Here is a 49,632-nt window from a genome sequence, read left to right on the forward strand (position 1 = left end):
CCTTGCGCGCCGGTCCGGACGAGCCGCCCGTCGACGGCCGTCCCGCGGCGTTCCCCGTCGCGTTGATCTTCTCCGTCTTGTTGACGCGGACCGTCGACTGCTCGGCGGTGTGACGCGGCTTCATGTGGAGGTAGTAGGTGGTCTTGACGCCACGCTCCCATGCCGAGGCGTAGAGATCCATCATCTTCTCCACGTCGCGGTCCTCGAGGTAGATGTTCCGGCTGATGGCCTGGTCGATCCACTTCTGGGCGCGGGCCGCCACCTCGATGAAGGCGTACGGCGAGAGCTGGAACGAGGTCTTGTAGACGTCCTTGAGGTGCTGGGGGACCTCGTCGATCTGGGACAGGTCGCCCTGCACCTCGAGCAGGCGGTCGCGGACCTGCTCCCACAACCCGGCGGCCTGGAGGTCCTTGACCAGGTTGCGGTTGACCTCGAGGAACTTCCCCGACGACGTGGCGCGGGAGAAGATCTGCGAGAACTGCGGGTCGAAGCCCGGGGTCACGCCCGCGACCAGCCCGATCGACGCGGTGGGCGCGACCGCCATGAGCGTGGCGTTGCGGATGCCGCCCGCGACCTTCTCGCGCAGCGTCCCCCAGTCCTGGCGCGTGGTGCGGTCGACCGTGATGGGCACGCCGCGATCCGCCTCGGTCTCGGCGATGGTGTCGAAGGGCACCTTGCCCTGCGACCAGCCCGATCCCTCGAAGTTCGCGTAGGCGCCCCGCTCGCGGGCGAGGTCCGCCGAGGCGTCGATCGCGTGGAAGGAGACGAACTCGACGATCTGATCGATGAGCGCGTAGGACTCCTCGGACTCGTACGCGAGCCCCAGCTGCTCGGTGATGTCGGTGAAGCCCATCACCCCGAGGCCGATGGCGCGGTTCTCGCTGTTCGCATGCTCCGACTCCGGCACGGAGGAGAGCGTGATGTCCACGAGGTTGTCGAGCTGGCGCACCGCGAGGCGGACCGAGTCGCGCATGCGGTCCCAGTCGATCGCGCCGTCGACCAGGTGCGCCGGCAGGTTGACCGAGGCCAGGTTGCAGACCGCGATGTTCTCGCGGTCCTGCGGGAGGCAGATCTCCGTGCAGAGGTTCGACAGGTGGATGGTGCCCGTGTTGGTGTTGAGCGCGCGGTTGTTGATGGTGTCCTTCCACGTGAGCCACGGGTGCGACGTGGTCTGGAGCATCACGAGGATGGACTTGTACTGCTCGCGCGCCCGCATCTTGCGGAAGCTGCGCATGCGCCCGGCCTCGGCCTGCGCGACGTACTCGGCGTAGCGCGCGGAGAAGGCCGAGCCGGTGAGCTCGACGAGGTCCGGCGTCTCGGCGGGGTCGAAGAGGTACCAGTCGTCGTCCGCGGCGACGCGCTTCATGAACTCGTCCGAGATCCACACCGCGGTGTTGGCGGTGCGCGTGCGCCGGTACGGGTCACCGGAGTTCTGGCGCAGGTCGAGGAACTGGTGGAAGTCGAGGTGCCAGTTCTCCATGTAGAAGCACAGCGCGCCGAACTTCTTGCCGCCGCGCGAAACCGCGCGCAGCGTCGAGTCGATGGTGTGCATGAACGGGATCGGTCCGGTCGAAGTGGTGTTGTTCGAGCGGATCGGCGAGCCCTCGGAGCGCAGCTTGGTCACCGACAGGCCGATGCCGCCGGTGCCCTTGGTGAGCCACATGACGTCGCGCACCGACTTCGCGATGTGCTCGATGTCGTCCTCCATCTGCATGACGAAGCAGTTGGAGAGCTGCGGGTAGGACGTGCCGGCGTTCACCAGCGTCGAGCCCGCGGGAAGGTAGTCGAGCGTCGAGATCTTGTCGTAGAACTGCAGCGCCATCGCGGTCGGGTCCGCCTCGTTGAGCGCGAGGCCCATCGCGACGCGCATCCAGAAGTACTGGGGGACCTCGAGCGCCTTCCCGTGGCGGTCGGTGATCATGTAGCGGTTCCGCATGGTGACGGTGCCGATGTAGCGGAGGTGGTCGTCGCGCGTGTGGTCGAGCGCGGCCGCGAGCGCGTCGAGGTCGAACAGCTCGGTGAGGCGCGTGTCGAGCAGCCCGTCCTCGACGGCCTCGCGCACGTAGCCGGGGAAGCGCGCCTGGTGAAGCAGCGCGAGCTCGAGCTCGGTGTCGTAGCCGCCGAGCACGCGCTTGTAGATGACCTTGCGCAGCAGCCGCGCGGCCACGATGTCGAACTGCGGGTCGTCCTTGACGTTCTGCACCGCGACGCCGATCGCGGCCTCGTCCAGCTGCTCGGTGGTGATGCCGTCGAACAGCGTGATCGCGAGCTCGGACGCGATCTGGGTGGTCATCGAGATCTGATCCGGCAGGCCCGCGGCGGCGCGCTCGACCGCCTTGTTGATGCGATCCGCGTTGTACGGCTCGCGGGTGCCGTCGCGCTTGGTGACGTGGATGCCGGGGCGCGCGACCGGCTCGCTCGCTGTCGTCACGCCTGAGGTGTTCTCGGTGATGGTCACGGTGCTCCCCTCGAGATGCCCTGCGCAGCCCTCCCCAGGCAGCGCAGCATGGTGGTGACACGACGCTCGAGCGGCGGCGGGATCCCGGGGTGATCCACCGGCGTCGTCAGCACGAGGCGCTCTTCGAACCTAACCCGAAGCCCGACCCGACGCAACAAGATATGGGGGCGAATTTCGAGTGAAGCCCTAGATGTTGTGTTTCTGTGGACAGCGCTGTGCATAGGCTGTGGACGCGGCGGCGTGTCGCGTGGACTGCGGGGGCCGGTCTGTTGAAGACTGCGCCGCCGCTCCTTGCGGGACTGTCTCCAGTGTCGCGCGGGGGTCTGACAACGCCCGCTCCGCCCCCACCCCGACAGTCCCGACGGATCTCACCGCGACACGCCGGGCCAGGACCACCCTGAATCCGAGACACGCCGACGACCCGGGACCAACTCCGTTGGAATTGTCAGCAGGGGCGGGGCGGCGCCCGCTCCGCACGCGAAAGCGCCGCATCGTCCGGCGGGACGATGCGGCGCTTGCGGAAGGCTGGAGGCTAGACGTCGACGATGCCGTAGAGGCGGTCGCCCGCGTCGCCGAGGCCCGGCACGATGTAGCCGACCTCGTTGAGCTTCTCGTCGACCTGCGCGACCACCACGGAGACGTCGGCGCGGTCGCCGACCTTCTCCTGGACGTGCGCGATGCCCTCGGGCGCGGCGAGCAGGCACACGCACGTGACGTCGGTCGCGCCGCGCTCGAGCACGTACTCGATCGCCATGACGAGCGAGCCGCCCGTCGCGAGCATCGGGTCGATGAGGAACACCTGGCGGCCCGTGAGGTCGTCGGGCAGGCGGTTCGCGTAGGTGATCGCCTCGAGCGTCTCCTCGTCGCGCTTGAGCCCGAGGAAGCCCACCTCGGCGCTCGGCAGCAGGCGGGTCATGCCGTCGAGCATGCCCAGGCCGGCGCGCAGGATGGGGACGATGATCGGCGGCGGGTCCGCGATCGCGGTGCCGGTCGTGGTGGTGAGCGGGGTCTCGACCTCGCGCTCCACCACGCGCACGTCACGCGTGGCCTCGTAGGCCAGGAGCGTGACGAGCTCGTCGACCAGGAGCCGGAACGTCGGCGACTTGGTGTTCTTGTCGCGCAGGACGGTGACCTTGTGTCGGATGAGCGGGTGATCCGCAACGTGCAGGCGCATGCCCCGAGCCTATCGCGACCATCGGCCGTGGACGCGGGACGATGCGCCGGTAGCCTGGCGACGTGAACGGGCGGTGGGACGAGGCGATGGGTGTCGCGCTCGACGAGGCGCGCCGCGCGGGCGCCGCGGGCGACGTCCCGGTCGGTGCCGTGGTGCTCTCCCCTGCGGGAGAGGTCCTCGGCACGGGCCACAACCTCCGCGAGGTCGACGGCGACCCCTCCGCCCACGCCGAGGTGGTCGCGATCCGCGCCGCCGCATCGTCCCTGGGGACCTGGCGGCTCGACGACTGCACGCTCGTCGTCACCCTGGAGCCGTGCCTCATGTGCGCGGGCGCGATCCTCCAGTCGCGGATCCCGCGCCTGGTGCTCGGCGCGTGGGATGAGAAGGCCGGCGCGACCGGCTCGCAGTGGGACGTGGTCCGCGACGCGCGTATCGGCGCCAAGGTCGAGGTCGTGTCCGGCGTGCGCGCCGACGAGTGCGCTGCAGTGCTGAGCGAGTTCTTCGAGGCCAGGCGGTAGATGTCCGAGGACCCGCGGCTGCGCGACACCTGGAGGGGCGGCATGCGCCGCGCCGTGGTGAGCCTCGGCACGATCGTGCCTGCGAAGGAGCCGCGCTGGCCCATCGCGCTGCAGGCCTCCGTGGTCCTCACCGTGCCGATCCTGGTCGGGATCGCCTTCGACCGCGTGGACCTCGGGCTGATCGCCGCGACCGGCGCGTTCACCGTGCCGTACTTCGCCGCGCTGCCGCGCCTCGAACGCCTGCGCCTGCGACCGATCGCCGGGCTGGTGCTGGTGCTCACCTCCGCGGTGGGTGCGCTGCTCGCGCCGTACGGCATGCTCAGCGCGCTCGGACTGGTCGTCGTCACCATCCTCGTCGGCATCGCGGTGCACGGCTACCGGCTCGGGCCGCCCGGCCCGCTGTTCCCGGTGCTCGTCTACGGGATGTCCGGCCATGCGGTCGACGGCGGCCTTCCGGCGCTCACGCTCGTCGCCACTGTGGCGGCAGGCTGCACCTGGGCCGTGATCGCGAGCATCGCCCCGCTGATCCGCCGGGTCCATTGGCAGGTGAAGCCTCGCCCGCTGTCGGTCCTGCTCGCCCGGCCCGCGTGGGACCGTGGCGCGAAGGAGCTCGTGTGGCGCACCGTCATCGTGACCGTCCTGGGCACCGCGCTGTCGCTCCTCTGGGTGGACCCCGACCGGGCTTATTGGACCGTCGCCGCAGGCGTGGTGGTCGTGGGCGTGGTCCCCGGCCGCGGGCCGGCGGTCACCCGCGGCCTGCATCGCGCGATCGGCACCGTGGTGGGCGTCGGGATCTACCTCGCGATCTCCCAGTCCGGGATGCCGGCGCTCGCGCTGGCGTTCACGCTCGGCGCGCTCCAGTACGTCACCGAGCTGGCGATCACCCGGCACTACGCGATCGCCGTCGCCGCCGTCACGCCGATGGCGCTCGTCATCGTGACCGCGAGCGCCGGCCAGCTGGGCGATCTGGCGGTCACGGGCGAGCGGATCCTCGACACGGTGGTCGGCTCGGCGCTCGCCGTCGCGACCGCGCTGCTGCACCCGCCCGCGCCCCCCGACCCTGCGGGCAGGCACGCTCCGCCGCACCGCGACGTGCCCTCGCCGGGGACCTGAGCCCCGATTCGGCACGCGGTGCAGACAAGGCGCCTACAACCCCCCTGCTACCCATGCGATCTTCGCCGGAACCGCCCCTGAGGGGCCGTCCCGATTAGGTTTTTTCGTTCACACTCCGGTAATCTCTTCCGCGGTGACGTGTCCGAGCGGCCGAAGGTGCAGCACTCGAAATGCTGTGTACGGTAACCCCGTACCGTGGGTTCAAATCCCACCGTCACCGCCACGGAAGAGGGCCTGTTCCTCCTGGTAGATCCAGGGGAACAGGCCCTTTCTGCTTCTTGCTGGAGGATCGCGCAGCAACAAGACAGCAACAGATGCGCGAGGAGCAGACACGCAGCTGCCTTTGCCACGCCCCTTCGGCCGGGCGGAGCGAGCACACCGGTCGTGTCGCCGTCACACGAAGATCGACCGCTCCGGCGCCGGCAGGCGTAGCCACGAGCCCGAACAGCCGCGGGCGCGCCCTCTGCCCCAGACCGTTCATCGCCCCGCATCCACGCTCGCGCCGCCCTCGATGCGAGGCCCGACCTCGACGGCATCACTCACCCGCGAGTTCGGAGGACAGGGGCAGGGTCAAGTTGTCCACGGAAGCGGGTCAGGCTCCCGTGTGCATCGGCCCCAGCCGGGCGGACAGATCCGGAACACGACACCACGGCACCGGAGATGCCAGTCGATCCACCGACTACGCAGCCTTGGCAGCGCCGTCCACCCGCGCCACCGAGATGCCTCGCTCCCCACAGGCCCGCGCAAGTTGGACGACAACCTCGTCCACCGCCTCGTCGGGAAGGCGCAGATAGAGCCGCCGATGAGGGCTCTGCGCCTCCCGAAGCTTCAGCCAACGAAACTCAGCTCCCAAGCCATGCTGCCTGACCACATACTCGAGGCGATGTCCTGGCGATACCGTGATCGACAGCCGCCCACCCGGCAAGGTGCAGACGCGAAGTCTGAGGTCGTCGCCCTTCCTGTCGAGGACGAGCATCGGCAAGAGCCGCGACGCCTGAGCGAGCGTCGCGACAGCGTGAGCAACCATGACCAGACCACTGATCGCGCCCGCTGCTCCCAGAACCCTGAAATAGACCGGGCCCCCAACAAGTCGCTCGGCCGGCGCTTCCGGATTCGCGACGTAAAAGATCCCCGCGAGCAGCCCGCAGATGCCGAACGCCAAGAGCATCCAGCCCTGGGTCAGCAACTCCCTGGCAACCCATGGCACACGTGATCTGATCGCGACCCTCGCGCCGCGTTTGCTCATCCGCTCCACCGCCCGTCCGACACGGCCGTACTGCCTGGTAACGCGTTCACCATAGGCCCCCGCCGCCGAACCGTCGTCGAGCCATCTGTTCCGAAGGTGATGGAACAGCCACGGAGCCTGGCCCAGCAGCGCGAGTCGTGCCACCGACGCACCCACTCCGTCGGCCACGCGGCCGCCCGCGGCTCGTCTCAGCAGGGACTGCCCCTACTCGCGGAGGGGCGGCGGCACGAGGAATTGGGGCTTTCCCAGAAACCACAGGCTCGCAAACACGACGATTCCCACCGGTGCAAGAGCGATAGAAACGAGGCCCGCCACCCCATTGATGTCGGCGATATCAGGCGAGGCCTCACCGCGTGCATATCCAAGGATCAACGGGAAGGCTGCACCAGCAGCGCACAGCACCACCGGCGCGAGAGTGAACACTACTTGCGGATAGGCGCGAGACGCGCGCCGACCCCAACCCTCACCGAAGCCATCCACCAGGCGCTCCCGGTAACTGGTCCAGTAGCGCGAGTCGTGCCACCGGCGTGCCCAAAGAACGACGACCCAGCACCACCCAGCGAACATCAGCACCGACGCACCGAGCACGACGATTGCCTCTACTTGCCCCACAGTTTCTGACCTTCCGTTCAGGACTCGGGCGTGGCGTTCGGAGCGCACCGCCGATGCACCGATGGGACTGCTCCCGCGGAGGCGCGTCCCGCGAACTCCACTTCACAGCCACCTGACGATGCCCCTGTTGCCGACCGCCTGAGAGGCTAGCCCTGCCGTCGCGCCGCCCGCCACCCCCACAAGCGTTCCAATGGCGAGGACGAGGATGCCGGCGCCGATCGAAGCGCTCGCCATCGTCTCCGGCCGGCGCTCATGGCAGTCGCATCTGACGGAAGCAGGCCAGACGCCGCGCGCCCCACCGCACCCCAACCGTGACGCGACCGAAACACTTCCGAAACGGTCCGTTCCGTATGGTCGGGCCATGGCACCCGCACCGCACGCGGCGACCCCCGCCGGCCGCCCCACCGACGAGGAGCTCAGCCGCCGCATCCTCGACGTCGGCCTCGACCTGCTGCACGAGCACGGCTACGCCGCGCTGCGCGTCGAGCACGTGGCCAAGGCCGCGGGATGCGGCAAGGCCGCGATCTACCGCCGCCACGCCGACAAGGCCGCCCTGGTCGCGGCCATCGTGCTCGCCCACGTCGAGGTCGGCGAATGCCCCGACACCGGCTCGGTGCGCGACGACCTCCTCGAGCATGCGCTCCAGAACCAGCGCAACCAGGAGGGCAAGGGGGTCGCCGCCGGCCGCGCGATGTCCGCGATCCTCGAGCCCGAGGTCTTCGCCCTGATCTGGGACTCCCTCTTCCTGGTCCGCCGCCGCCATGGCGAGCGGATCCTCGACCGCGCCATCACCCGCGGCGAGCTCCCCTCCGACGTCGACCCCGACGTCATCCTCGATGCGGTCTCCGGGCTCACCCTGCTCCGGCACGCGATCGAGGGCGTCCGCGTCGAGCCGCGCCAGTACCTGGCGCTGATCGACGCGCTCCTCGCCTCCCCGCCCCGACTGCTCCACGCCTCCGAAGGAACGGACTGACATGACCACCGCCCCCGCGACCGGCTCGATGCGACGGCTCTCGCCGCGCGTCGTCGTCGGCTTCCTCCTGCTCTGCGAGCTCGCCTCGGGCTTCGCCCAGGGCTTCTACCCGCCGCTGCTCGGCGAGATCGCCGACCACATGCGCGTGAGCGACGCCGACATCACCTGGTTCCTCACGGTCCAGACGCTCGGCGCCGCCGTGTGCGTGCCGCTGCTGTCGCGCCTCGGCGACGTGTTCGGCCACCGCCGGATCCTCCGCATCGCCGTCGTCGCGGTCATCGTCGGCGGCCTCCTCACCGCCTTCGCCCCCAACTACGAGACGATGCTGGTCGGCCGCCTCCTCACGGCCCCCGAGGCGGCGTGGCTCCCCCTCGAGATCGCGCTGATCCACAACCGCATCAAGGGCGACACCGCGCGCAGCTCGATCGGGCTGCTGGTGTCCTTCCTCACGGGAGGCCTCATCCTCGGCACCGTCGCGAGCGGCCTCATCGCCGGCGCCATGCCGTCGCTCACCGCCACGCTGCTCGTCCCCGTCGTGTTCGGCCTGGTCGCCGTCTACGCCGCGTTCTTCAAGGTCCCCGAGTCCACCGAGCGCACCCGCGTCCGCATCGACGGCATCGGCTTCGCGGGCATCGGCATCGCGATGATCGCCCTGCTTTTCGGCCTCCACCTGGCCTCCGACGCCGGATTCGGCGCACCCTCGACGCTCATCACCCTGGCGGTCGCCGTCGCGATCTTCGTCGCGTGGGTCGCCTGGGAGCGCCGCTCCGAGTCCCCCGCGATCGACGTGCGCATGGTCGTCTCGCCCAAGCTCGGACCCGCCTACCTCGCCTCCTTCCTGTTCGGCATGGTGCTGTTCGGCACGCAGACCCCGATCACGACCTTCCTCGCGGCCGACCCGGCCGAGGTCGGCTACGGCTTCGCTGCGGCGCCCGGCACGGTCTCGGCCATCATGGGCCTGCTCATGATCATGGCCACCGTCGGCGCGGGCGCGTTCGCCCCCATCGCGCGGCGGATCGGCATGCGCGCCGTCCTGATCGCCGGTGCCGCGCTCGCCGCGGGCGCCTGGGCCTTCCAGATCGCGATGCACTCGGCCATGTGGCACATGTACCTCTTCGCGCTCGTCGGCGGCATCGGCATGGGCCTCCTCATGGGCGCGCTCCCCGCGCTCATCGCCGAGGCGGCGCCGAGCGACCAGACGGGCATCGCGGCCGGCATCTACAACTCGCTGCGCACGCTCGGCGGCGCCGCCGCAGGAGCCGTGTTCGCGGTCCTCCTGACGGCCTTCACCCCCGTCGGGGAGCTCGCGTCGTCGGTGGGCGGCTACGTGGCCATCTGGACCTTCTCCGCGGTCGCCTTCGTGGTCGTGGCGATCGCGCTGGGAACGATGCGCATCGCCGACGGCGAGGCGGTCGCCGGAGAGGCCGATACCGACACCCACGAGCTGGAGGGCGCGACCCGATGACCGTCACCGATCAGCCGCTCCCGGCACCCGACTTCGCCGCCGACGCCGCCGCGGTCCTTCCCGACCTGGTCGCCCTGCGCCGCGCGCTCCACGCCGACCCCGAGCTGGGTCTCGACCTGCCGCGCACCCAGGCGAAGGTGCTCGCCGCCCTCGAGGGCCTGCCGCTCGAGATCACCACGGGCACGGCCACCACCTCGGTGGTCGCTGTGCTCCGCGGCGCCCTGCCCGGCCCCACCGTGCTCCTCCGCGGCGACATGGACGCCCTGCCGCTCGACGAGGCGACGGGCCTCGACTACGCCTCGACCAACGGCGCGATGCATGCGTGCGGTCACGACCTCCACACCGCGGGGCTCGTGGGCGCGGCGCGGCTCCTCGCGGCGCATCGTGACACGCTCGCCGGCTCGGTCATCTTCATGTTCCAGCCCGGCGAGGAGGGCGACGGCGGCGCGAAGGTCATGATCGACGAGGGGCTCCTCGACGCCGCCGGGGACAGGCCCGTCGGCGCCTACGCGATCCACATGGCACCGGGTCCGCGGGGCGTGTTCGGAACCCGCCCGGGTCCGGTTATGGCGGGAGCGGCCACGCTGCATGTCACGGTGAACGGCCGCGGCGGCCACGGCTCGCAGCCTCAGCACGCGCTCGATCCCGTCCCGGCGGCGGCCGAGACCGTGCTCGCGCTCCAGAGCTTCGTCACGCGAAGCTTCGACGCGTTCGACCCGGTGGTGCTCACCGTGACCCGCATGAGCACCGGCGAGGGCGCCATCAACGTGATCCCCGAGCAGGTCGAGCTCGGCGCGACGGTCCGCTTCATGTCCGCCGCGTCGCTCGCGACGCTCAAGGAGGGGCTTCCCCGCGTGGCCGAGGGCGTCGCGACCACGCACGGCCTCACCGCGGACGTCCGCTTCGAGGAGTACTACCCGGCCACGGTGAACGATGCCGCCGAGACGGCGTTCACGGTCGAGACGCTGGCCGGTGTCTTCGGCGAGCAGAGGATCATGACGATGCCGGCGCCGGTCATGGGCTCGGAGGACTTCTCCTTCGTGCTCGACGAGGTGCCGGGCACGTTCCTCATGCTCATGGCCTCCCCGCCGGACATCGACCCGGCCACCGCCGAGTTCAACCACTCGCCGCGCGTGCTCTTCGACGATGCGGTGCTGGGCGACCAGGCCGCGGCGCTGGCGACGCTCGCGTTCGCGCGCACCGCGCGAGGCTAGACGCGCTCAAGGTGACGGGGGCCCGGCGATCCATCGCCGGGCCCTCGTCGCCTCTCAGCACTCGCGAGCGGGGCGCTCGATGCGGAGCCGAGGCGCCTCCGCATCGTCCGGCGGGACGAGCACGTCGAAACGCCCCTCTCCCTCGAGCCGGACGACCGCGAGACCCGCGCGCGACGGCGGGCCCTCGTCAAGCCTCATCACCGCCTGCTCGGCGCCGCCGTCCCTGCTCATGAGATTGACCGCATGGCAGGGACTCGGCAGCTCCAGCAGCTCGGCCTCGGCGCCGCCGTCGAAGGTCAGGACCTGGTGCGAGACGACGGTCACCGTCGCGCCGTCGATGCGCAGCACCACGTCCGCACCGACGGGACAGAACATGCGAGTGACGCCCGGGATCGCCGAGAAGGACCCCGGCCTGCTCAGCTCCGCGATGCTCAAGCGCCACGGGGAGAGATCGGGCGCATGACGCGCGCTGTCCTCGAACGAGACGAGCTCGGTGGTGAAGCCGGCGCCGTTGAACCACGGGACGCGCGTCCGCGCGGCGAAGGTGCGGGCGAGGGCGGGAGGCGTCTCGGTCATGGCGACGATCCTCGCAGCCCCGTCGAGACGCCGGACGATGCGCATCGTCCCCGCCCTCCGGCGCGTCGGCGCCGGTACGCTCCGAAGCAACGACGATGCGGAACGGAGCGCGCATGACGGACGGCACCTCGCGGATCCCGTTGCGTGAACGCGCGCAGACCTCGATCGAGCTCACCGCGACGGGGCTCGGCGCCGTGGCCTTCACCGTGGTCGCCGCGGCCGCGCTGCCGGTGTTCGGGCTGGATCCCGCGCCGATCGCAGGGCCGGGCTCTCTCGGGCAGTACGCGGCCCTCGCCTCGGCCGTCGCGGCGATGCTGGCCTTCGCCGCCGGGCGCTACATGCTCCACACGCAGGGCCGCCCGCGCATCGCCGGCGCGCTCGATGTGATCGACGTGGTGGCGCTCGCCTTCGCGCACGGCATCATCGCGCTGCTGAGCTGGACGCTCACGGCGGTGATCCTGTCCGACGCGTTCATCGGCGCGACCGTGTTCTGGCTGCCGATCCTCGCGCTCAGCGGCGCGACGGCGGCCGTGTCCGCCTACGTGGCCTTCCTCTCGGCGGCGCATATGGAGGCGCAGCTGCTCGCGATCGTGCTCGCGGTGTTCCTGGTCCTGGGCGTGCTCGCCAGCATGCTCACCACGAGCGATCCGGACTGGTGGAAGATCCACCTCAGCACGCTCGGCGTCTCGCACGATGTCTCGGCGCTCGCCTTCAACCTCACGCTCGTCGTCGCCGGCGTCCTGGTGACCATCCTCGCGCGCGCCGCGACGCGGGACGTGCCCACCGCGACGGCGCATGGCGTCGCACGGGTGCGGCTCTCGCTCATCATCGTCGGGGTGTTCCTCGGGCTCGTCGGGGTGTTCCACGTCGACACTCACTTCTGGATCCACACCTTCGTCGCGAGCGGCATGGCCGTCGCGTTCGGCGTGCTGACCTTCCGCCTCCACGCGTGGGTGCCGGGGATCTCGCGGGCCTTCCTCCCCGTCGGGTGGGGCTTCGTCGCGGTGATCGTGATCCAGGCGACGTTCTTCGCGATCGGTTACTGGTCGCTCACGGCGGTCGAGCTGGTCGCCGGGGTGCTGGTCTTCACCTGGATCATCCTGTTCCTGCGCCAGGTCGGGGCGCTGCAGGCCGATACCCCGGCCTGAGCGGTCGCCCCGCGGCACCGCCCCGCGGCCCACCTCGGCACCGCGCCGCGGCCCGTGGCACCCTGGCAGGGAAGCCCGGGAGAGCGATGGCGGACGATGCGCGCACACGTCGCCGGCGCGGGCGCGCCTGGGCCGGCGGCGCGAGCCGCGCGGTCGCGAGCCTTGCGACCCTCGAGTCGTTCCCGGGCGCGCGGTGGCAGATCGCGCTCCAGGCGGCGGTGTCGATCGCCACGCCTGTCGCGGTGGGTCTCGCGGCGGGGCGCCCCGAGCTGGGCCTCATCGCCTCGACGGGAGGCTTCACGGCGCTCTACGCGTCGTGGCGGCCGCCCGTCGACCGGGTCAGGCTGCTGCCGCTCGTCGCGCTCGTGCTCACCGGCTGCGCCGCGTTGGGCACCGTCACCGGGCCGTCGCCTCTCGCCACGAGCATCGGCCTGGTGGTCGTCTCGGTGGGCGTCGCGGCGCTCGGCTACGGCTACTCGCTGGGGCCGCCGGGCCCGCTGTTCCCCCTCCTCGCGTTCGGGCTCGCGGCGCACGTCAGCGAGATCGAGGACGGCGCGCGCATCGAGGAGGCTCCCGCGGTGATCGGCGCGATCGCCGCCGGCAGCGCGTTCGCATGCCTCGTCGCAGGCGCGCGGCTGCTGCGGAAGCGGCATCGGCGGGCGCGCGCCGCGTCCCTGCGCGAGCTGCTGCCCGGCCCGACCTGAGATCCGGTCGCGCGCGAGCTGCTGCTGCGCGCGACCATCGTCGCGGTCGCGGCGACCACCGTGAGCTACCTCGCGATCGACCCCGCACGCGCCTACTGGACGGTGGGGGCGGGGCTCGCGGTGATCGGCGCGCATCCGGGCCGCGGCCGCGCGGCGCGGCGCGGGATCCATCGCATCGTCGGCACCGCCGTCGGCGCTGCCCTGTACGTCGCGGTCGCGGGGTGGGTGACGCTGCCGCCGTGGGTCCTGGTGCTGCTCATCGGCGCCCTGCAGTTCTGCGCGCAGATGCTGGTGGTGCGCAACTACGCGCTCGCGCTCGTCTTCATCACGCCGACGGTCCTCATCATCGTCGGCGCGGCGCGCGGCGAGGATCCGACCATCGTGGTGGTGATGGAACGGGTGATCGACACCGTCGCCGGCGGCTTGCTCGGCGCCGCGACCGGGCTGGTGCATCGACGGCGCTGACGGCGTCGCGACGGCTCGACACCGCGAGGTCTACCCTGGCCCGATGGCACCGCACCGCATCTTCGGCATGACCTTCGCGAGCATCTACCCGCACTACGTCGCGAAGGTCGAGCGCAAGGGGCACACCGTCGAGGAGCTCCACACCGTCATCACGTGGCTCACGGGCTACGACGAGGCCGGGATCGCGCAGACGCTCGCCGACGAGCGCACCATGGAGGACTTCTTCGCGCAGGCCCCCGCGATGAACCCGCACACGGGCCTCATCACCGGCGTCATCTGCGGCGTCCGGGTCGAGGAGATCGAGGACCCGCTCATGCAGCAGATCCGCTGGATGGACAAGCTGGTCGACGAGGTCGCGCGCGGCAAGAAGATGACGTCGATCCTGCGCGCGCCCGCCGCCTAACCTCCGCGGGCCATCGCCGCTGCTGCCGCTGCTGCTGCCGCCTGATCCTCGACGTCGCCGAGCTCGATCCCGTCGACGACTATGGAGCTCGGCGCGTCGAAGTCGAACGAGTAGATCTGGGCGAACGCCAGCGACGCCGTCACCGTGCCCGCCGGGAGGCCTCCCGGGAAGACGATGGTGCCGCTCTGCACCTGTCCCGGAGCGATGGTGTCGTTCCACGTGCTGCGGAACGAGTCCGCCTCGAGCGTGGCGCCGCCCGCCGCGCTCAGGGTCGCGGACCGGTACAGGGGGATCGTGATCGACTCGGTGAGCCCGTTGCTCACCGTCACCCCGACGCGCGTGAAGTCCGCGGTCTCCTCGACCTCGTCGACCGTGACCACGACGCCCGCCGCGGACTCCTCCACGGCCCCGCCCGCGAGCCGGTCCACGCCGGGCTGGTTCCCGCTGAAGTACCCGCTCACCTTCGCCACGCCGTAGGTGATCCCCGCCACCACCGCGCCGACCGCCACGAGCACCACGAGCACCAGCAGCGCCGTCGCCGGCCCGCTGCGGGACGGGCGCGGCGCGGGCGGCGGCGCCGCGGCGACGGGCGGCATCCCTGTGCCGGGAGGCGCGGACGATGCGGTGGTCGGCGGCGGCGTCGTACCCGCGGGCGGAGCGGTCGCAGGTGGGGCTGCCGGGGGCGGCGCCTGGGCGCCGCGCTTGCGCGACAGCGACTCCCGCACCGCCTCGATGAGGACGCCCGCCATCGCGGTGAGCGGCGCGGCGAGCCAGACGCCCGTGCCCGTCCGATCGGTGAGGAACTGGATCGCGACGCCCACCGCGAGCGTGACGAGGCTGATGAGACCCGCGACCAGCACCAGCCGACCGAGGCTCACCTTCGAACCGCCCGTCGCCGGCGCCGGGGTTGCGACAGGCGCGGACGGAGCCTGAGCCACGGGCGCGGGCGCGGGCCGCTCCGCGCTCACCGGCGGCATCACGCCCGTCTCATCCGCCGCGGCCGTGCCGTCCTCGAAGCGCAGCGCCACCGAGCCGAGCACCACCTCGTCCCCGGCGGCGAGCTCATGCACGCCGACCAGGCGTGCGCCGTTGACCCACGTGCCGTTGGTCGATCCCGCGTCCTGGAGCCGCACCCCGCCGGGATCGCGGATCACCACCGCATGGCGGCGGCTGACGCCGTCCTCGTCGAGGACGATGCCGGAGGCGGCCTCGCGGCCGACGCGCTGGGCGCCCTCGCGGACCGGGATGCGCTGACCGGCCGCCTGGCCGCGCAGCACCACGAAGGCCGGTACGGGGGTCCACAGCTCGGGCGACATGACTGACCTCGGGGCAGGCGAATCGGCGGCGTTGCCCGCCAGCCTACGCCGTCGCCCCTGGTGGACCAGGGGCGAACGTTCTCACGCGGACTCGGACAACCGGTCGAGCAGGAAGTCCCGCACCCCCGTCACCGCGGTCGGACTCGGGTGGTGCGTGAGGGTCGAGTGCGGGCGCTTCACCTCCGGCGGCCCGTCCGTGAGCTCGAAGCGCCGCATGCGCCCGGTGCCGAGCAGCCGCTCGGCCGCCCGCAGCTTCGCCGCAGGCGAGTGGGAGTCCCCGACGTAGCGGTACCCCTGAACCCGCAGCCCTGACCGGTCCGCGAGCGCCTCGCGATCCTCAGCGGACAGCCCGAGCGCACCCGGAAGCGGCGGCGCCGCCGGCTCCCCCACCACCGCGGCGGCGACCTGGGGGTCGGCCGCGAGCGCGAGCGCGAAGCCGCCGGTGAGACACAGCCCGATCACCCCGTACGGGCGGCCCGCCTCGCCCACGACCTCGCGGGCGAAGCCGCGCAGCCACGGCACCGACCGGCTTACGCCGTCGCGCGCCAGCAGGTGCATCTCCGTGCTCACGCACAGACCGACTGCGGCGCGCAAAGAGGAGCGGCACGTCATCGGGACGAAGTCCTCCCCGAAGAGCGAGGGGACGTACACGCGGAAGTCCTGCGCGAGCGCGTCGGCGTAGCCCTGCAGCTCGGGCGTGATGCCAGGGAACTCGTGGAGCAGCAGCACCGCAGGCGCCACCTCGTCACCACGCGCGTAGTAGACGTGCGCGGCCCCGTCGCGCTCGTACGAGCGCTCCCGCCAGGCGTCGTGCGGCATCGTGCCCCCTCCCCGCCCTTGCAGAGTACGTCGGCGCGTCTACCGACCACGAGGGGTACCGATTGCACGAGCCCGGGAGCCGGACGCACACTGATGCGATCGGCATCGCGCGAGCGCGAAGGGGGTCCGCGATGCATCCTCGGGCAGGGACGGAGTCGCGCCGCCGACAGGCCGGTCTCGCGGCCGTGATCCTGTGCGCGGTGCTCGCACTCGGGGCCTGCACGGGCGGCGACAGCACATCTGCGGCCTCCGATGAGCCGGCGCGGCTGACCCTCGCGGAGAGGACCTGCGCCACGCTGGCGGCGCTCGGAGGCGACACCGATGCGGCCGAGCGGACCGAGCAGCTCCTGATCGCGCAAGGCCGCAGCAAGCGTCAGGCGGCGTCGCTGGTGCAGAGCTGCCTGGTCGCGACCGCCGAGGCGACCGGGGAAGACATCCCCACCACCACGAGCCCGCAGGACCTCGGCACCCTGTGGGAGCGGCTCGACGCGCGGGTGCTCTCCGCGCTCGCCCCGATCGGGATGTTCGTGCTCATCGGCACGCTCGCCATCGTGCTCCTCGCCCGCCTGCTGGCCCTCACCTTCCTCATGCGAGACCTGCCCTCGCGCCCTGGCACACGTCGCGCGAGCGCGATCGTGGGTGGAGCGCTCGCCGTGCTCGCCCCGCTCGCCATCGCGATGCGTGCGCTCTGGATCGTGCGCGACGACGGTCCGGGCGGGATCCTCATCGGCGAGTCGCCGTGGTCCTTCGCGTGGCACGCGCTGGCCTCCCCGACCGGGCCGTGGTGCCTCCTGCTGGGAGCGGCGGGCGCGGGCATCGTGCTGCTCGGCTACAGCTTCGCGACGCGGCTCGCGGTGACGATCACGGTGACGGGCGACACCACCGGCGATCACCTCGACTCCGTCCGGATCATGACCGCGCTCGACGCCATGGCCGGACGCACGACGAGCGGCCTCGAGTACCCCGTCGGCACCGACGTCACCAGCGCGACCGCCGCGATCAAGGACCTGTCCGGGAACTCCGCGGTCGCCGCGGCGCAGGCCCTGGTGGCCGCGATCTTCGGCGGCGCGCCCTGGACGGTCACGGTCGACAACGAGAACGCCTCGGCGGCGTCGCTGACCATCGCGCGGAACGGCCGCGTCCGCGCCGCGCGCCGCATCGTCGCCGGCGGTGCGGGACCGCTCGCCGGCGCGACACGAGCACCCGTGGCGGACCGCCTCGCGGGGCTCGTCGCCGCTCACCTGCTCACCACGCTCCGGCAGCGCTACCGGTCGGAGCTCGGTCGGGGGCTGCACGGCGCGCGCGATCCCGACTCGATCGCGCTGCACTGGGTCGCGACGTCCTGGTACCCGGTGCAGCCGGGCGGAAGCCACGAGGGCATCGGCCTCCTCGAGCGCGCCACGCTGCTCGATCCGGGCAACCGCGCCGCCAAGGCCACGCTCGACAACTACGAGTACCGGATGGGGACGGTCGCGACACGCCCGCATGCGACCTACCGCGACAAGGTGCGGGAGGCGCTCGACGAGGAGTGCGACGAGCTCAGCGTGGGCCCGGTGCGCGCGTGGCTGAGCTGGACGGTCCACCTGCGGTTCGGGCGGCACCGGCCCTCGACCCCGCAGCTGCGCCGGGTCCTGTGGACGTGGGCCAAGCGGGACGCGCTGCTGCTGCGGCTCCTGCAGTCGTACCAGGCGGTGATGATGAACCTCATCGCCGAGGCTCGCGTCGCGGGCGCGGCTCCCGACGTGCTCGACGAGCTCCTGCAGGAGTCGGAGCGCTACTCGCGCGCGCTCGCGATCCTCACGCGGGTCGCGCACAGGCGCGATCCCACGGCGCTCACGGCGCGGCGGTCGATGCTCAACCTCGTGGCCGCGCTCAAGCGCACCCCGACCGATCAGAGACCCAAGGACCTGCCGCGGCGCGAACGTCGGGCATGGGACGAGGCGACGGAGCGCGCGAAGGATGCGGACGGCGCGACCCGTCGGATGCTCGCCGAGGAGGCCGTGCTCGCCAAGCGCGGCCGGTTCCAGGACGATGCCGCAGCCGCCTACTCCCTCGCGTGCCACCGCGCGCTGCAGGGGTGGTGGGCACCCGCTCCCGCCGCGTCGCTCACGGAGCCCCCGCCTCGGCCCACCAGCGTCCTCGAGCTGCTCACCAGCGCGTTCCGCGACCCCGAGATCGGCGCATGGGCATGGAGCGATCCGGAGCTCGAGGTGGTCCGCCGCGACCACCGCGAGTGGCTCGAGGAGCTCGCCGGGCCCGAGCCCTCCTGACGCGGCGGCGTCAACGGGTCGGGCGGTACGCGACCCCGACTCCCGACGCGAAGGCGCCGAACGCCGTCGCGATGATCGCGGACACCCCGACCACCTTCTGCGGGTCGTCCATGAAGATCGCCGCGATGCCGCTCACGGAGTACGTGAGGAAGGACACCGCGAGCCCGACCACGTAGATGCGGGTCCGCGTGCGCGGCGACAGCGTGGGCGCCTCGGCGTGCGGAGGTGCAGGCGGCGCGGGCGCCGGAACCTCCTCCGTCGCGGGTGCCTCGGGCTCCGTCGTCTCCTCGTGGTCGGTCATCTCGCTCCCCCTCCCGACCTGGGTGATCACCAGCCTACGAGCGGCCGCCCCGCCGTGCCGGGCGGGATCAGCTCTCGCGTGCCGCCCGGACCTCGCGCATCGCGGCGGCCCACAGCTCGAGGTCGCCCAGCATGCCCTCGAGACCGTGGAGATGGTGCTCGTTCGGCGTGACCGTGTAGCCGTCGAAGTCGTCGCGGTTGTACAGCGTCACCTGGGGTCGCACATGCGCGATCCCCACGGCGCTGAGGACGTTCCGCAGATGCTCCGCGGAGCGCTGGCCCCCGCCGTTTCCGTAGGAGACGGTCGCGGCCGCCTTGTCGAGCCACTCCGCCCAGAGGTAGTCGACCGCGTTCTTCAGCGCCGCGGGCAGCCCGTGGTTGTACTCGGGGCACACGATCACGAAGGCGTCGTAGCGCGCGATCGTGGCGGCCCATTCCTGCGTGTGCGCGTGCTCGTACCGGCCGGTGCTGGCGGAGGCGGGCTCGTCGAGCAGCGGCAGGGGGTGGTCGCGCAGGTCGATGAGGTCGTACCGCGCGTCGCGCTCCCCCACCTGCCCCATCACCCACGCGGCCACGGACTCGCCGCGCCTGCGGGGCCTGGTGCTGCCGAGGATGACGCCGATGCGCAGGCCTGAGGTGTCCATGCGCGCATCGTCCCCCGGGCGTCGGCGAGCGTCAACGCCCGCCGACGGCCGTGGCTGGGGCGCTCGGGTGCGCGATAGTGTGTTCATCGTTGCAACGACGTCCCCGCCGTCGCGCTCGAGGAGGAGCCGTGTCCATGGTCAGTACCCGGGACGTCCGTCCGCGCGGGATCGCGGCGGCACGCTCCTCGCGCGCAGGGGCGTCGTCTGGCATGCTTCCGGCAACGATCCAGGCGGAGGAGGCCACGAGCGCATGAGCATCTCAGGTGCGCGAGGCACGGTGACGATGCACGATGTCGCCGCGCGGGCGGGCGTGTCCGTCAAGACCGTCTCGAACGTCGTCAACGACTACCCGCACATCCGCCCCGCGACGCGCGAGAAGGTCCAGCGCGCGATCGACGACCTCGGCTACAAGATGAACCTCTCGGCGCGCAGCCTCCGCCAGGGCCGCACGGGCATCATCGGCCTCGCGCTCCCCGAGCTGTCGCTGCCGTACTTCGCGGAGCTCGCCGACTCGGTGATCCGCGCGGCCGAGGCCCGCGGCGTGGTGGTGCTCATCGAGCAGACCGGCGCCGACCGTCAGCACGAGCTCGACGTCCTCACCTCGGACCGCCGCCAGCTCACCGACGGCCTCATCTTCTCGCCGCTCGAGCTGGGCCCCGACGACGCGGACGCGCTCAAGGTGGACTACCCGCTCGTCGTGCTCGGCGAGCGCATCTTCGGCGGCGACTGGGACCACGTCACCATGAACAACGTCGACGCGGCTCGTGCGGCGACGCAGCACCTCATCGACCAGGGTCGGCGCCGCATCGCGGTCATCGGCGCGCACGCCGGGGAGACGATGGGCTCGGCGGCGCTGCGCGTGCTCGGCTACCAGGCGGCCCTCGCGGCGAACGGCATCCCGCTCGACCCCGATCTCATCGTCGAGGGCGGCCTGTGGCACCGCGCCACCGGCGCCGAGTGCGTCGCGCACCTCGTCGACAGCGGCGTCGAGTTCGACGCGATCTTCGGCCTCAACGACGCGCTCGCGCTCGGCGCGCTTCACGCTCTCCACGCGCGCGACATCACCGTACCGAAGGACGTCGCGATGATCGGCTTCGACGACATCGAGGACGCCTCGTACACCTCGCCGACGCTGTCCTCGATCTCGCCTGGGCGCGAGGAGATCGCGCAGGAGGCGGTGGACCTGCTGCTCGCGCGCATCGCCGGCGGCGAGGACCCGTACCGCCGCGTGATCGCGGACTTCACCGTGATGCCGCGCGAGTCGTCCGGCGCCTGAGCCGCGCCCCTCGCGTCGGGCCGGCGAAGGCTCAGGCCTCGGCGTCCATCCTCGCGTCGATCTTGTCGAGCCACCGGTCGACGATGATGCCCGTGAGCAGCAGCGGGACCGAGAGGCCCATGAGCAGCAGGATCGGCAGCCACTTGAGGCCCACGATCACGAGCGCGACGGTGGTGACCGCGCAGCCGAGCGCGGTGAAGGGCGACAGCAGCGGCGCGACCGCGACGAAGCGCAGCGCGTGCCCGGGGCCGTCGGTGTAGCGCCGCAGCACGTGCGGGGCGTAGGCCAGGCTCGCGATCGCGTAGGCGCCGAGCGCCATCACGGCACCGGTCATGATCGCCGCCAGGGTGCCCTGACCGTTGGCGAGGAGCAGCAGCACCTCGTACCAGGTCACCGCGGCGACCAGCAGGAAGGGCGCGGTGACCGTCGCCGCGCGACGGAAGTCCTCCCGGTACGCGCGCCAGAAGTCGCTCCACAGCGCGTCCGACGGGTCGCCCTCGACGATGCGCTGCAGCAGGCGCGAGCCCGAGGCGATCGCGGGGCCCAGGCCCAGGAGCACGAGCCCCAGGGCCGTCCCCGCGATCATGAGCAGCTGGATGCCGACGAACTGCGCGACGACCCGCAGCCACACCATGACGCGGCCCGACCATCCGGGCACCTCGTCGATGTCCGCGGGCGAACCCTCCATCGGGGGGAGCTTCTTGCGCTGCTCCCGCTCGTCGCGCTTCCGATCGGCCATGACAGCCATCATCCCACCCGGGTGCCCACCACAACCGTGCCCTCGGGCCCACGTGCGGCGAAGGAGAGCGTGGCGCATGCACGCACCGCGTCCCACGCGGGGAAGACCACCGCGTCGACCGGGACGTCCCCGTCGCGGGTGAAGCGACCGGACCCGTGGGCCACGAGGCCCTCGAGCTCCGCCGCCCCCACGCGGACGCGCCGCGACGGCACGACCTCCTGGGTGGGGCCGCTGTAGTCGACGATCTCCCACTCGCCCGCGAGCTCCGCCGCGTCGGCGGGCCACGTCGACTCGTCATCGTTCTCGCGCGCACCCGCCCAGGTCTGGACGGACACGAGTGGCCATCCGCCCTGCGTCCACACGAGCCTGCGCACCTGGACCTCGTGCTCGCGCGGGGTCTCGGCGAAGCGGGTGTGGTGCACCAGCAGCTGGTGGCCCTCCTCGGTGAGCACCGAGGCGTGGCCCGGCGCGAGGACGCCCCGCTCCGCGCCCTCGAGCCGGTGGCTCGCGAGCACGGTGAGGCCTACGGCCTCCGGGTCGGCCTCGAGGTCGGTCATCTCGCGGCCCTCGTGGTCCACGTAGGGGCCGTAGAGGTCATCGGCGAGCGCGACGCGCACGTGATACGTGTTCACCAGCGAGTCGTACGAGACCACGAGCGCCCAGCCTCCGCCGGGGCGCGGGATCACGTAGGGGCCCTCGATGGCGGTGTCGACGGACGTCGGGCGCCGCGCGATGAGCGTCCCGAGGGACGATGCGGGCTCGCCAGGGCCGTGCGCGTCCAGCGCGAAGCCCGTGACCGGGTCCACCTCGAACACGTGCAGGCCGCCGAAGAACGAGCCGTAGACCAGGTGGTGACGGTCGCCGTCGATCACCAGCTGGGCGTCGATCGCGTTGTGCCCGTCGCGCTCGTGATCGGTCGCGACCACGATGCCGCGGTCCTCCCACGGGCCGCTCGGGTGCGGTGCGACCGCGAGGCCGATGGCCGAGGTGCGCGAGCCGAACGAGGACACCGAGTAGTACATGCGCCATTCGGTCCCGGCGGCGGTCTCGACGCGGACCACGTCGGGGGCCCACAGGCCCTCCGCGCCGGCGTGCTCGCGCGCGGGTCCGGGGACGCCGTCGAGCGCGCAGCCCACGAACTCCCAGCTCACCAGGTCCTCGGAGCGGCGGATCTGGGCGCCGGACGCCCGGAGCGGGCCGTCCGCATCGGCGTCGGTCGAGAACAGCCAGTAGACGCCGTCGTCGTCGCGGACGGCGGTCGGGTCGTGGGCGTTGCGTGCGCCCCACGTGGACGGTGCGGGCCGTGAAAGGCCCGCGGCCCCGGCGATGTCCGCCGGGGCCGCGTGCTCGTTGCTCATGTCAGGTCTTCGATCCGGTGAGGGCGATCGACTCGATGATCTGCCGCTGGAAGATCAGGAAGACGATGAGGATCGGGATCACGGAGATCACCGAGGCCGCCATGATGAGGGGGTAGTCGCGCTGCGTGGCGTACTGCACGTTCATGTTCGCGATGACCACCTGAAGGGTCTGCTTCTCAGGCGAGTTCAGGTAGATGATCGGCGCGAGGTAGTCGTTCCAGACCGCCATGAACCACAGGATGAACTGCGCGGCGATGGCCGGGCGGATCAGCGGGAGGATCATCGTCCAGAAGATCTTGAGGTACGAGGCGCCGTCGATCTTCGCGGCCTCGACCAGCGAGTCCGGCACGTTGTGCAGGTACTGGCGGAGGAAGAAGATCATGATGACGTTGCCGAGGATGACCGGCACGATCAGCGGGAGCAGGGTGTCGACCCAGCCGATCTTCGAGAACATCACGAACTGCGGGATCATCAGCGTCGGGAACGGCACCATCATGCCCGAGAGCAGCATGAGGAAGATGGCGTTCTTGCCCGGCAGGCGGAGCTTCGCGAGGGCGAAGGCCGCGAGCGAGGAGAACACGGTGCCGATCACGGTGACCGAGATGGCCACGATGAGCGAGTTCTTGATGCCGGAGAGCACGTACGTGTCGTCGAACACGCGGACGTAGGTGTCCCAGACGAAGGGGTCGGGGATCCACTCCGGCGGGAGGGAGTAGACGCCCTCCTTGGTCTTGAGCGAGGTCGAGACCATCCACACCAGCGGCGCGGCCATGACGATCGCACCGATCGACAGGATGAAGGTGAGGACCGCGTTGACCGCGGGGCTCTCCTGGGTCGCACCCGTCTTCTTGAACATGCCCTTGGTGGGGCGGGGCGCCTTGCGGCCGTGGTCGGGTTCGCCGGCGCCGGCGATCGCGCCGGAGGCGGCGCGCGCGGTGTTCGCGTTGAGGCTCATAGCTGTCTCCTTCGCCTCAGTCGATCGAGAAGTCGTTGGCACGGTTGATGCGGAACTGGATCACGGTCACGATGAGGACCAGGATTCCCAGCACCAGCGCCATCGCGGTGGCATAGCCCATCTGGAGGTTGCGGAACGCCTGGTTCCACACGTACCAGACCAGGGAGGCCGTGCTCCACGACGGTCCACCCGTCGGGGTCATGATGTTGATCTCGGTGAAGATCATGGAGCCCGCGATGATGTTGGTCACCACGAGGAAGAACGTGACGGGCTGGACCATCGGCCACGTGATCTTGGTGAACTTCTTCCAGCCGCTGGCGCCGTCGAGCGAGGCCGCCTCGTAGAGGGAGCGCGGCACGGCCTGCACGGCCGCCAGGTACAGCAGCGTGGAGTAGCCGAGGCCCTTCCATACGGCCATGATGATGAGCGCGGGCTTCGCGAAGGTCGGATCCTGGAGCCAGTTCGGGCCGTCGATGCCGACGAGCGAGAGCGCCTGGTTCACGAGACCGAAGTCACCGTTGTAGGCCCACTGCCACAGGATCGCGATCGCGGCGAGCGAGCTGATCACCGGGATGTAGTAGACCGTGCGGAAGAAGGTGCGACCGCGGATCTTGCGGCTCAGCGCGAGCGCGAGCGCGAGCGAGATCGCGAGTCCGATCGGGATGCCGATCATGTAGAAGACGGTGTTCCAGAGCGCCTTCCAGAAGTACGGGTCCTGCACCAGGCGGGTGTAGTTGTCCAGCCCGATGAAGGTCATGTTGCCGATGCCGTTCCAGTTGGTCATCGACGCGTAGATGGAGAAGCCCATCGGGAAGAGCAGGAACGCCACCCAACCGATCACCGGGGCTGCCATGAAGGCAGCGGCCCAGCCGTGCTCCTTGCGATGCAGGGCCGCACTGCGCTTGCGCGCGGCCTTCTGATCCGCCTTGGTCCAGGTGGAGGTCACCTGTTCCGTGTCGGTTGTCGTGGCCATGTCCTTGTCCTTCCTGCCGGGGTGAGGGGGCCGACGCCTGTGGGCGCCGGCCCCCCTTCCCTTGCTTACTGCTTAGCCCGTGACCTTCGCCTGGTCGGCGCTGATCCACGACTGGTCGAGCAGCTGCTGCATCTCGGTCTGCTTCGAGGCGACGAAGTCAGCGGCGGTCTGCGAGCCGTTGTCGACGACGTTCTCGATGCCGATCCAGAAGTTGTCGTACCACTCCGGGGTGTAGGTCCACACGCCGGGCAGCGGCTTGCCCTTCGACTCGGCGATCTCGAGGAACGCCTTGGTGTTGGCGGGCCAGCCGGCGGCGGGCGCGTCGGTCTCGATCCACTCGCCGGTGGCGTAGTCGATCAGGTTCGGGATCTGAACCTTGCCCTCGGCGAGCGTCTTCTGCGCGTCGAGGTCGGTCGACAGGTAGGTCGCGAGCTGGGCCGCGAGCTCCTTGTTCTTCGAGTTCTCCGACACCGCGATGCCGAGCGAGCCGAGCCAGGTCGACCAGTCGTCACCCTCGTTGGCGACGGGGTAGGGGATCACGTCGTAGCCGAACGTGTCGGGGTTCTCCTCGGCGACCGAGTTGTAGGTCGCGATGTCCCACGGGGCGACCGGGAAGAAGCCGATCTCGCCGGCCATCCAGCGCTGGTAGGTGTCGAGGCTCTGGGCCTGCTCGACCGAGGGGGTCACACCCTCGACGAGACCGAGGTCCGCGAACCACTGCAGCGCCTCGGCGAACTCCGGGGTGTCGACCGTGACGGTCTTCTGGTCCTCGGAGATCCAGTCCGCGCCGGCGCCCCAGACGAAGGCCTGCGAGTTCCACACGACGTTGAGGCCGGTGCCCCAGGTCTGGTAGTCGAGCTCGTCGTCCTGCGTGAGCTCCTTGCAGAGCGCCACGAACTCGTCGAACGTCATCGGCTCGTCGGCCGACGGCGCCTCGAGGCCGAGCTTCTCGAAGAGGACGGTGTTGTAGCCGAAGCCGAACGGGCCCACGTCCTTGGGAAGGCCGTAGAGGGCGTCGGCCGAGTTGCCGCGCTCGCCGGTCTCGGTGTTGAAGCGGTACGCGTCGGTACCGAAGTCCCAGATGTTGTCGATGACGTCCTGGCCGACGTAGTCGGTGAGGTCCGCGAGCACGCCCGCGTAGACGTAGCCCATCATCTTGCCGGGCTCGATGTAGAAGACGTCCGGGACCTTGTTACCGGCGATGGCCGCCTGCAGCTTGGTCGCGTACTGGTCAGCGTCGGTGATGATCATCGTCACCTCGGCGCCGGTCTCCTCCTCGAACTTGTCGATGGCGGTCTGGTACGCGGCCTTGTCGTAGTCGCTGCCGCGGAACATGAACGTGAGCTCGTTGGGAGCGTCGCCGCCCGCCGTGTCCGGCTCGGCGCTGCCCGAACCGTCGCTCGAGGAACCGCCGCTGCACGCCGCAAGGGTGAGCGCGCCCACCATGGTCGCGGTGATGGCGGCTGTCTTGAACTTACGCATCTTTGCCTGCCTCCCTGATCATCGTTGATGAGTGAGGTCCTGCCCGGATGCAACGATGCCCTGATGAGGCGTCCGTCGCATCCTGGTCGTCGTTGACCCCAGGCTCTGGAACCGACCCTGTGTCGGCGCCTTTACAACGATGGAACAATGACACGGGAAACGGGGGCTGGTCAAGTCGGTCAGGTCACGATTGCGAAACACCGGCCCATGTCGATCATCTATCAGGGACGATGGCCGGAAAAGGCCCTCTGTGACCACTCACACACCCCGATCTGGGCCCTTCGACACCGCCCCTCGGGACGGCGCCAGGGTACCCTCCGGAGGCACGCGGTGCCCCGATATGGGAGCGTTTGCGTTACAACGATGTAGAGAGGACGGGCTCATCATGAGGTCCTTGACGGCTTCCCCGGCCCCCTGCGACCCGCGCCCTGCCCGCATCGTCACCCCGACCGGCGACGCCCGCAGCGCCGCCGGCGCCGCCCCCGACCACCGTTGATCGGAAGGAATCCCATGCTCCACGCCAGCGTCTCCGTCGACCCCGCCTTCAGGGTGGGGCCCGTCCGCCGCCGCACGTTCGGCTCGTTCGTCGAGCACCTCGGCCGGTGCGTCTACACCGGCATCCACGACCCCGAGGCGCCCAGCGCGGACGAGGACGGCTTCCGCCGCGACGTCATCGACCTCACCCGCGAGCTCGGCATCTCGACCGTGCGCTACCCCGGCGGCAACTTCGTCTCGGGCTACCGCTGGGAGGACGGCATCGGCCCCGTGGCCGACCGTCCCCGCCGCCTCGACCTCGCGTGGCACTCGACCGAGCCGAACATCGTGGGCGTGGACGAGTTCATGAAGTGGTCGGCCAAGTCCGGCACCGAGCCGATGATGGCCGTCAACCTCGGCACGCGCGGCATCCAGGAGGCGCTCGACCTCCTCGAGTACTGCAACGTCCCCGGCGGCACGCACTGGTCCGACCTGCGCCGCGCCAACGGCGCCGAGGACCCGTACCGCATCCGCATGTGGTGCCTGGGCAACGAGATGGACGGCCCGTGGCAGGTGGGCGCGCGCACCGCGGACGAGTACGGCCGGCTGGCCGCGCGCACCGCGAGCGCGATGCGCATGGTCGACCCGGGCATCGAGCTGGTCGCGTGCGGCTCGTCGGCCTCGATGATGCCGACGTTCGGAGAGTGGGAGCGCACGGTGCTCGGCCACACGCACGAGCAGGTCGACTACATCTCGGCTCACGCCTACTACTTCGAGGAGGACGGCGACCTCGGCTCGTTCCTCGCCTCGAGCGTCGACATGGACCACTTCATCGAGTCGGTGGTCGCGGCGGCGGACCTCGTGCGTGCGCAGAAGAAGGAGAAGAAGCGCATCCACCTCAGCTTCGACGAGTGGAACGTCTGGTACCAGAAGCGCGCCGATTCCAAGCCCCCGACTGGCGACGACTGGCCCGTCGCACCGGTGCTGCTCGAGGACCGCTACAACGTGGCGGACGCCGTGGTGGTGGGCAGCCTCCTCATCTCGCTGCTGCGCCGCACCGACCGCGTGCACGCGGCCTCGCTCGCGCAGCTGGTCAACGTGATCGCGCCGATCATGACCGAGCCCGGCGGCCGCGCCTGGCGCCAGACCACGTTCCACCCGTTCGCTCAGGCCTCGAACCTCGCCCACGGCGACGTCCTCCGCCTCGCGATCGACGCGCCCGAGTACGAGACCGCGCGCTTCGGCGGGGTCCCGGTCATCGACGCCGTCGCGACGCGCGACCCCGAGTCCGGCGAGGTGGTGATCTTCGCGGTCAACCGCTCGACCACCGACGAGGTCGCGCTCGACGTCGACCTGCGCGCCGTGCCCGGTCTGCGCGTGCTGGGCGCCACGAGCCTGTCCAACCCCGACCACACGTGGTCCGCGACGGCCGACGACGACGCCTCGGTCGCCCCCGTGGCCAACACCACCGCGAGCGTCGCGGACGGGCGCGCGAGCGCGCTGCTGCCGCCCGTGTCGTGGAACGTCATCCGCCTGGGCCGCTGACCCGAGCCGACGCGACGAGGCCCGTGGTCCGGTGAGCTCACCGGACCACGGGCCTCGTCCTCGTTGCGGCTAGCGCCGGGCCTCAGGGATCCACACGCGCATCTCGCCGGGACCGCGGTTGGCCCAGCGCGCGTAGGGCACCGCGACCACGCTCGCATCGTCTCCGCCCTCGCCGCCACCGGCCGGCTCGTCCTCCACGTAGAGGTCGAGCGCATCGGCGTCGGCGATCACGCGGGCGTCGAAACGCAGCCCGACCGTGCCGAGCTCGGGCAGCGGCACCTCGACCGCCGCACGGATCGCGTCCGCCTCGACCCTGATCTCGTCGATCGACGCGTCACGGTCCCACGAGGCGGACTCGATGCAGTAGACCAACGGGCCGCGCATGATCGCGAGCGAGCCGCGGACGGCGTCGATGCGCGGATGGGGGCGCAGCGCGCGCACCGGCGCCTCGGAGCGGATCTCGAGCACCTCGCCTACCGCCCATCGCCGCGTCACGGTGACGTAGCCGTCCTCGGTGTCGACGTCGATCGGCTCGCCGTCGATCGCCGCCGCGAGCCCCTCGGCCCCGATCGGGACGCGCAGCCGGAGCCGCGCGCGTCCCGTCGCCGCGGTGACCCGCGCCGCCACGAGGCCGCCGTACGGCGCGTCGGTCTCGACGGCCACCTCCAGCCGCCAGGCGTCGCCGGAGGCCTCGAACTCCCCCGCGACAGGCATCTGGAGGGTGAGGCCCTCGGCGTCCTCGGTCGCGACGTACGAGCCGAGCGAGGCCGCGAAGCGGATGAGGTTGGGCGGACAGCACGCGCACGCGTACCAGGACAGCCGCTCCGACATCGCCGTCTCCTCGCCGCCGATGTGGCCGCGGCGGACCTGCAGCGGGTTCGAGTAGAAGAACTGCAGGCCGTCGAGCGACACCCCCGAGAGGATGCCGTTGCGGAGCACCCGCTCCATCTCGACGGCGAACTCCGCGCGACCCGTGACGAGCAGCAGGCGGTACGAGAGCATGAAGCTCGCGATCGCCGCGCAGGTCTCCGCGTACGCGCGGTCGGACGGGAGCTCGTACGGGTCCCCGAAGGACTCGTCCCGATGCCGCGAGCCCTGACCTCCCGTGACGTACGTCTTGCGCTCGATCGCGTCGCGCCAGACCGCCTCGACGGCGACGAGGAGGTCGAGGTCGCCGGTCTCCACCGCGACGTCGAGGGCACCGGTGGTGAGGTAGAGCTGACGTACCACGTGGCCCGCGGCGGCGGTCGCCTCCCGAACGGGCACGTGGTGCTGGTAGTAGATCGGGGAGAAGTGCTGGATGGGCATGTCGACCCGGCCGCGCCGCTCCACGAGGGTCGCGGCCAGCTCGAGGTAGCGGCGCTCGCCTGTCTCCCGGAACAGCTCGACCAGCGCCGTCTCGATGAGCGGATGCCCCGGGATCCCCTCGAGGCGGCCCGGCCCGAAGCGCTCGTCGATGTGGTCGGCCAGGCGGCGCGCGACGCCCATGAGGCGCTGCTCGCCGGTGGCGCGCGACCAGGCGACAGCCGCCTGGATGAGGTGGCCCGCGCAGTAGAGCTCGTGATGCCACGCGAGGTCCTGCCAGCGCTGCTCGGGGCGGTCCACCTGGATCCACGAGTCGAGGTAGCCGTCGGGATCCTGCGCGCGTTCGAGCAGATCGACCGCGGCGTCGACGAAGCCCGCGTGCGCATCGTCGCCGGTGCGCGCCGCCTCCCACGCGAGCGCCTCGAGCGCCTTGTACAGGTCGGAGTCCGCGAACGGCATCCCCACGTACGGCTGCGTCTCGCCGTCGGCGACCCGGCGCAGGTTGGGCAGCACGCCGCTGGCCTCGAGCTGCTCGAGCACGTGCGGCACGGTGACCGAGGCGCACCGCTCCTGCCAGGCCCCGAGCTCGTCGGTGGAGGCGAGGCGGGCACGCCCGGCCGGCACCGGGTGCTGGGCCGCGAGCGCGCGGTCGGTGGGGCGGACCGGACCGCTCGCGAGCGCGTGCGCACGGGAGGCGGGCGACGGGGTGGCCGTGGTCATGCGGGCGCTCCTTCGGAGGTGGAGGCGGAGGAGCGGGTGCTCGCGGCGTCCGCGTAGGTGACGCGCAGCACGCGGGCCGACGGCGTCCCGGCCGGGGCGCCGATGCCGAGCGTCCCCGCCTCGGCGTCCCAGGACAGCGTCCAAGGCTCGACGTCGACCTCGCCGTCCGGGTCCGGGAACAGCTGCTCCACGGAGTCGACCGGTCCGTCGAGCGGCACCTCGAGGCTCTCGGCGCCGTCGCGGTTCCACACGCACACCAGCGCCTGCCCGCGCTCCGCCGAGGCGCGGGTGCCCGCGCACACGACGCCGTCCTCCCATCGAGGCAGACCGAGCGGCCAGAAGGGGACGGAGACCTGCTGGTGCGCGATGACCTCGCGGTACGTCGCACAGGCCTCGCGCACCGCGGCCATGAGCGGCTCGGGGAGCCGGTCGAGATGACCCGCGAGGTACATGCGCCCCGACAGCCCGGTGACGAGCGTGAGCACGGCCTCCTCGACCGACATCCCCGCGTGCGGGTAGGCCCAGTTGCCCGCCTGCTCGGGCGGCATCGCCATGAGCGCGCCCGCCGCGATGGGCGGGTACAGGAGCGGGTCCTGCTGGTCCGAGGTCGAGTGGAGGTCGAAGCGGCGCAGGATCGCGGAGTCCTGGCGGTTCGCGCCGGAGGCGCAGGCCTCGATCACCGCATGCGGGTACCGGTCGCGCAGCGCGTCGAACCACGAGAGGAGGCTGCGCGAGTGGTCGAGGAGCGCCGCGCCGGGCGCCTCGTCGCCGGGACCGATCCCGGGGGTGACGTTGTAGTCCCACTTCACGTACTCGGCGCCCAGCTCCTCGATCAGCCGCGCGAACACCCGGTCGAGGTGCGCGCGCGCCGCCTCCGAGCGCAGGTCGAGGAAGTAGCGGTCATGAGCGACGATGCGCCTTCCGCCGCGGCGCATGAACGCCTCCTCGGGGAGCGTGTCCGCGAGCGGCGAGCGCACGCCCACCACCTCCGGCTCGACCCACAGCCCGGGCCGCATGCCCGCGTCGCGGATCCGCTGGAGCACCCCGCCGAGCCCGAGCGTCGGGAACCGCCGGGTCGACGGCAGCCACTCGCCCACGCTGGGCCACCAGTCGTGGCCGTCGTCGTACCAGCCGGCGTCGATGCAGAAGATGTCAGCCCCCGCCGCGGCGGCGCCCGCGATGAGCGGCAGCAGCTTCTCCTCGGTCGGGTCGCCCATGAGCGTGTTCATGTAGTCGTTGTAGATCAGAGCGTCGCGCGCCCCCGCGGGCTGCGGCCGATGCGCGGCGCGGCGGGCCTGCGTGAGCGCCGCGACCGCGCCCTCGAAGCCGGCGGGCGAGACCGCCACCGTGGCGGGCACGGTGGTGAGCTCCTCGCCCGGCGCGAGCGTGACGTTCCACGCATGGTGCTCGTCGCTGGGCCCCATGAGCGCGAGCGACAGCCAGTCGGCGGGGTCGCTCAGCGACGCGACCTCCCAGCGCCAGGGCCCGCTCACCTCGATCTCCCACGCGACCGCACCGCGCGGACCCTCGATGACCCCGCCCGGCTGGTACGCGCCGGTCGACCAGGTCGAGGTCCCCGTGCGCTCGACCACGCCGCGCGCGGGCTGGCGGTGGATCCCGGGGTTGATCCAGGGCAGACCCTCGGCGAGCGGCTCGCTCGACCAGCGGTTCTCCGCGTAGCTCTCGTGGCGCGCGGTCCACAGGCGCGCCTCGCGCGTCTCGCCGACCGCGCCCGTGAGCCCGCCCAGCGCCGCGGTGGCGACCGCGTCGACCACCACGGGCGCGTCGCCGTCGCACCTCAGCGTCGTGACGAAGCGGTACGCGGCCGCCTCGCCGGCGAGGACGATGCGTGTCTCGGCCACGAGCCCCGTGACCGGATCGCGCTGGACCACCACGGCGGAGCGGTCGTCGACGGTGTGCGACACGGGGCGGAGACGCTCGCCGACCACGGAGCGGCGCAGCCGCGCGCTCGAGAACGAGCGTCCGTGCCCGCGCAGCGCGACCTCGACCAGCGCCTGCTCGGCGCCGGGACCGTGGGCGATGCCCGCGGGGTCCGAGAGCGCGACCCGCGCCGGCGCATCGTCCGTCAGCCGGATCACCAGCGGTGCGGACGGATGCCCCCACGCGAGGTCGGGTGCGCTCATCGCCCGCGCCCGGCGAGGTTCACCGCGGCGCAGCCGTCGACCGCGTCCGCGCGGACGCCGGCGACCTCGAGCACCCACCCGGCGGGCAGGTCGGTCGCGGTCGCCCGTACCTCGTCGGGCCCGATCTCGACGGTGACGTCGACCTCCTGCGCGTCCTCTCCGAAGCCGGAGCGCAGCGTGACGGTGCGGGTGCACGGCTCCGCGGTCGGGTGCACCAGCAGGCGCAGGCCCTCGAGCAGCGATCCCTCGGTGTCCGTGCGTCCGTCCTGGAGCGCGAGCACCGCGCCCTCGCGCACCATCAGGGGAAGCGTGCGCGGCGTGTGGTGCTCGCGGACCCAGCGGCCGCCGTCGACCTCGTCGCCGGTGAGCAGGTTCCTCCACCGACCCTCGGGCAGGTAGTAGTCGACACGGCCGTCCGCGCGCAGCACCGGAGCGATCATGAGGTCGGGGCCGAGCATGTACTGACGGTCGAGGTGGAGCACGCCCGGGTCGTCCGGGAACTCGAGGACCGGGTGCCGCATCATCGGCACGCCGCGCGCCACGGTGTCCTCGGCCACGGTCGCGAGCGTGGGCAGCAGGCTGAGCTTGAGGCGCGTGAAGTCGCGCAGCACCTCGACCGCCTCCTCGTCGAAGGCCCACGGCACCCGCACCGACGAGGATCCGTGGAGCCGCGAGTGGCTCGACAGGAGCCCGAAGGCCACCCACCGCTTGTAGAGGTCGGGGTCCGGCGTGCCCTCGAAGCCGCCGATGTCGTGCGCCCAGTAGCCGAAGCCGGAGCTCGCGAGGGAGAGGCCGCCGCGCAGCGTCTCCGCCATCGCGTCGTACGTCGACTCGCAGTCGCCGCCCCAGTGCGCGGGGAAGCTCTGGCCGCCGGCGGTCGCCGAGCGCGCGAAGAGCACGGCCTCGCCGTGGCCGCGCTTGCGCTCGAGCAGCTCGAACACCGTGCGGTTGTAGAGGTACGTGTAGTAGTTGTGCATCCGCATGGGGTCGGAGCCGTCGTGGTAGACCACGTCGGTGGGCACGGACTCGCCGAAGTCGGTCTTGAAGCAGTCGACGCCCTGGTCGAGCAGCCGCTCGAGGTAGGCGGTGTACCAGGCGCGGGCCTCAGGGTTGGTGAAGTCGACGAGCCCCATGCCGGACTGCCAGAAGTCGGTCTGGTAGACGCCGCCGTCGGGCAGGCGCAGGAGGTAGCCGTTCTCCATCCCCTCGGCGAACAGCGGTGACCGCGCGCCGATGTACGGGTTGATCCACACGCAGACCTTGACGCCGTCGGCGTGGTGGTCGCTGAGCCGGGCCTCGGGGTGCGGGAAGTGGCGCGTGTCCCACTCGAAGTCGCACCACTGGAACTCGCGCATCCAGAAGCAGTCGTAGTGGAAGACCGACAGGGGGATGTCGCGCTCCGCCATGCCGTCGATGAAGCCCGCGACGGTCTCCTCGTCGTAGTCGGTGAGGAAGCTCGTGGTGAGCCACAGGCCGTAGGACCATGCGGGCACGCGCGGCGGACGCCCGGTGAGCGCGGTGTAGCGGGTGAGCACCTCCTTGGGCGTGGGGCCGAGGATGACGTAGTAGGTGAGCCGCTCGCCCCGGGTGGAGAACTGCATCCGCCCGACCTTCTCCGAGCCCACCTCGAACGAGACGTCCTCGGGGTGGGCCACGAAGACCCCGTAGCCCTCGTTGGTCCACCAGAACGGCACGTTCTTGTAGGAGCGGTCGGACGAGGTACCCGAATCGTCGTTCCACATGTCGACCGCCTGGCCGTTCTTGGCGACGGGGCCGAAGCGCTCCCCCAGCCCGTAGACGGTCTCGCCGATCCCGAGCGAGAGCTGCTGGTGCATGTACGCGGCGCCGTCCGGGCCGGTGAGCCGCCCGACCGCCTTGAAGCCCGAGCGCGTGAGCTCGCGGCCGTCGGCGGTGCGGAAGGCGAACTCCGCGCTGGCGCGGTCGAAGACCATCTCGAGACCGCCGGAGCGCAGCAGCGGCGCGTCGCCGGCGGCGTCGACCGAGACGCGGGTCGCGCCCGGCTCGCTCACCTCGAAGTCGGGGCCGCGACGACGCGCGCCGGTGAAGTGCTCGACCGTCACGGCGATCACGTCGTCCATCGGCGCGCGGACCGTGAAGGTGAACTCAGGGTTCGAGAGCGTGAGGCCACGGTGCTCGACGCGCATGCTCGGCGCATGCACCACGAGGGAGCGACCGTCCTCGCGGACGCGCGCCTCGTGGATCTCGCGCGGGTGCAGGGCCGTGAAGCCGTCGCGGACCCGCCAGTAACCCTCGGTGAACTTCATGGGTGCTTGCGCCTTCCTCGCTGGGTGGCGGCGCGCTGCGGGAGGCGGCGCCGCCGGTCCGGATTCTTCCTGCAACGTTGCAAGAAGGTGGTCCGGACGGTCGGTGTGTGAAGTTGTGGGGTGCGCGCGTGACGGGTCCGGCGCGCGCGGGCCTCGGGAACCAGTCCGGACCCTCCTACGCCGCAATTCACGCAAGCGGGACAAAGCATCGCCGTCCGCGTGCGACGTCTGGAGAGGTCCTCGACGACCCCTTGCGCTGCACAGTATCCGCCATCGGATAACGATGCAAAGCCCACCGTGTCGGAGGGTCGATCGCCCTCTCCCGCGCGCACTAGACTCGGCAGCGAGACGGTCGCCGCCGCGATGAAGCCGGCGACGGTGAGAGGGGAACCATGCCGGAACAGCGACGCCCCGCGACGTTGCGCGACGTGGCGCAGTTCGCAGGCGTGTCCGTGCGCACCGTGTCGAACGTGGTCAACGACCAGCCGTACGTCAAGGACGCCACACGCCGTGCGGTCAAGGACGCCATCGCGGTGCTCGGCTACCGGCCGAACCTCATCGCGCGGAACCTGCGCGTCGGCTCCACGCATACGCTCGCGCTGGTGCTGCCCCGGCTGTCGCAGCCGTACTTCGCGGAGCTCGCCGACGACCTGCTCGCCGCGGCGCGCGCCCGGGGTTACGCGGTCCTCATCGAGCCGACGGACGAGCACGACTCGCGCGCGCCCGAGGACGTCTTCGCGCAGCTCGCGATGATCACCGACGGCATCTTCGTGGACCCGACCCACCTGTCGGGCCACCTCGATCTCACGCGGCTCTCGGCTCCCGTGGTCGCGCTCACCTCGCACAGCTTCGGCTACGGCGAGGCCGTCGACCGCGTCGCGATGGACGATGTCGGCGGCGCACGGCTCGCGACGGCGCATCTGCTCGACGGCGGCCGGACGCGGATCGCAGCCGTCGGGCTGCCCCCCACCGGGACGTCCGAGGCCGGGGCCACCGGGAGGCTGCGCCTCGCCGGCTACCTCGAGGCCCACGCCGCGGCCGGGATCGACGTGAGCCCGCGGCTCATGCTCTCCGCGGAGGAGTGGACCCCCGAGGAGGGCTACCGCGTGATGGAGAGGACCCTCGAGGCCGGCACCCCGGTCGACGCCGTCTTCGCGTTCAACGACTTCATGGCGATGGGAGTGCTCCACGCCGTCCAGGCCCACGGCCTGAGGGTGCCCGAGGACATCGCGGTGGTGGGCTTCGACGACATCGGCCTGAGCCAGCACACGTCCCCGCCGCTCAGCACGGTGTCGCCCGGACGCCGACGCATCGTCGAAGCGGGCCTCGACATGCTCCTGGGACGCATCGACGGCAGCCGGTCCGGCGACGCCGAGGCCGCGGTGGTCGAGGCCGAGCTCATGGTGCGCGGCTCGTCCGCTCCGCCCGCCGACCCCACTCCGCCCGCCGAGCCCGCCGCGTAGGCGGGGGCCGGCGGACGGCGCGAGCGGCCTCAGCCCTCGACCGCGAGCTCGAGCCATGCCGCGGCCCGGGCCGGCAGGGTGAACCGCAGCGGCGCGCCCTCCTCGACCGCGAGCACCTCCCAGCGTGCGGGCTCGGTCACGGCCGGCGTCGCGCGCAGGCCGGGCGCGGAGGCGAAGAGCTCGGCGCTGCGGACGGTGAATCCGCCGGGCACCTCGACCACGTCCTCGCCCTGCGCCCGGTAGCTCGCGACCAGCAACGACACGTCGCCCGACGGCATGAGCAGCGCCGTCGCGCGCAGGTACGGCACGCTCTCCTCCACCCGGCCCAGATCCGCCGGGGCGTCGATGCGGAACGTCGGCCCGCTCGCCTCGACCGGCAGCGGCCGGGCGCCCGCGAGCGCACGCATGCGCGCGACCATCGAGAAGACGGGGTCCGGGTAGACCACGCCCCCGCCCTTCTTGATGGCGCCGCCGTGGAGGAAGCCGTTGGGGCTGGCCATCTCGATCCGGTCGCCGAAGCCCGTGAGGCCGCCGAGGAAGGCGACGGCCCAGACCGCGCCGTCGACGTTCTCGATGGATGCCGCGCCGGGGCTCGCGCCGATGGGACCCCACTCGGTGACGCTCAGGCGGATCGCCTCCCGGCCGGGAGGCGTGCCCGCATCGAGCTCCGCGAGCAGCTCGGGCAGCTGCGACTCGAGCGCGGTCTCGCACCACGCCATGAGCGCCTGATGGATCGCGTCGGGCTCGACGCCCTCGAAGAAGCGGTCGTTGATGGGGATGCCATGGATCGAGACCACGTCGAGGTGCTCGACCCCTTGACGGAGCAGCTCTCCATGCCACCGTCCGTCGTTCGACACGTCCACCAGCCCGTCGCGGGGCGGGGCGAGGTCGAACCAGTTGCCGGCCGCATGCAGCATCAGCGGGATGGGGCTGGCCGCCCGCATCGCCTCGGCGAACAGCGCGAACCGCCGGCCGTTCTCCTCGGGCCCGACGAAGCCTCCCTGCCACGACCCGTAGGTCTCGTTGCCGATCTCCCACCGGTCGACCCCGTACGGCTCCGGGTGACCGTGCGCCGCCCGGAGGCGACCCATCGGCGTCTCCGCCGAGCCGTTGCAGTACTCGACCCAGGCCGCGGCCTCCTCCGCCGTCCCGGTGCCCATGTTGACCGTGATGTGCGGCCGGGCGCCGATGGTGCGGCAGAACGCGACGTACTCGTCGGTGCCGATGTGATGGGTCTCGATCCCGCCCCATGCGTAGTTGGGGCGCGAGGGACGCAGCGACTGCGGCCCGACGCCGTCGCGCCAGTGGTAGTACGAGACAGCGTTGCCGCCTGGCCACCGCAGCTCCGGGATCCGGGCCCCCTGCGCGATCGCCACCACCTCGGGATCGAGGCCGTCGGCGTGATCCGAGGGAAGCACGCTGATCCGGTCGAGCGTGAGCCCGTCGCCGTCGAAGAGCAGCGCGAGCTCGACGGGCTCCGTGGGCGCCACCGCCGCGGCGATGTCGAGCGTCGCGACGTGCTCGGCCCAGCGGTCGTCCATGATCTCGACGGCGGCCTCGGCGAGCAGCTCGCCCGCGACCCCCGCCTTGGAGCTCCAGCGGCGGCGCAGCTCGAGCCGCAGAGGGCCCGCATCGTTGACCGTCCTCGCCCACACGGCGATCTCGAGGCGCGACGTCCGGTGCGTGGGCACGAAGATCACCTGCCGCAGCCCGCCCGCGCGGATCCGCACGCCGTCGCCCACGCGGCCGACGCACGGCGCGACCGTGCCGATCGCGCTCCACGCGAGCGGGACCCCGTGGGCGGCCTCGTCGTGGAACAGCTGCGTCGAGACCCCGCTCGCGATGGGCGCGGACATCCACCGGCCGGCGGGCTCCTCGCCCCTCCAGACGGCCTCGGTCCACGCGCCGTTCGCGAGCAGCTCGTCGATCTGCCACCGCTGAAGGTGGTGCTGCTGGACGAAGGTGGGGTTGACCACGAGCTCGGCGCTGAGCCCGCCGATGGTCGCGTAGCTCATGTGCTCGAAGAACTGGCTGAACAGCTCGGCGCGCACCGGCGCGCCGGGGCGTTCGAGCCCGAGTCGCAGCTCGGTCATCGTGCCACCCCGTTGAGCTCCTTGAGCACGGCGATCTCCTCGGCGTCGTACGGGGTGAAGTCGTCGTGGAAGATGTCGTGCATCCACAGCCGCGTGTCGACGGCCTCGATCCCCTTGATGAAGTCCCACGCCTCGTGGAGCTGGCACTTGCCGTTGACGAAGCCGAAGAAGTAGCTGCCGATCTCCTCGCGCTTCCACAGCGGCAGATGCGTCGCGATGGTGCTGCCGTACGGACGATGCATCCACTCGGTGTTGAACAGCGGCCGGTCGAACTGCCGGAGCGTCGCGATGAGCTGACGCGCGTGGAGGTAGTCGCCGTAGTAGTGGAAGGACACCACGTCGGAGAGCTCGACCGCGCGGAGCTCGGGCCCCGGGATGGTGACGGGATCGTTCATCCACGAGAACGGCGAGGTGGCGCCCCCGCCCCACACCTCGGCGGTGAGCGGCTGCTCGACGTCGGCGGCGCGGAGCCACTCGAACGTCTTCTCCATCATGGGCACCGACAGGTCGCCGCGCGAGGAGTTGCCCACCTCGTTCCACACGTTCCACAGGAGGACGCGATCGTCCTCGCCGTAGCGCCGCGCGAGCGACGTGACGTACTCCTCGAACAGCGGCTCGAGGTCGGGCTCGTCGGTGATGACGTAGCCGACGGTGCTGCCGGTCTGGACGTCGTCGGTGAACGCACCCTCGGCGGAGCCGCCGAAGTGCCCCGGGACGGGCTCGGGCTGCGGGCCGAGCGGGGCCTCGCGCCAGCGCTCCTTGGGCACCGAGCAGTCGTTGAAGATGACCGGCATCATCGTCATGCCGTGCACCTCCAGCAGGTCGAGGAGCTGGTCGAGGTGAGCGAAGAACGCGTCCCTCTCGTAGCGCCACACCTCGAACGGGAGGTAGAAGCGGATGCTGGTGAGGCCCAGGGACGCGGCGAGCGCGATCTCGCGCGCCGCGTCCCTGTACGCCGCCTCATGGTCGTGGGACTGCAGCAGCCACAGCGGGCCGTCGATGGCCCCGCTCGGGATGAAGTTGAATCCCGAGATCCAGGGCCTGTCCTCGTACCAGCGGCGCGCCTCGTCGGGAGTCCATCGAGGTCGCACGTGCTATCCCTTCAGACCCGCGGTGGCCACGCCCTCGATGAACCGCTTCTGGACGATCGCGAACATGATCACCAGGGGCAGCACCGAGATGAGCGATCCGGCCATGGTGACGCCGTAGGGGATGAGCCCCTGCGCCGTGCCGTTGAGGATCGCGAGGCCCGCCGTCAATGTGCGGTCCTCCGCGCTGTTGGTCATCACCATCGGCCACAGCATGTCGTTCCAGTTGCCCACGAAGTTGAAGATGCCCAGCGTGAGCAGGCCGGCCGTCGCGTTCGGCATCATGACCCGCCAGTAGATCTTCCACTCCGAGGCGCCGTCGATCATGGCGGCGGCGCGGAGCTCCTTCGGGATCATGATGAAGAACTGCCGCAGCAGGAAGATTCCCGCCACGTCCGCGGCGCGCGGGACGATCAGACCGGTCATGGTGCCGATCCAGCCGAACTCCGTCAGCATCTTGTACAGCGGGATCAGAAGCGACTGGAACGGGATCATCATCGTCGCGATGAGGAGGCCGAACAGCAGCCCGCGGCCCTTGAAGGGGATGAAGGCCAGCGCGTAGGCGACCATCGAGTTGAGGATGAGCGAGAAGAACGTCACGCCCACCGACATCATGATGGTGTTCCACAGCTGAGCGCCGACGGGGATCCTCTCGAACACGCCCGCGAAGTTGTCGAGCGTGAAGGTGCTCGGGATGAGCTCCGGCGGGTAGGCGATCGTCTCGTTCTGAGGCGTGAACGCCGTGACGATGACGACGACGAGCGGGAAGATCGCGAGCAGCGACGCCGCGATGACGAGCAGGTTCGCACCGATCGTGCCGGGGCGCCGCCAGAACGGGATTGGCTTGTTCATGCGAGATCCCTCTCCTGCTTGCGGCTGATCGAGAGCTGGATCAGACCGATCGTGAGCGTGATCGCCATGAGCACGAAGGACAGTGCGGAGGCGTAGCCCTGACGGAAGTTGGTGAAGCCCTCGGTGTAGACCCGGTACACGATGGTCTCCGTGGACCTCAGAGGCCCGCCGCCCGTCATGATGTAGATCTGATCGAAGGTCTGGAAGGCCGTGTTGATCGCGATGATGATGACGTAGGTCATCGTGGGTCGCAGGCCCGGAAGCGTGACGGCCTTGAACTGCTGCCACTTGCTGGCGCCGTCGAGCGCGGCCGCCTCGTACTGGTCCGGCGGGATGCCCTGGAGGCCCGCGATGAAGATGACCATGAAGTAGCCGAAGTTCTTCCAGACGGCCACGAAGATCACCGTCGGCATCGCCCACGTCTCGTCGTTGAGAAGGTCGGGGAGATTGATGCCGATCTTGGAGAACCAGTAGGGCATCAGACCCGTGTTCGGGTTGATGATGAAGCTCCACGCGAGCGCCGCGACCGCCATCGAGATGATGAACGGCATGAAGATCGTGGTGCGCTGCGCGCCGCGGAGGAACAGGTCCTTGCGGTTGAGGAAGATCGCGAGGAACAGCGCGACGCCGATGACCAGCGGGGTGTAGCCGATCGCGTACACCACGGTGTTGACGATCGCGTTCTGCGAGTCGGCGTCGGTGAAGGCCTGGACGTAGTTGTCGAGGCCGACGAAGCTCGGCTTGTTGAGCCCGCTGGAGTCGGTCAGCGAGATCCAGAAGGCGTAGCCCGCGGGGAAGAAGACGAAGGCCAGCAGGATCGAGAGGCCCGGGGCGGCGAAGAGCCAGCCCGTGCGGTTCGCGTGGCGCTGGAAGTTGTACCGATGCTTCCAGCGGCCGCCGCGGGACTTGCCCGCGGACTCGATCGCGGCCGGCTCAAGGACAGGGTTGGTCGTCACGATGTGCTCCCATCACGACGGGGCGGGCCTGGGCGCCCCTGCGGACAGGGGCACCCAGGCGCGCGATCCGTCAGTTGTCCAGGTAGCCCGCGATCTTGGTCTGGGCCGTGGTGAGGAGCTCCTGCACGTCGCCGCCCGCAAGGATCTGCTGCTGCGCCGCGTTGGACTCCGACTGGATGTCGCTGATGTTGGTGTCGATGCCCGTCGCGTAGTAGTACGACGTCGGCGCCATCTCGGAGAGCATCGAGACCAGCGGGTCGTCGATCTCAGCGATGTCGATGTCGGTGCGGTTCGGCGGGTAGTACGACTCCGTCCAGATGATCTGCTGGTCGTAGCTGTTCCAGAAGTCCGAGAACTCGAGCGAGCAGGTCATCTCCTCGTCGGTGTCGTTCATGCTGGTCGCGTACCAGTAGTTGTAGACGCCGGCGACCCAGTCGCTCGGCCAGCCGAAGCCGCCGATGTCGACGCCGAAGCTCTCGGCGGAGGTGATCTCCCACGGACCGTTGAAGATCATCGCGGCGCGGCCGGAGCCGAAAAGCTCCATGGCGGCGGTGCTGTCCATGCCGGTCGGGCTGATCATGCCGTCGACGAAGGCCTCCTGCCACTTCTCCATCGTCGCGACGTTCTCCGCGGAGTCGAAGGCGGGGACGCCGTCCGTGATGTAGTCGCCGCCGCCCGAGTGGAGCAGCGTCGAGAACACGCCCATGTCCTGGTCGGGCATCGCGAAGCCGTACTGCTCGGGCTCGCCGTCGCCGTTCTCGTCGATGGTCAGCTTCTTGGCGACCTCGATGAGCTCGTCGATGGTGGTCGGGTAGTCGGCGTCGGTGAGGCCGGCGGCCTCCCACAGCTCGGTGTTGTACCAGAGCGCGAACGGGGTGGTGCCCATCGGGACGCCGTAGGCCTCGCCGTCCCAGGTGACCTGGTCCTTCGCCTGCGAGTACATGAGGTCGGCGCTCTCGTACTCGCCCGACGAGTAGTACGCGTCCATCGACAGGAACGCGCCCTGGTTCTTGTAGCCCTCGCCGGTGTCGACGCCCTGGACCACGAGGTTCGGGCCGTTGCCGGCGCCGAGGCTGGTGACGAGCTTCTCGGTGATGGACGACCAGGCGATCGGCTCCTGCTTCACCGTGCACATGTCGGACTGGTCGTTGAAGGCGTTGACGATCTTCTCGAGCACCTTCCCGTCCGCCTCGGTGTAGCCGTGCCAGAGCAGCAGCTCGGTGCCGCCCCCGCTCGATCCGTCGGATCCGCTCGCCGAGCTGTCGCTGTCCCCGCTGGAGCAGCCCGCGACGAGGAGCGCCGTGGCGGCTCCCATGGCGATGGTGCCGTACATGGTCTTCTTCATTGAATGCCTTCTCTCCATTGAGCGGCGCCGGCTCTCGCCGGCCCGTGCTTTCCACGTGATTCGCAATATTCCAGCCTCTTGCAACGTTGTCAAAGGAAAACCGGAGATTTGAAAGGTCACAACTCGGTTACGGCGGGACCGCCGTCGCGGCACCCGCACGGCATTGCATGCACGCAAAGCGGCAATGCCGACAGTCGCGTCGAGCCGGGCACCCCGACCTCTCCGCGGACACGTCCCGGCGCCCGCCGCGACCCCCCGGACGATGCCTCGCGCGCGAGCCGTCCGCCGCCGGAAGCGGCCTTGCGCGACGACCGGCGACCCCGCGACGCGCGCACCGGACACGGCTCCGCCTCGCCCCGGCCCTCGGTCGCGGAGCTCGCGGCGCCCGCGCCTCGACGACGAGACCCGGGCGGCGCTCCGCAGGACGACGGGCGGCGTGCGCACGCGAGACCTAGCATCATCCCTGGTAAATGTCCATGCAGAACGTCGCGCCTGGCGCGGCTCTCGCACGCACCGGGCCGGCCTGCGGCGGCTCCACCGGGGCCGCCCACGCACCATCGTGTCCTCCGGCCGGAGCTCGCCTCGGCATCCGCGCGCCGCGCTGAGGAGGCGGCCGCCCGCCGCCCGTGCGGACTCGAGCCGGCGCGTCGTGGACCTGCGGTCACCGCCCGCGGCCGCATCGCACGTCCACCCGGGAGAGGTGCGAGAGCGCTCTCTCCACCCCCCGTGCGATGACGCGTCATCGCCGCGCGCGCGCATGAGGCAGACTGGTTCCGGAGCACGCTCCGCGACCCGCGCAAGGCCCCCGATCCGGGGGCGAGCGATGCCAGGAATCTTGCAACGTTGCATGAAAGGAAGAGACATGCGAGCAGCGACCCCCCCGATGGGATGGAACAGCTGGGACAGCTTCGGCACCACGGTGACCGAGGACGAGGTGCTGGCCAACGCCAAGGTCATGGCCGAGCGGCTGCTGCCGCACGGCTGGGACACGGTGGTGGTGGACATCGCGTGGTACGACCCGACCGCGCGCTCGCACGGCTACAACGCCGACGCGCCGCTCACCCTCGACGGGTTCGGCCGGCAGATGCCGTCGCCCAACCGCTTCCCCTCGGCCGCCGACGGCGCCGGCTTCGGCCCGCTCGCGGCCCAGGTCCACGAGCTGGGGCTGAAGTTCGGCCTCCACATCATGCGCGGCATCCCGCGCCACGCGGTCGAGCAGGACCTTCCCGTCCTCGGCACGGAGTACACCGCCAAGGACGTGGCCGACCTCGACCACGTGTGCCAGTGGAACCCCGACAACTACGGCCTCGACCACGACCACCCGGGCGCGCAGGCGTACTACGACGCGCAGGTCGCGCAGTTCGCCGCGTGGGGCGTCGACTTCATCAAGGCCGACGACATGCAGGCGCCGTACTACGAGCGCGAGATCGCCGCCTACCAGCTCGCCATCCAGCGCTCGGGACGCGACATCTCGCTGTCCCTGTCCCCGGGCACCGGGCTGTCCACCGCGCACATCGACCACCTGCGTGAGAACGCCCAGATGTGGCGCATCTCCGACGACCTGTGGGACCGCTGGGAGGACCTCCACGCGCAGTTCGCGCGTCTCGCCCGCTGGGCGCCCTTCCAGCAGGCCGGCGGCTGGGCCGACGCCGACATGCTCCCCCTCGGGCGCATCGGCATCCGCGCCGAGCGCGGCGAGCCCCGCCACTGCCGCCTCACGCTGGACGAGCAGCGCGCGATGCTGTCGCTGTGGTGCATGGCCCGCTCGCCTCTCATGGTCGGCGGCGACCTGCCCACCAGCACCGAGGAGACGCTCGAGCTCCTCGCTACCCCCGCGGTCACGGAGGTCCTCCAGGGCTCGGTCGACGGGCGCGAGCTGCTCCGCGAGCCCCTCGAGGGCGGCGAGCTCATCGTGTGGTCCGCCCGCTCCGCATCGTCCGACCGCGCCTACGCCGCGATCTTCTGGACCGGCGAGGAGCCTCACGAGGCGAGCGTCGCGCTGTCCTCGATCCTCGGCATCGGCCACGCCGAGGTCACCGCGGCGGACCTCTGGCCGGGCCAGACCACCGCGATCGCCGACGCCCTGCTCACCGCGACCGTGCCCGCGCACGGCGTCGCGTGGGTCGCGCTGGACGCCGCATGAGCAAGCGTCCCGTCATCATCGGCGCGGTCGCGGCGGGAGCCGTCGCGGCCCTCGGCGCCGGGCTCGTGATCTGGAGCCCGTGGGCCTCGGACGAGCCGGGCGCGAAGGCACTCGAGCTCTCCGGCGACCTCGACACCCATGACCCGGCGCTGGTCGTCGGCACCGAGGAGCACGATTGGTACGTGTTCTCCACCGGCGACATCGCGAAGGCGGCGGGCTCGCCCTCGATCCGCCGCTCGACGGACGGCCTCGAGTGGGAGTACGTCGGAGGCGTGTGGGACGCCCAGTCGCGCCCGATGTGGGTCTACGAGATGATCCCCGGCATCGAGCACATCTGGGCGCCCGACGTGTTCGAGCACGACGGCACCTGGTACCTCTACTACTCGGCCTCGACCTTCGGCTCGAACCTCTCGGCCATCGGCCTCATGACGTCGCCGACCCTCGACCCCGACGACCCGGACTACGGGTGGACGGACGAGGGGCTCGTGGTGAGCTCCGACCCCGCGACCGACAACTACAACGCGATCGACCCGTCGATCGTCGAGGACGCCGACGGCACCCCCTGGATGGCGTTCGGGTCGTACTGGGGCGGCATCCAGCTCATCGAGCTGGAGTGGCCCTCGGGCAAGCCCGTCGACGGCGCGGAGCCGACGACCATCGCCTCCCGCACCGCGGGCGGGACCAACGCCATCGAGGGCGCGTCGATCGAGCACATCGACGGGTACTACTACCTGTTCGTGTCCCGCGACACGTGCTGCGCGGGCGTCGACTCGACCTACTCGATCGCCGCCGGCCGCGCGACCGAGATCACGGGCCCGTACGTCGACTCGTGGGGCAACACCATGGGCTACGACGGCGGCGACGAGATCCTGTCGACCGACGGCACGATGATCGGCCCGGGCGGCGAGTCCTACGACAGCGGCTACCTCGCGTACCACTACTACGACGAGGACCTCGCGGGGCAGTTCCAGCTCGCGATCCGCGAGCTCGACTGGACCGAGGACGGCTGGCCCATCGCCCGCACCGCGGACGAGCTCGCCGACTGACGCCCGACCGATGCGGGTGGCGCCCGGCGCTCCCGGGCGGCACCCGCATCGTCCCCCCCACCTCAACGGAGAGAGAGCGCATGACCACCATCACCCTGCACCCGGACTTCCGGGTCGCGCCCGTCGACCGCCGCGTGTTCGGCTCGTTCGTCGAGCACCTGGGCCGCTGCGTCTACACCGGCGTCTACGAGCCCGGTCACGAGACCGCCGACGAGCACGGCTTCCGCCGCGACGTGGCGGACCTCACCAAGGAGCTCGGCGTCACGATGCTGCGCTACCCGGGCGGCAACTTCGTGTCCAACTACACGTGGGAGGACGCCGTCGGCCCGGTCGAGGACCGCAAGCCGTTCCTCGACCTCGCGTGGCGCACCGTCGAGCCCAACCTCGTGGGCACCGACGAGTTCCTGCAGTACTGCGAGCGCGAGGGGATCGAGCCGATGATGGCCGTCAACCTCGGCACGCGCGGCATCGACGCCGCCATCGGCCTGCTCGAGTACTGCAACGGCGAGGCCGGCACCAAGTGGGCCGACATGCGCATCGCCAACGGGCGCGTCGAGCCCTACGGGGTGAAGCTGTGGTGCCTGGGCAACGAGATGGACGGCCCGTGGCAGATCGGCCACAAGGACGCCCACGAGTACGGCAAGCTCGCGGCCGCCACCGGCCGCGCGATGCGTCAGGTGGACCCGTCGATCGAGCTGGTCGCGTGCGGCTCGAGCTCGATGATGATGGACACGTTCGGCGAGTGGGAGCGCACCGTGCTCTCGTACTGCTACGACGTGGTGGACCACATCTCGATGCACGCGTACTACGAGGAGATGGACGGCGACCGCGGCTCGTTCCTCGCCTCCGGCACCGCGATGTCGACCTTCATCGAGCGCGTCGTGGCCTCCGCGGACGCGATCGGCGCCCAGAAGCGCTCGGACAAGCGGATCTCGATCAGCTTCGACGAGTGGAACGTCTGGTACCTGTTCTCGCGCTTCGAGGGCGAGACCAACCTTCCGGTGCAGCGCGACGCGCCCCGCATCATCGAGGACGTGTACTCGGCCCTCGACGCCGTGGTGGTGGGCGACCTCATCATCAGCCTCCTGTCGCACAGCGACCGCGTCGCGGTCGGCTGCCTCGCGCAGCTGGTCAACGTCATCGCGCCGATCATGACCGAGCCCGACGGTCCCGCGTGGAGGCAGACCACGTTCCACCCCTTCGCGACGGCCGCGCGCCTCGCGCAGGGCGATGCGCTGCAGGTCAAGGTCGATGCCGCGACCATGGCGACCGCGAAGCACGGCGACGTGCCGACCGTCACCGCCGCCGCGACGGTGGACCCGGAGACCGGCGCCCTGGCGCTCTTCGTCACCAACCGCACCTCCGAGGAGCAGGTGGTGACGCTGCGTCACCCCGGCGCGACCGCGCGCATCGACGGCGGCTCCGCGGTGCTCGCCGACCACGAGGGTCCGCGCGAGGGCAAGGACGCCGCCGAGTCCTACGGCATGGTCGACGCCCTGCCGGCGACGCACGAGGACGGCACCATCACCCTGCGCCTCGCTCCCGAGTCGTGGACCGCGTTCCACGGCACGCTCGAGAGCTGATCAGCGGCTGAGAAGCGGCGGGCGGCCCGAGCGGTCGCCCGCCGCTTCGTCGTTCACCCGCAGGGGCATCGTCCGCGCGCGGGCGTGGACGCGGACGCGGACGCGGCGCATCGTCCCCTCGCGGGGTGAGGGTGCGCCGTGGGCGCCGGGCTCAGCTCTGGCTGGCGGACGGCTCGGGCGATGCGGAGGCGTCGGACTCGTCGGCGTCGAGCGGGTTGACCGGCAGCGTGCGCGGCGCGGGCTCCGGCTCGACCACGCTCACCGGGAGGCACTCCGCGTTGGCCGCGAGGAACGAGTCGTTGTCGAGCTCCGGGTCGAGCTCGGAGCGCATCGAGCCGCTGGCCGCGTACTCCTCGCCCAGGACGATGTCCACGAGGGTGCCCTCGCGGTTGTCGAGCACCAGGTCGACCTCGGCGTCGAAGTTGCGCGCGACCGTGTAGGCCTGGCGCACGCCGTCCTCGCCGAAGTAGATGCGCACGCTGTCGCCGTAGGTGCGGCCCCAGTTGGTGGTGCTCACCACGAGGTAGTTGCGCTCCTCCAGGACGGACGAGACGCTGCCCGCGAGGCCCTGGACCTCCGTGCCGTTGAGGATCCGGACGCCGACGTTCTTGTGCGCCATCGGCGAGGTGTCCGGCGGCGGGCACACGAGCGTGATGTCGCTCTCGAACGCTCCCTCGGGCGTGACGAAGGGCTGCGAGAACGGCCCCTCGACATCCCCCTTGTAGACGCCCGCGAAGTACAGCGACGTGAAGGCGAGGACGATGATCAGCACGCCGAAGACGATGATCTGGCGCTCGCGCCGGTGACGGCGGACCTGCGCGCGGCGGGCGTCGGGACGTCCGTTCGATCGCTCGGTCACAGGCACCATCCCGTCGCTGATCGAGGACTACTGGCGGAGGATAGGGGATTCGAACCCCTGAGGGCTTGCACCCAACACGCTTTCCAAGCGTGCGCCATAGGCCACTAGGCGAATCCTCCAGGCCCGGAAACTATACCCGATCCCGCGGGCACTTCCTCACCCGCCGAGCCGTTAGACTTGTCCGCGACCCCCCACGTGGCGATACCTCGCCCAACTCCCCCAGGTCGGGAACGAAGCAAGGGTAAGCGGGCTCTGTCGGGTGCGTGGGGGGTCCTTTCATGCCCTCACGCTGCTGTGGAGGGCCTTTTCCGCGGCGTCGGACCCTCGCACTAGAGTCGTACCCGTGACCACCGCCCTGTACCGCCGCTACCGTCCCGACACCTTCGCGGACGTCGTGGGCCAGGAGCACGTGACCGTCCCCCTGATGCAAGCGCTGCGCGCGGACCGCGTCAACCACGCCTACCTTTTCTCGGGTCCGCGCGGCTGCGGCAAGACCACCTCCGCGCGCATCCTCGCGCGCTGCCTCAACTGCGCCGAGGGCCCCACGGACACCCCGTGCGGCACGTGCCCGTCGTGCATCGAGCTCGCCCGGGGCGGCGCCGGCTCCGTCGACGTGGTCGAGATCGACGCGGCCTCGCACAACGGCGTGGACGATGCGCGCGAGCTGCGCGAGCGGGCGGCCTTCGCCCCCGCGCGCGACCGCTACAAGATCTTCATCCTCGACGAGGCGCACATGGTGACGCCGCAGGGCTTCAACGCGCTGCTCAAGCTGGTCGAGGAGCCGCCGCCGCACATCCGCTTCATCTTCGCGACCACGGAGCCTGAGAAGGTCATCGGCACCATCCGCTCGCGCACGCACCACTACCCGTTCCGCCTGGTCCCGCCGCCCGTGCTGACGGAGTACATGGAGTCCCTGTGCGAGGCCGAGGACGTCGAGGTCGCGTCGGGCGTGCTGCCGCTCGTGGTGAGGGCCGGCGGCGGCTCGGTGCGTGACAGCCTGTCGGTGCTGGACCAGCTCATGGCGGGCTCCGACGACTCGGGCGTGACCTACGACCGTGCGATCGCGCTGCTCGGCTTCACCGACGCGACGATGCTCGACGACGCCGTCGACGCCCTCGCGGCGGGCGACGGCGGTTCCCTGTTCGACGTGGTCGAGCGGGTGATGTCCACCGGCCACGAGCCCCGGCGCTTCGTCGAGGACCTGCTCGAGCGGCTGCGCGACCTGCTGGTGCTCTGCGCGGCAGGCGAGGCGGGCGCCCGCGCGCTCGGCTCGATGCCCGACGACCAGCTCGAGCGCATGTCCGGCCAGGCGCGCCGGCTGGGGCTGGCGCGCGGTTCCGCCGCAGCCGACCTGGTGAACGACGCGCTCACGCACATGGTGGGCGCCACCTCGCCGCGGCTCCACCTCGAGCTGCTGTGCGCGCGGCTGCTCGCCTCCGAGGCCCCCGCGCCGAGCGCTCCTGCCCCGTCCGCCGCCGCGCCCGCCTCGCCGCCGCCGAGCGCTCCGGCTCCCGCTGCGCCGGCAGCCGC

40 protein-coding genes, 2 tRNA genes and 1 other RNA gene (1 of these 43 running past the window's edge) are annotated in these 49,632 nt (G+C 71.1%); 19 read left to right on the forward strand and 24 right to left on the reverse strand.

Annotated features, from left to right (window positions below; translation table 11 throughout):
- On the reverse strand, nt 1-2,458 hold the 5' portion of the coding sequence (locus tag TR42_RS04410) for a ribonucleoside-diphosphate reductase subunit alpha (protein ID WP_236623343.1). The gene continues 476 nt to the left of window position 1, outside the view; 2,458 of the gene's 2,934 nt are visible here — the first part of the coding sequence; the start codon lies at nt 2,456-2,458; the stop codon falls past the left edge of the window.
- Between the two features lie 532 nt (nt 2,459-2,990).
- Nucleotides 2,991-3,632 (reverse strand): uracil phosphoribosyltransferase, encoded by a 642-nt coding sequence (gene upp, locus TR42_RS04415; RefSeq protein ID WP_042213377.1) that lies wholly within the window; start codon nt 3,630-3,632, stop codon nt 2,991-2,993.
- An 86-nt stretch (nt 3,633-3,718) separates the two neighbouring features.
- Here upp and TR42_RS04420 point away from each other — a divergent pair, with 86 nt between their 5' ends.
- The 3 genes from TR42_RS04420 to TR42_RS04430 all read left to right on the forward strand — a co-directional run bounded on the left by TR42_RS04420 (nt 3,719) and on the right by TR42_RS04430 (nt 5,486).
- Nucleotides 3,719-4,150, forward strand: a complete 432-nt coding sequence (locus tag TR42_RS04420) for a nucleoside deaminase (protein ID WP_052405593.1) — start codon at nt 3,719-3,721, stop codon at nt 4,148-4,150.
- Nucleotides 4,151-5,263 carry an FUSC family protein gene (locus TR42_RS04425; RefSeq protein WP_052405577.1) on the forward strand — a complete coding sequence of 371 codons (1,113 nt, stop codon included), beginning with the start codon at nt 4,151-4,153 and terminating at the stop codon, nt 5,261-5,263. It abuts the gene before it with no gap.
- A gap of 132 nt (nt 5,264-5,395) precedes the next feature.
- Nucleotides 5,396-5,486: transfer RNA gene (locus TR42_RS04430), tRNA-Ser, on the forward strand.
- Nucleotides 5,487-5,942: 456 nt separating this feature from the next.
- On the opposite strand, the gene TR42_RS04435 is transcribed toward TR42_RS04430, so the two are convergent.
- A complete protein-coding gene (locus tag TR42_RS04435) occupies nt 5,943-6,653 on the reverse strand; it encodes a hypothetical protein (RefSeq protein ID WP_143058899.1) in 711 nt (236 codons plus the stop codon).
- Nucleotides 6,654-6,713: 60 nt separating this feature from the next.
- A complete protein-coding gene (locus tag TR42_RS14735) occupies nt 6,714-7,097 on the reverse strand; it encodes a hypothetical protein (protein WP_074789177.1) in 384 nt (127 codons plus the stop codon).
- 385 nt (nt 7,098-7,482) lie between these two features.
- On the opposite strand from TR42_RS14735, the gene TR42_RS04440 reads away from it, so the two are divergent.
- Genes TR42_RS04440 through TR42_RS04450 form a run of 3 tightly spaced genes read left to right on the forward strand, consistent with a single transcriptional unit; the run spans nt 7,483 to nt 10,773 of the window.
- The gene (locus TR42_RS04440) at nt 7,483-8,094 is read left to right on the forward strand and encodes a TetR-like C-terminal domain-containing protein (protein WP_052405578.1); all 612 of its coding nucleotides are present in this window, start codon (nt 7,483-7,485) and stop codon (nt 8,092-8,094) included.
- Nucleotide 8,095: 1 nt separating this feature from the next.
- Nucleotides 8,096-9,559 (forward strand): MFS transporter, encoded by a 1,464-nt coding sequence (locus tag TR42_RS04445; protein ID WP_052405579.1) that lies wholly within the window; start codon nt 8,096-8,098, stop codon nt 9,557-9,559.
- Entirely contained in the window at nt 9,556-10,773 is a 1,218-nt protein-coding gene (locus TR42_RS04450; protein ID WP_042213383.1) for a M20 metallopeptidase family protein, read from the forward strand. Before TR42_RS04445 ends, TR42_RS04450 begins: the two co-directional genes overlap by 4 nt.
- Nucleotides 10,774-10,827: 54 nt before the next feature.
- Here the strand turns inward: TR42_RS04450 and TR42_RS14115 are convergent, their stop codons facing one another.
- On the reverse strand, nt 10,828-11,349 hold the full coding sequence (locus TR42_RS14115) for a HutD family protein (protein WP_052405580.1): 522 nt from the start codon (nt 11,347-11,349) through the stop codon (nt 10,828-10,830).
- Nucleotides 11,350-11,462: 113 nt separating this feature from the next.
- On the opposite strand from TR42_RS14115, the gene TR42_RS04460 reads away from it, so the two are divergent.
- The 4 genes from TR42_RS04460 (at nt 11,463) to TR42_RS04470 (ending at nt 14,069) form a co-directional block, all read left to right on the forward strand.
- A complete protein-coding gene (locus tag TR42_RS04460) occupies nt 11,463-12,497 on the forward strand; it encodes a DUF998 domain-containing protein (protein ID WP_042213384.1) in 1,035 nt (344 codons plus the stop codon).
- An 86-nt stretch (nt 12,498-12,583) separates the two neighbouring features.
- Nucleotides 12,584-13,201 (forward strand): hypothetical protein, encoded by a 618-nt coding sequence (locus tag TR42_RS14120; protein WP_052405581.1) that lies wholly within the window; start codon nt 12,584-12,586, stop codon nt 13,199-13,201.
- A gap of 60 nt (nt 13,202-13,261) precedes the next feature.
- Complete coding sequence (locus TR42_RS14125; RefSeq protein WP_052405582.1) at nt 13,262-13,666, forward strand: FUSC family protein; 405 nt, start codon at nt 13,262-13,264, stop codon at nt 13,664-13,666.
- 43 nt (nt 13,667-13,709) lie between these two features.
- Nucleotides 13,710-14,069: a DUF2200 domain-containing protein gene (locus TR42_RS04470; RefSeq protein ID WP_042213386.1), complete on the forward strand. Its 360-nt coding sequence runs from the start codon at nt 13,710-13,712 to the stop codon at nt 14,067-14,069.
- On the opposite strand, the gene TR42_RS14130 is transcribed toward TR42_RS04470, so the two are convergent.
- A complete protein-coding gene (locus tag TR42_RS14130; RefSeq protein ID WP_052405583.1) occupies nt 14,066-15,385 on the reverse strand; it encodes an FHA domain-containing protein in 1,320 nt (439 codons plus the stop codon). The genes TR42_RS04470 and TR42_RS14130 overlap by 4 nt on opposite strands.
- 81 nt (nt 15,386-15,466) lie before the next feature.
- Nucleotides 15,467-16,204 carry a dienelactone hydrolase family protein gene (locus TR42_RS04480; protein WP_042213387.1) on the reverse strand — a complete coding sequence of 246 codons (738 nt, stop codon included), beginning with the start codon at nt 16,202-16,204 and terminating at the stop codon, nt 15,467-15,469.
- Nucleotides 16,205-16,335: 131 nt separating this feature from the next.
- On the opposite strand from TR42_RS04480, the gene TR42_RS04485 reads away from it, so the two are divergent.
- Entirely contained in the window at nt 16,336-18,474 is a 2,139-nt protein-coding gene (locus TR42_RS04485; RefSeq protein WP_143058898.1) for a hypothetical protein, read from the forward strand.
- Nucleotides 18,475-18,484: 10 nt separating this feature from the next.
- Here the strand turns inward: TR42_RS04485 and TR42_RS04490 are convergent, their stop codons facing one another.
- Both TR42_RS04490 and TR42_RS04495 read right to left on the reverse strand, forming a co-directional pair.
- Nucleotides 18,485-18,775 carry a hypothetical protein gene (locus TR42_RS04490; RefSeq protein ID WP_143058897.1) on the reverse strand — a complete coding sequence of 97 codons (291 nt, stop codon included), beginning with the start codon at nt 18,773-18,775 and terminating at the stop codon, nt 18,485-18,487.
- Between the two features lie 67 nt (nt 18,776-18,842).
- A complete protein-coding gene (locus TR42_RS04495) occupies nt 18,843-19,418 on the reverse strand; it encodes an NADPH-dependent FMN reductase (RefSeq protein WP_042213393.1) in 576 nt (191 codons plus the stop codon).
- Between the two features lie 250 nt (nt 19,419-19,668).
- Between TR42_RS04495 and TR42_RS04500 the strand changes: the two genes are divergently transcribed.
- Complete coding sequence (locus tag TR42_RS04500) at nt 19,669-20,694, forward strand: LacI family DNA-binding transcriptional regulator (RefSeq protein ID WP_042213395.1); 1,026 nt, start codon at nt 19,669-19,671, stop codon at nt 20,692-20,694.
- A 31-nt stretch (nt 20,695-20,725) separates the two neighbouring features.
- On the opposite strand, the gene TR42_RS04505 is transcribed toward TR42_RS04500, so the two are convergent.
- The 5 genes from TR42_RS04505 to TR42_RS04525 form a co-directional block, all read right to left on the reverse strand.
- Nucleotides 20,726-21,433, reverse strand: a complete 708-nt coding sequence (locus tag TR42_RS04505) for a YesL family protein (RefSeq protein ID WP_042213397.1) — start codon at nt 21,431-21,433, stop codon at nt 20,726-20,728.
- Nucleotides 21,434-21,441: 8 nt separating this feature from the next.
- Complete coding sequence (locus TR42_RS04510) at nt 21,442-22,791, reverse strand: arabinan endo-1,5-alpha-L-arabinosidase (RefSeq protein WP_081953168.1); 1,350 nt, start codon at nt 22,789-22,791, stop codon at nt 21,442-21,444.
- 1 nt (nt 22,792) lies between these two features.
- Nucleotides 22,793-23,746: a carbohydrate ABC transporter permease gene (locus TR42_RS04515; protein WP_342341826.1), complete on the reverse strand. Its 954-nt coding sequence runs from the start codon at nt 23,744-23,746 to the stop codon at nt 22,793-22,795.
- Nucleotides 23,747-23,762: 16 nt separating this feature from the next.
- Nucleotides 23,763-24,719: a carbohydrate ABC transporter permease gene (locus TR42_RS04520; protein WP_081953169.1), complete on the reverse strand. Its 957-nt coding sequence runs from the start codon at nt 24,717-24,719 to the stop codon at nt 23,763-23,765.
- 72 nt (nt 24,720-24,791) lie between these two features.
- Nucleotides 24,792-26,201 carry an ABC transporter substrate-binding protein gene (locus TR42_RS04525; RefSeq protein ID WP_042213400.1) on the reverse strand — a complete coding sequence of 470 codons (1,410 nt, stop codon included), beginning with the start codon at nt 26,199-26,201 and terminating at the stop codon, nt 24,792-24,794.
- A gap of 510 nt (nt 26,202-26,711) precedes the next feature.
- Between TR42_RS04525 and arfA (TR42_RS04530) the strand changes: the two genes are divergently transcribed.
- Nucleotides 26,712-28,220 (forward strand): arabinosylfuranosidase ArfA, encoded by a 1,509-nt coding sequence (gene arfA, locus TR42_RS04530; protein ID WP_042213401.1) that lies wholly within the window; start codon nt 26,712-26,714, stop codon nt 28,218-28,220.
- Nucleotides 28,221-28,289: 69 nt separating this feature from the next.
- Here arfA (TR42_RS04530) and TR42_RS04535 read toward each other — a convergent pair whose 3' ends face one another.
- From TR42_RS04535 to yicI, 3 genes are read right to left on the reverse strand one after another with little or no spacing between them, the layout of a single operon-like run.
- Entirely contained in the window at nt 28,290-30,245 is a 1,956-nt protein-coding gene (locus tag TR42_RS04535) for a glycoside hydrolase family 127 protein (RefSeq protein WP_042213402.1), read from the reverse strand.
- The gene (locus TR42_RS04540; RefSeq protein ID WP_042213404.1) at nt 30,242-32,389 is read right to left on the reverse strand and encodes a glycoside hydrolase family 36 protein; all 2,148 of its coding nucleotides are present in this window, start codon (nt 32,387-32,389) and stop codon (nt 30,242-30,244) included. Before TR42_RS04540 ends, TR42_RS04535 begins: the two co-directional genes overlap by 4 nt.
- The gene (gene yicI, locus TR42_RS04545) at nt 32,386-34,674 is read right to left on the reverse strand and encodes an alpha-xylosidase (RefSeq protein WP_042213406.1); all 2,289 of its coding nucleotides are present in this window, start codon (nt 34,672-34,674) and stop codon (nt 32,386-32,388) included. Before yicI ends, TR42_RS04540 begins: the two co-directional genes overlap by 4 nt.
- A 428-nt stretch (nt 34,675-35,102) precedes the next feature.
- Here yicI and TR42_RS04550 point away from each other — a divergent pair, with 428 nt between their 5' ends.
- Complete coding sequence (locus tag TR42_RS04550) at nt 35,103-36,137, forward strand: LacI family DNA-binding transcriptional regulator (protein WP_052405584.1); 1,035 nt, start codon at nt 35,103-35,105, stop codon at nt 36,135-36,137.
- A 29-nt stretch (nt 36,138-36,166) separates the two neighbouring features.
- Here the strand turns inward: TR42_RS04550 and TR42_RS14135 are convergent, their stop codons facing one another.
- The 5 genes from TR42_RS14135 to TR42_RS14740 all read right to left on the reverse strand — a co-directional run bounded on the left by TR42_RS14135 (nt 36,167) and on the right by TR42_RS14740 (nt 42,471).
- Nucleotides 36,167-38,230, reverse strand: coding sequence for an alpha-L-arabinofuranosidase family protein (locus TR42_RS14135; protein WP_052405585.1), 2,064 nt, complete (start codon nt 38,228-38,230; stop codon nt 36,167-36,169).
- Nucleotides 38,227-39,321 (reverse strand): cellulase family glycosylhydrolase, encoded by a 1,095-nt coding sequence (locus tag TR42_RS04560; protein WP_042213409.1) that lies wholly within the window; start codon nt 39,319-39,321, stop codon nt 38,227-38,229. The genes TR42_RS14135 and TR42_RS04560 overlap by 4 nt, the downstream gene beginning before the upstream one ends.
- Before the next feature lie 3 nt (nt 39,322-39,324).
- Nucleotides 39,325-40,170 carry a carbohydrate ABC transporter permease gene (locus TR42_RS04565; protein ID WP_042213411.1) on the reverse strand — a complete coding sequence of 282 codons (846 nt, stop codon included), beginning with the start codon at nt 40,168-40,170 and terminating at the stop codon, nt 39,325-39,327.
- A complete protein-coding gene (locus TR42_RS04570) occupies nt 40,167-41,126 on the reverse strand; it encodes a carbohydrate ABC transporter permease (RefSeq protein ID WP_052405586.1) in 960 nt (319 codons plus the stop codon). Before TR42_RS04570 ends, TR42_RS04565 begins: the two co-directional genes overlap by 4 nt.
- Before the next feature lie 70 nt (nt 41,127-41,196).
- Nucleotides 41,197-42,471 (reverse strand): extracellular solute-binding protein, encoded by a 1,275-nt coding sequence (locus TR42_RS14740; RefSeq protein WP_052405587.1) that lies wholly within the window; start codon nt 42,469-42,471, stop codon nt 41,197-41,199.
- A gap of 862 nt (nt 42,472-43,333) precedes the next feature.
- On the opposite strand from TR42_RS14740, the gene TR42_RS04580 reads away from it, so the two are divergent.
- The 3 genes from TR42_RS04580 (at nt 43,334) to arfA (TR42_RS04590) (ending at nt 47,243) form a co-directional block, all read left to right on the forward strand.
- Complete coding sequence (locus tag TR42_RS04580; protein WP_201770772.1) at nt 43,334-44,614, forward strand: glycoside hydrolase family 27 protein; 1,281 nt, start codon at nt 43,334-43,336, stop codon at nt 44,612-44,614.
- Nucleotides 44,611-45,660: an arabinan endo-1,5-alpha-L-arabinosidase gene (locus TR42_RS04585; RefSeq protein WP_042213509.1), complete on the forward strand. Its 1,050-nt coding sequence runs from the start codon at nt 44,611-44,613 to the stop codon at nt 45,658-45,660. The genes TR42_RS04580 and TR42_RS04585 overlap by 4 nt, the downstream gene beginning before the upstream one ends.
- An 80-nt stretch (nt 45,661-45,740) precedes the next feature.
- The gene (gene arfA, locus TR42_RS04590; protein ID WP_042213415.1) at nt 45,741-47,243 is read left to right on the forward strand and encodes an arabinosylfuranosidase ArfA; all 1,503 of its coding nucleotides are present in this window, start codon (nt 45,741-45,743) and stop codon (nt 47,241-47,243) included.
- Between the two features lie 151 nt (nt 47,244-47,394).
- Here the strand turns inward: arfA (TR42_RS04590) and TR42_RS04595 are convergent, their stop codons facing one another.
- A complete protein-coding gene (locus TR42_RS04595; protein ID WP_161786618.1) occupies nt 47,395-48,102 on the reverse strand; it encodes a LytR C-terminal domain-containing protein in 708 nt (235 codons plus the stop codon).
- A gap of 31 nt (nt 48,103-48,133) precedes the next feature.
- Nucleotides 48,134-48,221, reverse strand: a tRNA-Ser gene (locus TR42_RS04600).
- 63 nt (nt 48,222-48,284) lie between these two features.
- Here TR42_RS04600 and ffs point away from each other — a divergent pair.
- Nucleotides 48,285-48,381, forward strand: an RNA gene (gene ffs, locus TR42_RS14545) — signal recognition particle sRNA small type.
- 64 nt (nt 48,382-48,445) lie between these two features.
- A partial coding sequence (locus TR42_RS04605) for a DNA polymerase III subunit gamma and tau (RefSeq protein ID WP_042213416.1) occupies nt 48,446-49,632 on the forward strand: 1,187 nt, incomplete at its 3' end.

Origin of the sequence: Demequina mangrovi, assembly GCF_000759715.1 — a bacterium.
Lineage (GTDB): Bacteria > Actinomycetota > Actinomycetes > Actinomycetales > Demequinaceae > Demequina > Demequina mangrovi.

Excerpts from the sequence above, each read along its gene's own strand:
- TR42_RS14120 (WP_052405581.1), top strand. The coding sequence starts at position 12,584 with ATGGCGGACGATGCGCGCACACGTCGCCGGCGCGGGCGCGCCTGGGCC.
- TR42_RS04420 (WP_052405593.1), top strand. The coding sequence starts at position 3,719 with ATGGGTGTCGCGCTCGACGAGGCGCGCCGCGCGGGCGCCGCGGGCGAC.
- arfA (WP_042213415.1), top strand. The coding sequence starts at position 45,741 with ATGACCACCATCACCCTGCACCCGGACTTCCGGGTCGCGCCCGTCGAC.
- yicI (WP_042213406.1), bottom strand. The coding sequence starts at position 34,674 with ATGAAGTTCACCGAGGGTTACTGGCGGGTCCGCGACGGCTTCACGGCC.
- TR42_RS04495 (WP_042213393.1), bottom strand. The coding sequence starts at position 19,418 with ATGGACACCTCAGGCCTGCGCATCGGCGTCATCCTCGGCAGCACCAGG.
- upp (WP_042213377.1), bottom strand. The coding sequence starts at position 3,632 with ATGCGCCTGCACGTTGCGGATCACCCGCTCATCCGACACAAGGTCACC.
- TR42_RS04480 (WP_042213387.1), bottom strand. The coding sequence starts at position 16,204 with ATGCCGCACGACGCCTGGCGGGAGCGCTCGTACGAGCGCGACGGGGCC.
- TR42_RS04540 (WP_042213404.1), bottom strand. The coding sequence starts at position 32,389 with ATGAGCGCACCCGACCTCGCGTGGGGGCATCCGTCCGCACCGCTGGTG.
- TR42_RS04585 (WP_042213509.1), top strand. The coding sequence starts at position 44,611 with ATGAGCAAGCGTCCCGTCATCATCGGCGCGGTCGCGGCGGGAGCCGTC.
- TR42_RS04520 (WP_081953169.1), bottom strand. The coding sequence starts at position 24,719 with ATGGCCACGACAACCGACACGGAACAGGTGACCTCCACCTGGACCAAG.
- TR42_RS04565 (WP_042213411.1), bottom strand. The coding sequence starts at position 40,170 with ATGAACAAGCCAATCCCGTTCTGGCGGCGCCCCGGCACGATCGGTGCG.
- TR42_RS04580 (WP_201770772.1), top strand. The coding sequence starts at position 43,334 with ATGCGAGCAGCGACCCCCCCGATGGGATGGAACAGCTGGGACAGCTTC.
- TR42_RS04425 (WP_052405577.1), top strand. The coding sequence starts at position 4,151 with ATGTCCGAGGACCCGCGGCTGCGCGACACCTGGAGGGGCGGCATGCGC.
- TR42_RS04490 (WP_143058897.1), bottom strand. The coding sequence starts at position 18,775 with ATGACCGACCACGAGGAGACGACGGAGCCCGAGGCACCCGCGACGGAG.
- TR42_RS04510 (WP_081953168.1), bottom strand. The coding sequence starts at position 22,791 with ATGAGCAACGAGCACGCGGCCCCGGCGGACATCGCCGGGGCCGCGGGC.
- TR42_RS04445 (WP_052405579.1), top strand. The coding sequence starts at position 8,096 with ATGACCACCGCCCCCGCGACCGGCTCGATGCGACGGCTCTCGCCGCGC.
- TR42_RS04460 (WP_042213384.1), top strand. The coding sequence starts at position 11,463 with ATGACGGACGGCACCTCGCGGATCCCGTTGCGTGAACGCGCGCAGACC.
- TR42_RS14130 (WP_052405583.1), bottom strand. The coding sequence starts at position 15,385 with ATGTCGCCCGAGCTGTGGACCCCCGTACCGGCCTTCGTGGTGCTGCGC.
- TR42_RS04450 (WP_042213383.1), top strand. The coding sequence starts at position 9,556 with ATGACCGTCACCGATCAGCCGCTCCCGGCACCCGACTTCGCCGCCGAC.
- TR42_RS14115 (WP_052405580.1), bottom strand. The coding sequence starts at position 11,349 with ATGACCGAGACGCCTCCCGCCCTCGCCCGCACCTTCGCCGCGCGGACG.
- arfA (WP_042213401.1), top strand. The coding sequence starts at position 26,712 with ATGCTCCACGCCAGCGTCTCCGTCGACCCCGCCTTCAGGGTGGGGCCC.
- TR42_RS14135 (WP_052405585.1), bottom strand. The coding sequence starts at position 38,230 with ATGACCGAGCTGCGACTCGGGCTCGAACGCCCCGGCGCGCCGGTGCGC.
- TR42_RS04535 (WP_042213402.1), bottom strand. The coding sequence starts at position 30,245 with ATGACCACGGCCACCCCGTCGCCCGCCTCCCGTGCGCACGCGCTCGCG.
- TR42_RS04440 (WP_052405578.1), top strand. The coding sequence starts at position 7,483 with ATGGCACCCGCACCGCACGCGGCGACCCCCGCCGGCCGCCCCACCGAC.
- TR42_RS04505 (WP_042213397.1), bottom strand. The coding sequence starts at position 21,433 with ATGGCCGATCGGAAGCGCGACGAGCGGGAGCAGCGCAAGAAGCTCCCC.
- TR42_RS04525 (WP_042213400.1), bottom strand. The coding sequence starts at position 26,201 with ATGCGTAAGTTCAAGACAGCCGCCATCACCGCGACCATGGTGGGCGCG.
- TR42_RS14740 (WP_052405587.1), bottom strand. The coding sequence starts at position 42,471 with ATGAAGAAGACCATGTACGGCACCATCGCCATGGGAGCCGCCACGGCG.
- TR42_RS04470 (WP_042213386.1), top strand. The coding sequence starts at position 13,710 with ATGGCACCGCACCGCATCTTCGGCATGACCTTCGCGAGCATCTACCCG.
- TR42_RS04500 (WP_042213395.1), top strand. The coding sequence starts at position 19,669 with ATGAGCATCTCAGGTGCGCGAGGCACGGTGACGATGCACGATGTCGCC.
- TR42_RS04485 (WP_143058898.1), top strand. The coding sequence starts at position 16,336 with ATGCATCCTCGGGCAGGGACGGAGTCGCGCCGCCGACAGGCCGGTCTC.
- TR42_RS04515 (WP_342341826.1), bottom strand. The coding sequence starts at position 23,746 with ATGAGCCTCAACGCGAACACCGCGCGCGCCGCCTCCGGCGCGATCGCC.